General features: G+C 67.5%; 54 protein-coding genes (1 of these 54 running past the window's edge). 32 read left to right on the plus strand and 22 right to left on the minus strand.

Annotation, left to right across the window (positions count from 1 at the left end; all coding sequences use genetic code 11):
* Positions 1-2,267 carry the 3' portion of an ABC transporter permease gene (locus ATE62_RS07290; RefSeq protein ID WP_058808373.1) on the plus strand. It extends 235 nt beyond the left edge of the window, so only the last 2,267 of its 2,502 coding nucleotides appear in the window; its start codon lies beyond the left edge, outside the window; it ends in the stop codon at positions 2,265-2,267.
* Here ATE62_RS07290 and ATE62_RS07295 read toward each other — a convergent pair.
* The 3 genes from ATE62_RS07295 to thrS are packed head-to-tail and all read right to left on the minus strand — an operon-like array spanning position 2,264 to position 5,876.
* Positions 2,264-3,025, minus strand: a complete 762-nt coding sequence (locus ATE62_RS07295) for a sulfite exporter TauE/SafE family protein (protein WP_058808371.1) — start codon at positions 3,023-3,025, stop codon at positions 2,264-2,266. The genes ATE62_RS07290 and ATE62_RS07295 overlap by 4 nt on opposite strands.
* Positions 3,022-3,879 (minus strand): metallophosphoesterase, encoded by an 858-nt coding sequence (locus ATE62_RS07300; protein ID WP_231736175.1) that lies wholly within the window; start codon positions 3,877-3,879, stop codon positions 3,022-3,024. Before ATE62_RS07300 ends, ATE62_RS07295 begins: the two co-directional genes overlap by 4 nt.
* Complete coding sequence (gene thrS, locus ATE62_RS07305) at positions 3,876-5,876, minus strand: threonine--tRNA ligase (RefSeq protein ID WP_058818475.1); 2,001 nt, start codon at positions 5,874-5,876, stop codon at positions 3,876-3,878. Before thrS ends, ATE62_RS07300 begins: the two co-directional genes overlap by 4 nt.
* Positions 5,877-6,033: 157 nt before the next feature.
* Here thrS and ATE62_RS07310 point away from each other — a divergent pair, with 157 nt between their 5' ends.
* The 10 genes from ATE62_RS07310 (at position 6,034) to ATE62_RS07355 (ending at position 11,113) form a co-directional block, all read left to right on the plus strand.
* On the plus strand, positions 6,034-6,435 hold the full coding sequence (locus ATE62_RS07310; protein ID WP_058808367.1) for a MerC domain-containing protein: 402 nt from the start codon (positions 6,034-6,036) through the stop codon (positions 6,433-6,435).
* Positions 6,436-6,537: 102 nt separating this feature from the next.
* Complete coding sequence (locus ATE62_RS07315) at positions 6,538-7,164, plus strand: hypothetical protein (RefSeq protein ID WP_231736177.1); 627 nt, start codon at positions 6,538-6,540, stop codon at positions 7,162-7,164.
* Complete coding sequence (locus ATE62_RS07320; protein WP_058808365.1) at positions 7,161-7,352, plus strand: helix-turn-helix transcriptional regulator; 192 nt, start codon at positions 7,161-7,163, stop codon at positions 7,350-7,352. Before ATE62_RS07315 ends, ATE62_RS07320 begins: the two co-directional genes overlap by 4 nt.
* 6 nt (positions 7,353-7,358) lie before the next feature.
* On the plus strand, positions 7,359-8,285 hold the full coding sequence (locus ATE62_RS07325) for an alpha/beta fold hydrolase (RefSeq protein WP_058808363.1): 927 nt from the start codon (positions 7,359-7,361) through the stop codon (positions 8,283-8,285).
* 77 nt (positions 8,286-8,362) lie between these two features.
* Complete coding sequence (locus ATE62_RS07330; protein WP_058808361.1) at positions 8,363-8,617, plus strand: DUF6356 family protein; 255 nt, start codon at positions 8,363-8,365, stop codon at positions 8,615-8,617.
* The gene (locus ATE62_RS07335; protein WP_058808402.1) at positions 8,614-9,375 is read left to right on the plus strand and encodes an alpha/beta fold hydrolase; all 762 of its coding nucleotides are present in this window, start codon (positions 8,614-8,616) and stop codon (positions 9,373-9,375) included. Before ATE62_RS07330 ends, ATE62_RS07335 begins: the two co-directional genes overlap by 4 nt.
* Positions 9,376-9,389: 14 nt before the next feature.
* On the plus strand, positions 9,390-9,827 hold the full coding sequence (locus tag ATE62_RS07340) for an acyl-CoA thioesterase (protein WP_058808359.1): 438 nt from the start codon (positions 9,390-9,392) through the stop codon (positions 9,825-9,827).
* Between the two features lie 9 nt (positions 9,828-9,836).
* The gene (locus ATE62_RS07345; RefSeq protein ID WP_058808357.1) at positions 9,837-10,274 is read left to right on the plus strand and encodes a VOC family protein; all 438 of its coding nucleotides are present in this window, start codon (positions 9,837-9,839) and stop codon (positions 10,272-10,274) included.
* Between the two features lies 1 nt (position 10,275).
* Positions 10,276-10,698: a DUF4437 domain-containing protein gene (locus tag ATE62_RS07350; RefSeq protein ID WP_058808355.1), complete on the plus strand. Its 423-nt coding sequence runs from the start codon at positions 10,276-10,278 to the stop codon at positions 10,696-10,698.
* Positions 10,670-11,113: a VOC family protein gene (locus ATE62_RS07355; protein WP_197411682.1), complete on the plus strand. Its 444-nt coding sequence runs from the start codon at positions 10,670-10,672 to the stop codon at positions 11,111-11,113. Before ATE62_RS07350 ends, ATE62_RS07355 begins: the two co-directional genes overlap by 29 nt.
* Here the strand turns inward: ATE62_RS07355 and ATE62_RS07360 are convergent.
* Complete coding sequence (locus ATE62_RS07360) at positions 11,110-12,816, minus strand: GGDEF domain-containing protein (RefSeq protein WP_156420557.1); 1,707 nt, start codon at positions 12,814-12,816, stop codon at positions 11,110-11,112. The genes ATE62_RS07355 and ATE62_RS07360 overlap by 4 nt on opposite strands.
* Positions 12,817-12,917: 101 nt before the next feature.
* On the opposite strand from ATE62_RS07360, the gene gloB reads away from it, so the two are divergent.
* Positions 12,918-13,640, plus strand: a complete 723-nt coding sequence (gene gloB, locus ATE62_RS07365) for a hydroxyacylglutathione hydrolase (protein WP_058808351.1) — start codon at positions 12,918-12,920, stop codon at positions 13,638-13,640.
* Between the two features lie 61 nt (positions 13,641-13,701).
* Positions 13,702-14,136 carry a hypothetical protein gene (locus tag ATE62_RS07370; RefSeq protein WP_058808349.1) on the plus strand — a complete coding sequence of 145 codons (435 nt, stop codon included), beginning with the start codon at positions 13,702-13,704 and terminating at the stop codon, positions 14,134-14,136.
* Positions 14,137-14,332: 196 nt separating this feature from the next.
* Here the strand turns inward: ATE62_RS07370 and ATE62_RS07375 are convergent, their stop codons facing one another.
* The 3 genes from ATE62_RS07375 to ATE62_RS07385 form a co-directional block, all read right to left on the minus strand.
* A complete protein-coding gene (locus ATE62_RS07375; protein ID WP_058808348.1) occupies positions 14,333-16,162 on the minus strand; it encodes an AMP-dependent synthetase/ligase in 1,830 nt (609 codons plus the stop codon).
* A gap of 108 nt (positions 16,163-16,270) precedes the next feature.
* On the minus strand, positions 16,271-17,962 hold the full coding sequence (ggt, locus tag ATE62_RS07380; RefSeq protein WP_058808346.1) for a gamma-glutamyltransferase: 1,692 nt from the start codon (positions 17,960-17,962) through the stop codon (positions 16,271-16,273).
* A 115-nt stretch (positions 17,963-18,077) separates the two neighbouring features.
* On the minus strand, positions 18,078-19,148 hold the full coding sequence (locus ATE62_RS07385) for a quinone-dependent dihydroorotate dehydrogenase (RefSeq protein WP_058808345.1): 1,071 nt from the start codon (positions 19,146-19,148) through the stop codon (positions 18,078-18,080).
* A 95-nt stretch (positions 19,149-19,243) separates the two neighbouring features.
* On the opposite strand from ATE62_RS07385, the gene ATE62_RS07390 reads away from it, so the two are divergent.
* The 11 genes from ATE62_RS07390 (at position 19,244) to ATE62_RS07445 (ending at position 28,819) form a co-directional block, all read left to right on the plus strand.
* The gene (locus ATE62_RS07390) at positions 19,244-21,064 is read left to right on the plus strand and encodes a DUF885 domain-containing protein (protein ID WP_058808344.1); all 1,821 of its coding nucleotides are present in this window, start codon (positions 19,244-19,246) and stop codon (positions 21,062-21,064) included.
* A gap of 97 nt (positions 21,065-21,161) precedes the next feature.
* Entirely contained in the window at positions 21,162-22,049 is an 888-nt protein-coding gene (locus ATE62_RS07395; protein WP_058808343.1) for an AraC family transcriptional regulator, read from the plus strand.
* Between the two features lie 288 nt (positions 22,050-22,337).
* Entirely contained in the window at positions 22,338-22,847 is a 510-nt protein-coding gene (locus ATE62_RS07400) for an SUF system Fe-S cluster assembly regulator (protein WP_058818477.1), read from the plus strand.
* On the plus strand, positions 22,844-24,331 hold the full coding sequence (sufB, locus tag ATE62_RS07405) for a Fe-S cluster assembly protein SufB (RefSeq protein WP_058808341.1): 1,488 nt from the start codon (positions 22,844-22,846) through the stop codon (positions 24,329-24,331). Before ATE62_RS07400 ends, sufB begins: the two co-directional genes overlap by 4 nt.
* A 186-nt stretch (positions 24,332-24,517) precedes the next feature.
* Positions 24,518-25,261 carry a Fe-S cluster assembly ATPase SufC gene (sufC, locus tag ATE62_RS07415; protein WP_058808339.1) on the plus strand — a complete coding sequence of 248 codons (744 nt, stop codon included), beginning with the start codon at positions 24,518-24,520 and terminating at the stop codon, positions 25,259-25,261.
* A gap of 5 nt (positions 25,262-25,266) precedes the next feature.
* Entirely contained in the window at positions 25,267-25,650 is a 384-nt protein-coding gene (locus ATE62_RS07420; RefSeq protein WP_197412016.1) for a hypothetical protein, read from the plus strand.
* Entirely contained in the window at positions 25,647-26,378 is a 732-nt protein-coding gene (locus ATE62_RS07425) for a SufD family Fe-S cluster assembly protein (RefSeq protein ID WP_058808337.1), read from the plus strand. Before ATE62_RS07420 ends, ATE62_RS07425 begins: the two co-directional genes overlap by 4 nt.
* Positions 26,375-27,556, plus strand: a complete 1,182-nt coding sequence (locus ATE62_RS07430) for an aminotransferase class V-fold PLP-dependent enzyme (RefSeq protein WP_156420555.1) — start codon at positions 26,375-26,377, stop codon at positions 27,554-27,556. Before ATE62_RS07425 ends, ATE62_RS07430 begins: the two co-directional genes overlap by 4 nt.
* Complete coding sequence (locus ATE62_RS07435) at positions 27,553-28,023, plus strand: SUF system Fe-S cluster assembly protein (protein ID WP_058808336.1); 471 nt, start codon at positions 27,553-27,555, stop codon at positions 28,021-28,023. Before ATE62_RS07430 ends, ATE62_RS07435 begins: the two co-directional genes overlap by 4 nt.
* Positions 28,023-28,379 carry a HesB/IscA family protein gene (locus ATE62_RS07440; protein ID WP_058808399.1) on the plus strand — a complete coding sequence of 119 codons (357 nt, stop codon included), beginning with the start codon at positions 28,023-28,025 and terminating at the stop codon, positions 28,377-28,379. Before ATE62_RS07435 ends, ATE62_RS07440 begins: the two co-directional genes overlap by 1 nt.
* A 2-nt stretch (positions 28,380-28,381) precedes the next feature.
* Positions 28,382-28,819: a GNAT family N-acetyltransferase gene (locus ATE62_RS07445; protein WP_058808335.1), complete on the plus strand. Its 438-nt coding sequence runs from the start codon at positions 28,382-28,384 to the stop codon at positions 28,817-28,819.
* On the opposite strand, the gene ATE62_RS07450 is transcribed toward ATE62_RS07445, so the two are convergent.
* Positions 28,816-29,535: an extensin-like domain-containing protein gene (locus ATE62_RS07450; RefSeq protein ID WP_058808398.1), complete on the minus strand. Its 720-nt coding sequence runs from the start codon at positions 29,533-29,535 to the stop codon at positions 28,816-28,818. The two genes, ATE62_RS07445 and ATE62_RS07450, sit on opposite strands and share 4 nt — an antisense overlap.
* Positions 29,536-29,600: 65 nt before the next feature.
* Here ATE62_RS07450 and ATE62_RS07455 point away from each other — a divergent pair, with 65 nt between their 5' ends.
* On the plus strand, positions 29,601-31,136 hold the full coding sequence (locus ATE62_RS07455; protein ID WP_058808334.1) for a tryptophan halogenase family protein: 1,536 nt from the start codon (positions 29,601-29,603) through the stop codon (positions 31,134-31,136).
* Here ATE62_RS07455 and ATE62_RS07460 read toward each other — a convergent pair.
* Both ATE62_RS07460 and ATE62_RS07465 read right to left on the minus strand, forming a co-directional pair.
* Positions 31,133-32,341, minus strand: coding sequence for a hypothetical protein (locus ATE62_RS07460; protein ID WP_058808333.1), 1,209 nt, complete (start codon positions 32,339-32,341; stop codon positions 31,133-31,135). The genes ATE62_RS07455 and ATE62_RS07460 overlap by 4 nt on opposite strands.
* 64 nt (positions 32,342-32,405) lie before the next feature.
* Positions 32,406-33,797 carry a cation:proton antiporter gene (locus tag ATE62_RS07465; protein WP_058808332.1) on the minus strand — a complete coding sequence of 464 codons (1,392 nt, stop codon included), beginning with the start codon at positions 33,795-33,797 and terminating at the stop codon, positions 32,406-32,408.
* A 247-nt stretch (positions 33,798-34,044) separates the two neighbouring features.
* On the opposite strand from ATE62_RS07465, the gene ATE62_RS07470 reads away from it, so the two are divergent.
* Positions 34,045-34,290, plus strand: a complete 246-nt coding sequence (locus ATE62_RS07470; protein ID WP_058808331.1) for a type II toxin-antitoxin system Phd/YefM family antitoxin — start codon at positions 34,045-34,047, stop codon at positions 34,288-34,290.
* Positions 34,290-34,775, plus strand: coding sequence for a PIN domain-containing protein (locus ATE62_RS07475; RefSeq protein WP_058808330.1), 486 nt, complete (start codon positions 34,290-34,292; stop codon positions 34,773-34,775). The genes ATE62_RS07470 and ATE62_RS07475 overlap by 1 nt, the downstream gene beginning before the upstream one ends.
* Here the strand turns inward: ATE62_RS07475 and ATE62_RS07480 are convergent, their stop codons facing one another.
* Positions 34,776-36,170 (minus strand): cytochrome P450, encoded by a 1,395-nt coding sequence (locus tag ATE62_RS07480; protein WP_058808329.1) that lies wholly within the window; start codon positions 36,168-36,170, stop codon positions 34,776-34,778.
* 176 nt (positions 36,171-36,346) lie between these two features.
* On the opposite strand from ATE62_RS07480, the gene ATE62_RS07485 reads away from it, so the two are divergent.
* A complete protein-coding gene (locus ATE62_RS07485) occupies positions 36,347-37,393 on the plus strand; it encodes a hypothetical protein (protein WP_058818478.1) in 1,047 nt (348 codons plus the stop codon).
* Positions 37,394-37,425: 32 nt separating this feature from the next.
* On the opposite strand, the gene ATE62_RS07490 is transcribed toward ATE62_RS07485, so the two are convergent.
* The 7 genes from ATE62_RS07490 to ATE62_RS07520 all read right to left on the minus strand — a co-directional run bounded on the left by ATE62_RS07490 (position 37,426) and on the right by ATE62_RS07520 (position 45,115).
* Positions 37,426-38,769 (minus strand): dicarboxylate/amino acid:cation symporter, encoded by a 1,344-nt coding sequence (locus ATE62_RS07490; RefSeq protein ID WP_058810297.1) that lies wholly within the window; start codon positions 38,767-38,769, stop codon positions 37,426-37,428.
* Between the two features lie 112 nt (positions 38,770-38,881).
* Entirely contained in the window at positions 38,882-40,663 is a 1,782-nt protein-coding gene (locus ATE62_RS07495) for an SLC13 family permease (protein WP_058810308.1), read from the minus strand.
* Positions 40,664-40,673: 10 nt separating this feature from the next.
* Complete coding sequence (gene aroC, locus ATE62_RS07500) at positions 40,674-41,750, minus strand: chorismate synthase (RefSeq protein WP_058810298.1); 1,077 nt, start codon at positions 41,748-41,750, stop codon at positions 40,674-40,676.
* Positions 41,751-41,755: 5 nt separating this feature from the next.
* Positions 41,756-42,286, minus strand: a complete 531-nt coding sequence (locus ATE62_RS07505; RefSeq protein WP_058810299.1) for a GNAT family N-acetyltransferase — start codon at positions 42,284-42,286, stop codon at positions 41,756-41,758.
* Complete coding sequence (fabI, locus tag ATE62_RS07510) at positions 42,279-43,106, minus strand: enoyl-ACP reductase FabI (RefSeq protein ID WP_058810300.1); 828 nt, start codon at positions 43,104-43,106, stop codon at positions 42,279-42,281. Before fabI ends, ATE62_RS07505 begins: the two co-directional genes overlap by 8 nt.
* Positions 43,103-44,185, minus strand: coding sequence for a YihY/virulence factor BrkB family protein (locus ATE62_RS07515; protein ID WP_082662656.1), 1,083 nt, complete (start codon positions 44,183-44,185; stop codon positions 43,103-43,105). Before ATE62_RS07515 ends, fabI begins: the two co-directional genes overlap by 4 nt.
* A 3-nt stretch (positions 44,186-44,188) precedes the next feature.
* Entirely contained in the window at positions 44,189-45,115 is a 927-nt protein-coding gene (locus ATE62_RS07520) for a DnaJ C-terminal domain-containing protein (protein ID WP_058810301.1), read from the minus strand.
* 139 nt (positions 45,116-45,254) lie between these two features.
* Here ATE62_RS07520 and pdxH point away from each other — a divergent pair, with 139 nt between their 5' ends.
* Together pdxH and ATE62_RS07530 are read left to right on the plus strand one after the other, a co-directional pair.
* Positions 45,255-45,833 (plus strand): pyridoxamine 5'-phosphate oxidase, encoded by a 579-nt coding sequence (pdxH, locus tag ATE62_RS07525; RefSeq protein WP_058810302.1) that lies wholly within the window; start codon positions 45,255-45,257, stop codon positions 45,831-45,833.
* Positions 45,830-46,645 carry a PhzF family phenazine biosynthesis protein gene (locus tag ATE62_RS07530; protein ID WP_058810303.1) on the plus strand — a complete coding sequence of 272 codons (816 nt, stop codon included), beginning with the start codon at positions 45,830-45,832 and terminating at the stop codon, positions 46,643-46,645. Before pdxH ends, ATE62_RS07530 begins: the two co-directional genes overlap by 4 nt.
* A gap of 197 nt (positions 46,646-46,842) precedes the next feature.
* On the opposite strand, the gene ATE62_RS07535 is transcribed toward ATE62_RS07530, so the two are convergent.
* Entirely contained in the window at positions 46,843-47,997 is a 1,155-nt protein-coding gene (locus tag ATE62_RS07535) for a serine hydrolase domain-containing protein (RefSeq protein WP_058810304.1), read from the minus strand.
* A gap of 6 nt (positions 47,998-48,003) precedes the next feature.
* Between ATE62_RS07535 and ATE62_RS23835 the strand changes: the two genes are divergently transcribed.
* Positions 48,004-48,456: a hypothetical protein gene (locus ATE62_RS23835; protein ID WP_082662657.1), complete on the plus strand. Its 453-nt coding sequence runs from the start codon at positions 48,004-48,006 to the stop codon at positions 48,454-48,456.
* Here the strand turns inward: ATE62_RS23835 and ATE62_RS07545 are convergent.
* Positions 48,453-48,713: a hypothetical protein gene (locus ATE62_RS07545; RefSeq protein ID WP_156420684.1), complete on the minus strand. Its 261-nt coding sequence runs from the start codon at positions 48,711-48,713 to the stop codon at positions 48,453-48,455. The two genes, ATE62_RS23835 and ATE62_RS07545, sit on opposite strands and share 4 nt — an antisense overlap.
* Positions 48,714-48,715: 2 nt before the next feature.
* A complete protein-coding gene (locus ATE62_RS07550) occupies positions 48,716-49,492 on the minus strand; it encodes an AraC family transcriptional regulator (protein ID WP_058810306.1) in 777 nt (258 codons plus the stop codon).
* A 96-nt stretch (positions 49,493-49,588) separates the two neighbouring features.
* Between ATE62_RS07550 and ATE62_RS07555 the strand changes: the two genes are divergently transcribed.
* Positions 49,589-50,362: an SDR family oxidoreductase gene (locus ATE62_RS07555; RefSeq protein WP_058810307.1), complete on the plus strand. Its 774-nt coding sequence runs from the start codon at positions 49,589-49,591 to the stop codon at positions 50,360-50,362.
* Positions 50,363-50,416: 54 nt separating this feature from the next.
* On the opposite strand, the gene ATE62_RS07560 is transcribed toward ATE62_RS07555, so the two are convergent.
* On the minus strand, positions 50,417-51,331 hold the full coding sequence (locus ATE62_RS07560; protein ID WP_058810311.1) for an alpha/beta fold hydrolase: 915 nt from the start codon (positions 51,329-51,331) through the stop codon (positions 50,417-50,419).
* Positions 51,332-51,738 lie beyond the last annotated feature (407 nt).

Below are 51,738 nucleotides of genomic sequence, written 5' to 3' on the forward strand. Positions count from 1 at the left end.
TTCGCGATGTCGGCCAGGCATCGGCGACGGTGCGCATGCGCGCGATGGCGAACGACCCCGACGGCGAGGCCCTGCTGTCCGAGTTGAAGGCGGTCGACGCCGCCTATCCGCTCTACGGAACGATGCGGCTGGAGGGCGGCGTGCGGCGTGGGCCGCCACCCGCGGGGGCGATCTGGATCGGCGCCGATCTCGCCTCGCGGCTCGAACTCAAAGTCGGCGAGCAGGTCAAGTTCGGCGACAAGAGCTTCCTTATCGACGGCATCATCGCCGAGGAGCCCGACCGGCTGGGCGAAGGTTTCACGCTGGGACCGGTGGCGATCATCGGGCTCGACGATCTCGCGGCGACCAAGCTGATCCAGCCCGGCAGCCTCTATGAGAGCAAGTACCGCGTCCGCCTGCAGGGCAGCGCCAATCCCGAGGCCGTTGGCAAGGAACTCACCGAAAAATTCCCGGAAGCAGGATGGGAGATCACCGACCGCAGCAACGGCGCGCCGGGAACGCGGCGCTTCATCGAGCGCATGGGGCAGTTCCTGTCGCTGGTCGGGCTCGCAGCGCTGGTGATCGCGGGGATCGGCGTCGGCAACGGCGTCGCCTCCTATCTCGCGGGCAAGCGCCCCGGCCTCGCGACGTTGAAAGTGCTCGGCGCCGACAGCGCGACCGTGATGCGCATCTATGGTCTCCAGATTCTGGCAGTCGCGGCCGTGTCGATCTTCGCCGGGCTCGTCGTCGGGGCGCTTGCGCCTGCGGCGATTTCGGCGGTCGCGGGCGACGTATTGCCGGTGCAGCCCGGCGTCGCCATCTATCCGCTGCCGCTCGCGATCAGCGCGGCTTACGGCCTGCTCATCGCGATCGCCTTCGCCCTGCCCCCGCTCGCAGCGACGCGGCGCGTGCCGGCGGCGGGGCTGTTCCGCGCCACCATCGACGGCACGGCGCGCCCGGAGACGCGCACGATCCTCGCGGTCGGCGCGGCGCTCGCCGCCATCGTCGCGCTCGCGGTCGGCACCGCGCGCGAGCCCTTGTTCGCACTCGGTTTCGTCGGCGCGGCGGCGGGACTGCTGCTGCTGCTCGTCGGAATCGGCTGGCTGGTGCGCAAAGGCGCGAGCCTGGTACCACGTCCGAAGCAGCCGCTGCTGCGTCTCGCGGTCGCGAACCTGCACCGCCCGGGCGCCGCGACGGGCGCGCTGGTGGTGGCGCTGGGGCTGGGGCTCACCCTGTTCGTGACGCTGGCGGCGATCCAGACGAGCATCACCGCCGAAATCTCGCGCACCGTGCCGCAGCGCGCGCCGAGCTTTTTCGTGCTCGACATCCCGCGCGACGGCGCCGGGCAATTCCGGTTGATGGTCACCAAGGCCGCGCCCGATGCCGATATCAACCTGATCCCGGCCCTGCGCGGCAGCGTCACCGAATATGCCGGCCAGCGCGTCGACGAGCTCGAGCAATTGCCCGAAGGCGCATGGGTGCTGCGCGGCGACCGCGGGCTGACCTATAGCCCGACGCTGCCCAATGGCAGCGAGCTGACCGCGGGGAGTTGGTGGGCGGCCGATTACAAGGGGCCGCCGCTGGTCAGCGTCGAGCAGGAGGTCGCGACTTCGCTCGGCCTCAAGATCGGCGATACGCTGTCGGTCAACGTCCTCGGCGTCGAGGTACAGGGCAAGGTCGCGTCTTTCCGCACCGTCGAATGGGACAATTTCGGGCTCAACTATGTGCTCGTCTTCTCGCCGGGAAGCTTCGACGCGGCGCCGCACAATATGGTCGCGACGGTCGCGGTGCCTCCGGCGGCCGAGGCCGAACTCGCGCGCAGCATCCCGCGCGCTTTCCCCTCGGCTTCGCTGATCGCGGTGCGCGACGTCATCGGACAGGTCACGACCTTGCTCACCCAGATGAGCCAGGCGATCGCCGCGGCGGCGAGCATCGCAATCCTCGCCGGCATCGCGGTGCTGATCGGCGCGATCGCCGCGAGCCGCGAGCGGCGCGTCTACGACAGCGTGATCCTGAAATTGCTCGGCGCGACGCGCGGCCAGATATTGGGCGCACAGGGCCTCGAATATGCGGTGCTGGCGCTGATCCTCGCGGCGCTGGCGCTCGGACTGGGGCTCGCGGCGGGCTGGTATGTGGTGACGCAGATCTTCGACTTCGGCTTCGCGCCCGATCCGTTCATCGTCGGCATGACATTGCTCGGCGGCGCCGGGCTGGCCTTCCTGATCGGGATTGCGGGAAGCTGGCCCCTGCTGTCGGTGCGACCCGCGAGCGCGCTGCGTAGCCTCTAGTTCAGCAGCCGCACCACCGCCGACACCGCCGCCAGCCCCAGCACGGCGGCAACCATCGCTTGCCACACATGCGCGGGAACGCGGCCGAAGTGGCGCGCGCCGACAAGATTGCCGAGCCACATCGGCGGGAAGAGGATCAGCGCGATCAGGAATAATTTCCACGTCGCGATGCCGACCCAGAGCGCGGCGAGCGTGCCTGCGATCGCGGTGCCGAAGAAGATCAGCAGCATCGAGGCACGCGCGACCTTCGGGTCGAGCGAGCGGCGGAGATAGAAAGGCACGACCGGTGGCCCTGGCATCGCCGCGAAGCCGGTAAGGATGCCCGAGGCGAAGCCCGTCCCCGCGACCGCGGCGCGCGTCGGCTGGTGATCGTCGGGATGCTTGGGCAGCAGCACCGCGATGAAGGCGCCGACGGCAGCGAGCGTGATGAGCAGCCGCGCGATGTCGGACGGCGTCGCGTCGAGCGCGGCCATGCCGAGTGGGGTCGTCACCATCGCGAGCAGGGCGATCGGAACCGCGGTCGAGCGGTCGGCGTCGGCGAGGATGATGCGGATGCCCACCGGCCCGATCAGCAGCTGGAGCAGGATGCCGAGCACCACCGCCTCCTCGGGGCTGATGATCAGCCCGAGCAGCGGCACCAGGATGATCGCCATGCCGAACCCGGTGAGCCCGCGCACATAGGCCGCGCCGAAGGTCATCGCGCCCGCACCCGCCAAGGTCAGCGGCGCGATGCCGACGAGTTGCTGAACGCCGCTCACTGCCGCGGCCCCAGTGTCACCAGCCACACGTCGGGCGGCACGCCGTAGCGCAGCGGCAGGATGCTGGTGCCAAGCCCCGCACCGACGAACAGTCGCTGCGTCCCGTCGGTCATGTCGCCGCAGGCGAAGCGGTCGCCATAGGCCGAAGCGTAGCTGAGCGCGCCGACCAGCGGCAGCGCGATCTGGCCGCAATGGGTATGACCCGCGAACACCGCGTCGACCGGCGCGGGCAGGTCGGGGACGATGTCGGGGCTGTGCGTCGTCAGGATGCGCGGGCCCGGGCCGAGCGCGTCCATCGCCGCATAGGTGCGTTTCAGATTGTCGTGGTTGGTGACCTCGTCGTCGACGCCGCCGACGATCAAAGGTCCGCGGCGCACCGCCTGGTTGCGCAGCACGGTGACCCCTGCGGCCTTCATCCCCTTGGCGATCGGTTCGGGCTGAAACCAATAGTCATGATTGCCCAGCACCGCGATCACGCCATATTTCGCCTTGGCCTCGGCAAAGGGCGCGGTCAGTTCGGCAGCCGAATAATGGCGCGTAGACAGCGTCTTGCCGCTGTGGAAGTCGCCCGCGAGCAGGATCAGGTCGGGCTTCAGCTTGTTGAAGCGGCGAAGGATCGCCGCGAGCCGCTCGGGCGGCATGTCGGGCCCCGCGACATGGGTGTCGGAGACGAGCAGCACGCGCATCGGCGGCGCGCCCTCCGGCCAGTCGGCGAGTTCGACGCTCGCGGTGCGGACGATCGGATCGGCGCTCGCGTTCCACAGTCCGCGGCCGACCAGCAGCAGCCCGAGCAGGACCAGCAGCGCCAGCCAGCGCCGCCACCGGCGGCGCGGCTTTGCTTCGGTCGCGCTCAACCGCGCAGGTCGGGCGGGGTCGCCTCGCCCTTCAGCATCGCGATCGCGTCGGCGAGCGGCATGATGCGCTGGCCGTCCTGGCCGAGGGTGCGGATCGCGACGGTGCCTTCCTCGGCCTCGCGCTTGCCGACGACGAGCAGGTAGGGGACCTTCTGCAGGCTATGTTCGCGGACCTTGTAGTTGATCTTTTCGTTGCGCAGGTCGCTTTCGGCGCGGATACCCGCGGAGGTGAGCTGCGCAAGCGCGTCCTTCGCATAATCGTCGGCGTCGCTGACGATCGTCGCCACCACCGCCTGCACCGGCGCGAGCCAGGTCGGGAAGCGGCCCGCGAAATGCTCGATCAATATGCCGATGAAGCGTTCGTAGCTGCCGAAGATCGCGCGATGCAGCATCACCGGCCGGTGGCGCTCGCCATCCTCGCCGATATACGACGCGTCGAGCCGGTCGGGCAGCACGCGGTCGGACTGGATCGTCCCGACCTGCCAGGTGCGGCCGATCGCGTCGGTCAGGTGCCATTCGAGTTTGGGCGCATAGAAGGCGCCCTCGCCCGGTAGCTCTTCCCACCCATAGTCCGGCGTGCACAGGCCCGCACTGGTCACCGCGTCGCGCAGCTCATTCTCGGACTTGTCCCACATCTCCTCGCTGCCGAAGCGCTTTTCGGGGCGCAGCGCGAGCTTGATCGCATAGCTGAAGCCGAAGTCCTTGTAGATGCGATCGGCGAGCGCGCAGAAGTTGCGAACCTCGTCGACGATCTGGTCCTCGCGGCAGAAGATATGTGCGTCGTCCTGCGTGAACTGGCGCACGCGCATCAGCCCGTGGAGCGCGCCATGCGGCTCGTTGCGGTGGCAGCAGCCATTTTCGTACAGGCGCAGCGGCAGGTCGCGATAGCTCTTCATGCCCTGACGGAAGATCAGCACATGCGCCGGGCAGTTCATCGGCTTCAAGGCCATCCACTCGGCGTCGTCCGAAACGATCGGGCCTTCGTCCTCGGTGTTCGGAACCTCGTCGGGGATGACGAACATATTCTCGCGATATTTGCCCCAATGACCCGACTGCTCCCACTGGCGCGCGTCCATCACCTGCGGCGTCTTGACCTCGCGATAGCCCGCGGCGTCGATCGCGCGGCGCATATAGGCCTCGAGCTCGCGCCAGACGAGGAAGCCGTTGGGATGCCAGAAGACCGAGCCATGCGCTTCCTGTTGCAGGTGGAACAGGTCCATGTCCTGCCCCAGCCGGCGATGGTCGCGCTTGGCGGCCTCTTCAAGCCGGACGAGATGCTCGGCGAGCTGCTTCTTGTTGAGCCAGCCGGTGCCGTAGATGCGCGACAGCTGCGCATTCTTCTGGTCGCCGCGCCAATAGGCGCCCGACACGCGCGTCAGCTTGAATGCCGCGGGGTCGAGCTTGCCGGTCGAGGCCAGATGGGGCCCGCGGCACATGTCCATCCAGCCGTCGCCCGAGCGATAGACGGTGAGTTCCTCGCCCGCGGGCAGCTCGTGCGCCCATTCGGCCTTGAAGCTCTCGCCGTCGGCCTCCCATTTGGCGATCAGCGCGTCGCGCTCCCACACTTCGCGCGTGAGCGGCAGGTCGGCGGCGATGATCTTGCGCATCTCCTCCTCGATGAGCGGCAGTTCCTCGTCGCGGAACGGGCCGTGCTCGGCGGTCGGTGCGAAGTCGTAATAGAAACCGTCATTCGTCGACGGACCGAAAGTGATCTGCGTGCCCGGAAACAGGTTCTGCACCGCCTCCGCCAGCACATGCGCAAAGTCGTGGCGTACCAGTTCGAGCGCGTCGGCCTCGTCGCGGCCGGTCACCAGCGCGAGGTTGGTGTCCTCCTCCAGCGGGCGCATGATGTCGCGCAGCTCGCCGTCGATCTTGGCGGCGAGCGCGGCCTTGGCGAGCCCGGGGCCGATGTCGGCCGCGATCTGGGCCGGGGTAGTCCCGCGCGCGACTTCACGGGCAGAGCCATCGGGAAGGGTGACGCGGATCATCTGGGACATGGGAAAAATCGGCCTTTCTGGCGGGGTAAAGAGCGCCCCTTTGCCAGCATGCGATATGGGCGGCAAGGGTGCTGTTCGCAACCGCAGCGGCATTCGGGCTTGCAATGATACATTGTATCATTATCTCGGCAGCCCATAGCCCCGCGAAAGTCCTTCGATGTCCCTGCCCACCGCGCGCCCGCGCCGCGCCGACCTTGCCGGCCTGGCGCTGTCGGCGACCTGCCTGGTCCACTGCCTCGCGCTGCCGATGCTGTTGCTGCTCGCGCCCGCGCTCGGCCACTGGATCGTGCTGCCCGAAGGAACGCATGCCGCGATCCTGACGCTCGCGCTGCCCGCGGCGTTCGTCGCGATGCGCGGCGGCTGGCACCGGCATCGACGCTCGGCGCCCGGGCTGGTCGCCGCGGCGGGCTTGGCCCTGCTGGCACTGGGGCTCGCGGCGCATGAAGGGTGGCTCGCGACCGCGAACGCGTCCGCCGCCGACACATTGCTGACCACGCTCGGCGCGCTCGCCCTCGCGGCGGCGCATCTCGCCAACTGGCGGTTGGGGCATAAAGGCTGAGCGGCCGTCCCGATAGCATCCTTGTCATTATGTAAATGTCACTTGACATCACCGGCTTGCTATGTCAATTTTCCTTGACTGATTAGCAAGGGAGCTTGACCGATGCCGGTGATCGCCGAGATGGACAAAGCAGCGGACGACAACGCGGCGCTGCAAGCGCAGGCACGGCGCGAGACATTGCTGTGGGGTGCGGCGTTCGTCATCGGCACCTTCGGGGTCGGCATCCTCAACCTGTTCGTCGACCTCGGGTCGGCGCTGAGCGCAGCGCTCTTCTTTGCGGCGATGCTGCTGCTCTTTCCCTTCGTCCGCGCGGGCGAGCGGTTGCAACGCGTGTCGGGCAACGGATCGCTCGCGCTGCTCCGCTACAACCGGCGTTTCATGGTCGCCTCCTTCGCCTATGTCGCGGCCTTGATGGGCGCGATCTGGCTGACCAAGATCGGCAGCTACAGCGCGCCCGTCTATGTGCTCATAGCGATCGCGCCGTCGCTGCCGATCCTGCTGATGATCTGGACGATGGCGCGGCTGCTGCAGGAAGAGCAGGACGAATATCTGCGCAGCCAGCATATCCGCCACGCGCTGGTCGCGACGGGCTTCGTGCTCGCCGCGGCGACGATCTGGGGCTTTCTGGAGCAGTTCAACGTCGTGCCGCACATGCCGAGCTATTGGGTCTTCCCAGCCTGGGCGATCGGGCTCGGCGGCAGCCAGATCTGGTCGAAGCTGCGCGGATGAAGAACCGCCTCAAGGTCCTGCGCGCCGAACGCGACTGGAGCCAGCAGGATCTCGCCGAGCGGCTCGAGGTGTCGCGCCAGTCGGTCAATGCGATCGAGACCGGAAAATACGACCCGTCGCTCCCCCTCGCCTTTCGCATCGCCGACCTGTTCGGAATGTCCATCGAAGAGATTTTCCAGCGAGATTGAACCTAAATGAAAAAGCGTATTTCCGTCGCCGCCATCTTCATCCTGATAGCCGGGCTGGTCGCCAGCCGCGCCGATGCCGCCGAGGCCTGCCCCGCGGGGATGAACGAGGGCAAGCGCATCACCGTGCTGGTCGAAGGCGCGGGCCCGGATGTCGCGCTGATCCCCGGCCTGTCAAGCCCGCGCGGCGTGTGGGATGCGACGGCCGAGCGGCTGAAGGGCCGATATAGGCTGCACCGCGTCCAGATCCGCGGCTTCGGCGACGAAGCGGGGATCAACGCCGAAGGACCGGTGCTCGAGCCGATGATGCGGGAGGTCGCCGACTATATCGACGATTGCATCACCGACGCGGGTCGCCCCGCGCCCGCGGTGATCGGCCATTCGATGGGCGGGCTCACCGGGCTGATGATCGCCGCGCGCGCGCCGCAAGAGGTCGGCAAGCTAATGATCGTCGATGCGGTGCCCTTCATCGGCCTGCTGTTCAATCCCGCCGCGACGGTCGAGCGCATGACGCCGCAGGCCGACCAGATGGCGGCGATGATGCGCGCGCAATATGGCCAGCCGAAGCCGACGGGTCCGGTGGCCGACCCCGGCCCGATGAGCATGGCCGGCGGCCTATCGAACACGCCCGCGGGGCGTATCGCGATCGTCGGCTGGATGCGCGATGCCGATCCGCGCGTGACCGCGCAGGTCTTTCGCGACGTGATGGTGACCGACCTGCGCGGCGAACTCGCGGCGGTGACCGCGCCGGTGACCCTGCTCTATGCGCAGGACGACAGCGCGATGCCGCCCGAGCGGGCGAAAGCCGGATTCGAGCCGCAATATGCCGGGGTCGCGAAGTTCGAGGCGCAGATGGTGCCGAACAGCCGTCACTTCATCATGCTCGACCAGCCCGAGGTGTTTGCAGCGGCGGTCGACGCCTTTCTGGCCGAATAGCCGCGCGGTCGACCGCCGCCCTTGCCCCCTTCCCGCTCCGCCGCTAGGGCGGCGGCAGCCGGAAAGGAGCGTCCCCCATGTTCAAGCGCCTGTTCGTCGACCACCCGAAGAGCGTCGACGAAAATTACATCGAGCATTTCGGCGTCGCGTCGAAATTCGGCGTGACGATGATCTGGGGCGGGATGTGCGCGCTGGTGCATGCGGTGGTCCCCGGCTGGTGCATCACCACCGGCAGCGACACGATCTCGCGGCTCAACAAGATCATGGTCGAACAGCGCCGCGCCAAGGGGCAGGCCGTGATGCAGATGAGCACCATCGACTGGGTGATCTGAGCGGCGTGACCGACGCGCCCGACTATCTCGACCGCGCGGCGCGCCCGCGCCTCGCCTATCGCCACATCGCGGGCAGCGGCCCGGCGATCGTCTTCCTGCCCGGTTACATGTCCGACATGGCGGGGGGCAAGGCGACCGCGCTGTTCGACTGGGCGGCGAGCGAAGGCCGCGCGTGCCTGCTGCTCGACTATGCGGGATGCGGGCTGTCGGACGGACTGTTTTCCGAGCAGACTTTGCTCGACTGGCGCGGCGACATACTCGACCTGATCGATGCGCGTATCGAGGGGCCGGTGGTCATCGTCGGCTCGTCGATGGGCGGCTGGCTGATGCTGCTCACCGCATTGGCGCTGGTCCAGCGCGACGGACCCGGCCGCGTCGCGGGGCTCGTCGGGATCGCCGCGGCGCCCGACTTCACCGACTGGGGCTTTAATCCGCAAGAGAAGGCGATCATTCTCGCCGAGGGCGAGCTGCGCGAAGAGACGCCCTACAGCGACCAGCCCTATGTCACGACGCGCGGCTTCTGGCAGTCGGGCGAGGCGAACCGCCTGCTCGAAGCCGAAATACCGCTCGTCTGCCCGGTGCGCCTCCTCCACGGGCAGGAGGACGGCGACGTGCCGCCCGACATCAGCCTCCGCCTCGCCGCCGCGCTCGCCAGCGACGATGTGCAGGTGACGCTCGTCAAGGGCGGCGACCACCGCCTGTCGCGCGACACCGACATCGCGCTGCTGATCGACAGCGTCGCGCGGCTTACCGACTAGACCGAAGGATCATCATGGCGCGCAGCGACTTCAAATTCCACATCACCAAGCGCGTCCGCTATGCCGAGATCGACGCGCAGGCGGTCGTGTTCAACAGCCGCTACCTCGAATATTTCGACATCGGGATCACCGAATATTGGCGCGCCGCGGGGGTCTACGACCGCTGGCCCGAGCGCGAGAGCCCCGAATTCCACGTCGCGCGCGCCGAGGTGGATTATAAGGTGCCGATCCTGCTCGACGAAGAGATCGACATCTGCGTGCGCTGCTCGCGCGTGGGCCGCAGCTCGATGACCTTCCTGTTCGAACTCCACGGCAAGGGCGCCGAAGATTTGCGCGCGACGGGGCTGGAGGTCAGCGTCCACGTCGCCGAAGCGCGCGGTGCGCCGGCGCCGGTGCCCGATGAATTCGTAAACCTGTTCGAGGCGTTTGAACAAAAGTCGCTGCGCGCCTAGATTGGCGCGATGACAAAATATCTCCACACCATGATCCGCGTGACGGATCCCGACGCCACCGTCGATTTCTTCAAGCTCATCGGGCTCGAGGAAGTCCGCCGCTTCGACAATGAGGGCGGGCGCTTCACCCTGATCTTCCTCGCGCCGCCGGGACAGGCCGGGGTCGCCGAGGTCGAGCTGACCTATAATTGGCCGCCCGCCGACGGCAGCGCCGCCGAGACCTACAGCGGCGGGCGCAATTTCGGGCACCTCGCCTACCGGGTCGACGATATCTACGCGACCTGCCAGCGGCTGATGGACGCCGGGGTGACGATCAACCGTCCGCCGCGCGACGGGCATATGGCATTCGTGCGCTCGCCCGACGGGATTTCGATCGAGCTGCTGCAGGACGGCCATCTGCCGCCGCAGGAGCCTTGGGCGTCGATGCCGAACACCGGCGCCTGGTAGGATGCTGCTCGCGCTCGCCTTCCTCGCCGCGGCGTCGGACGGGCGCGCGGACGCGTCGGTCGTCACCCTGCTCGGCGACGCCAAGTTCGAGCCGGTGAACCCCGCCAATCCCGCCGGGCCCGCGATCGCGGTGCTGTCGGGCGATCCCGCGACCGGGCCCTCGGTGATGCTGATGCGCTTCGGGCGCGGCCCCGGCCGGCTGCATATCCACAGCGCCGACTATCGGCTGACCGTGATCCGCGGCGAGATGAAGCATTGGGACGCGGGCGGCAGCGAAGCCGTCGCCCCCGTCATCGGCCCCGGCGGCCACTGGTTCCAGCCCGGCGGACAGGCGCATGCCGACACCTGCCTCAGCGACGAATGCCTGATGGTGATCCACTGGTCGGGTGCGCGCGATGCGCGGCTGGCGCCCGGCGCGGGCTGACGCGATGCCGGGCCTGCTGATCAACATCGACGTGCCCGACCTTGCCGCGGGCGAGGCTTTTTATACACGGGGGCTCGGCCTCACGCCTGCGCGGCGCTTCGACGAGGATATCGTCGAGCTGCTGGGCGCGGGCGTGCCCATCTATCTGATCGTCAAGCCCGGCGGGTCGGGCATCGGTCCGGCGGGCGGCGGCGCGCGCCACTATGATCGGCACTGGACCCCGGTGCATTCCGATTTCACCGTCGACGATCTCGACGCGGCGGTGGCGCGCGCTGTGGCGGCGGGCGCGGTGCTCGAGGATGGGCCGCTCGACCTGCCCTATGGGCGGCAGGCGATGTTCGCCGACCCCTTCGGCAACGGCTTCTGCCTGATCGAGTTCAACGACCGCGGTTACGACGCGCTGGCCGACGGCTAGGCCGCGGCGCCCACCTTGCCCGCAGCGGGCGGTTCGGGCTGCTGCCAGCGATCGGTGACCATGCAGTCGCGCCCGCTGTGCTTGGCGGCGTAGAGCAGGCGGTCGGTCTCGGCGAACAGCCGGTCGAAGTCGAGCGCAGCCCCCTCGGTCCGCGCCTCGAAGATCAGCAGGCCCCCGCTGGCGCTGACCGGATGCGGAATCTGCGGCACGTCGGCGGCGATGCGGCGCGCGATCGCCTGGCGGCAGCGCTCGGCGGTGCCAGCGGCGTCGGGTCGGTCGATCAGCAGGAAGAATTCCTCGCCGCCGATGCGTGCGACGATGCCGCCATGCCCTTCGCGCAGCCCCACCGCGGCGGCGCACAGCACCGCGTCGCCGACCTGGTGGCCATAGCGGTCGTTGACCGACTTGAAATGATCGATGTCGATCAGCGCCGCCGCGGTGAAGCGCCGTGCGTCGGTCGCGAGCAGGTTCTCGAGCCCGCGGCGGTTGCTGAGCCGCGTGAGCGGGTCGGTCTGCGCCGCATCCTCCATCGCGCCCGCCAGCGCCTGCGCCCGGTCGCGCTCGCGGCGCATGATCATGAAGCGGTCGGCGACGCCGAGCGCGGTGATGACGAGTTCGAGCGCGATCGCGAGATAGAGCAATTGGTCGAGCCAGGGCGGCCCGACATAGAGGCCGATGCCGCGCGCGACGCGCTCGAACCCGCAGGCGATGATCGGCGCCCATGCGGCGGCCTGGTACATCGCCGCGCGGCTGCCGCGTCGGCAGGTGCGCGTCAGCACCACGACATAGGTGACGAGCACGGGCAGATAGGCCGCGAAATAGAGCTGGCCACCCCATGGCCGGATCGCTTCGACCGGCGCCATCGCGACCGCGCCGAAGAGCGGGATCCACAGCACGCAGGCGAAGAGCGCGCGCCGCTCGCCGCGGGTGATCTTGTCGGGCTCGACGAAGTTCAGGCAGAACATCGTCGCGGCGACGATCCCCAGGCTGAAGCTGATCTGCGACAGATAGCCGTAAGCGAGCGCGCTGATCCCCGGCACCACGGCGAAGGCGAGCCCCGACGACAGGCTGGTGTGCAGGATGATGCAGGTGGCGAGCGCCATATGCCAGAGCAGGAAGCGCTCGCGCAGCACGCGGAAGAAGGCGATGTTGAATACGATCGGCGCGAGCGCGAGCCCGGTGAACAACGCGATCAGCAGCATCGTTCCCGTCGACCAGCCGCCTTCGCCCATGGGCGCCAGCCGCGCGGTCTTCAAGGTGGTGAGGTAGCTCAGCCGGTCGAAGGCGATGGCGATCTCGACCGGCGGCGACGCGCGCTGCGGCACGGTGAGGTAGAAATCGGGGCCCGCGAGGCGATAGGGCATCGCCTGCCGCCCGCTCCGCACCACGCGCGCGACGCTGCCGTCGGCGTAGCGGACGAACAGCGCGATCCGGTGGAAGCGGCTGGTGCGCGCGTTGAACTCGATCGGCCCCGGCCCGGCCGCGGCGATCGTATCGGCGTCGAAGAATAGCCAGCTTCGCGGCCCTTCGAGCGACCAGCGGTCGGCGTCGCAATCGCGCGCCGCACGCGTCTGCGACACCGCGTCATAGCCGGTGGCGAGGTCGGTCTGGAGCGTGCACGGCGCCGATCGCGGCGCCGCTTCGGCGGGGTTCCAGCCCGCGAACAGGGCCATCGCCATCAGGATCAATAGCAGACGCTGCAACGACTCTTCCCCATCTCGCCGCGCGCGATGCTAATCCCAAGGCTTTTCAACATGGTTAACTTGGCGGTCGACGGCGGGGCCCGCGCGGGTTATTCTTTGCCATGCTCGAAATCGTCCGCATCCCCGTCCTCAGCGACAATTATGTCTGGCTGGTCCACGAACCCCAAAGCGGGGCGACGATGGTCGTCGACCCCGCCGTCGCCGACCCGGTGCTCGAAGCGGCGGCGGCGCGCGGCTGGACGATCAGCGATATCTGGAACACCCACTGGCACCCCGACCACACCGGCGGCAACGCGGCGATCAAGGAGGCGACGGGCTGCACGATCACCGGTCCCGCCGCCGAATTTGCCCGCATCCCGACGCTCGACCGGCAGGTGAAAGGGGGTGACACCGTCCGCCTCGGCGCGGTCGAGGCCAAGGTGTGGGATGTACCCGCACACACCGCGGGGCATATCGCCTATCATTTCGCCGATGACGCCGCGATCTTCGTCGGCGACACGATGTTCGCGATGGGCTGCGGCCGGCTGTTCGAGGGCACCGCCGAGCAGATGTTCGCGAACATGCAGCAGCTCGGCACGCTCGACGACGCGACGCGCGTCTATTGCGCGCACGAATATACGCTGTCGAACGCACGCTTCGCGGTGACCGTCGAGCCCGACAATGAAGCGCTCGCCGCAAGGCTCGCGGCGGTCGAGTCGGCGCGCGCCGCGGGCGAGGCGACGGTGCCGACGACGATCGGTGCCGAACGCGCGACCAACCCTTTCCTCCGCGCGACAAGCGCCGCCGAGCTCGGCCGCATCCGCGCGCTCAAGGATGCCGCTTGAGGAGGCTTCAGCAACCATTCATCGCCCTGTCCGTAAACTGAAAAAGTCGCAGGAGCCTGTCATGGCGAAATTCATCACTCTCTCATTCGCGCTGGCGCCCTTGCTCGCAAGCTGTGCCGCAAGCGACAGCAGCGCGCCGCGCGCCGAGGCGCTGACCCCCAAGCAGGCCGAGCAGCTCGACAAGCAGCTCGCCGGCAAGGTCGCGGGCGAACCCGTGCGCTGTCTCCCCACCAGCTTCAGCACCGACACCATCCGCATCTCGGACAATATCCTGCTCTACCGCCAGTCGGGCCGCATCGTGTATCGCAACGATTTGAAGAGCAGCTGCCCGGGGCTCGGCCGCGACAGCGACATCATGGTCGTGCGCCAGTTCGGCAGTTCGACGTGCAGCGGCGATTTTTTCCACCTGGTCGACCGGTCGAGCGGCATCCGCGGCCCGACCTGCGTGCTCGGCGACTTCGTCCCCTATCGCAAACCGGATGGGGACAAAGGCTGAACCTTCGGGTTCGGCGATGGGCGGGGTCCGGTTTGCGCCGAGCTCTTCGGGTCGCACCCCCGCCTGTCATAAGCCAGATTGCTCCAACTTCCGTTCGTATCGAGCGAAGTCGAGATACGCCTGAACTGCCTTTGCCTTCGCGTGTCTCGACTTCGCTCGACACGAACGGGATTTGAGATCGGTTTCTTAGCTCGAGCTACCCCTTGTACATCGCCGCGATCCTGTCGGCGTAAACGTCGCGCAGCACATGGCGGCGGATCTTCATCGACGGGGTCATCTGCTCATTCTCGATCGTGAAGGCCTCGTCGGCGAGGTCGAACTTGCGCACCTTCTCGATCACCGACAGCTGGCCGTTGACGCGGTCGACCGCCTCGCGCAGCGCCGAGCGGAACTTGTCGTGCTCGCGCAGCAGCTTGAGATCCTTGGGCAGCCCCTCGGCCTCGGCCCATTCATTCGCCCATTCGGGGTCGGGCACGAGGATGCCGACGAGGTGCGGGCGCTTGTCGCCATAGACCATCGCCTGCAAAATCTCGGGCTGGAGCGTCAGCATGCCCTCGACGCGCTGCGGCGACACATTGTCGCCCTTGTCGTTGACGATCAGGTCCTTCTTGCGGTCGGTGATGACGATGCGGCCTTGCCCATCGATATGGCCGATGTCGCCGGTGTGCAGCCACGGCCCGGCGTCGGGCTCGGCGGGATCGGCGACGAGCACGCGCTCGGTCTCCGACGGATTGCGCCAATAGCCCTTCATCACCAGCTCGCCGCGCACCAATATCTCGCCGTCCTCGGCGATCTTCACCTCGGTGTTCATCAGCGGCGGGCCGACGGTGTCCATCTTGATCCCCGCGCTCGGGCGGTTGCAGCTGATCACCGGCCCCGCCTCGGTCTGGCCATAGCCCTGCAGCAATGTCAGCCCGATCGAGTGGAAAAAGACGCCGATTTCGGGATTGAGCGGGGCACCGCCCGACACCAGTGCCTTCATCCGCCCGCCGAAGCGCTTGCCGATCTTGGGCCGGAACAATTTGTCGAGGATCAGGTCGACCGGCCGGTCGAGCAATCCCATGCGGCGCTCATAATCCTTCTCGCCGACGCGCAGCGCCTGATTGAGCATCCAGTTGGCGAGCTTGCCTTGCTTCTCGACCGACTTGATCATCCGCGCGCGGATCACCTCGAACAGCCGCGGCACGACGACCATGATCGTCGGCTTGGTTTCCTCGATGTTCGAGACGAGCTTTTCGAGGCCCTCGCTGTAATAGATTTGCGCGCCGACCATGATCGGCAGGAACTGCCCGCCCGAATGTTCATAGGCGTGGCTGAGCGGCAGGAAGGACAGGAACGCCTCTTCGTCGCCGATGCCGAAGTCGTTGACCAGCACCTCGGCCGCGCCCGCGGCGTTGTGCAGGATCGCGCCATGATGCTGCATCACCCCGCGCGGCGCGCCGCCGGTGCCGCTGGTGTAGATGAGGCACGCGGTGTCCTCGCGCTTGACCCCGAGGCCGCGCGCCTTGGTCTCCTCGACATAGGTCGCGCCATCGGCGACCAGCGGCGCCCAGTCGTGGACGCGCACGTCGCCCTGCTGCCCGACGCGCAGATTCTCCATCGTCACGACCAGATTGGCGTCCGAGCGCATCACCGCGGGCATGAGCGCGCGCGCGAGCTTGGCGGTCGAGACGATCACCGCCTTCGCGCCGCTGTTGTCGAGGATATGCTGGTGGTCGCGCTCGGTGTTGGTGGTGTAGGTCGGCACGGTGATGCAGCCCGCGGCCATGATGCCGAGGTCGGCGATGCACCATTCGGGGCGATTCTCGCCGACCAGCACGACGCGGTCGCCCTCCTTCAGCCCCAGCTTGCGCAGGTTGTGTGCGAGCGCCGAGACCTGTTCGGCGACCTCGCGCCAGCTCAGCGACTGCCACGCGCGGTCGGCCTTGCGCCACAGGAAGGGGTCGTCGCCGCCCTTTTCGGCGCGGTCGAAGAACATCGCGACCAGGCTCGGGAAATGGTCGAGATGGGGGTTGTCCAGCTTCATGCTTCTTGCTCTCCCGGGGAGGATTTCGTCCTTTTGCCCATCCTTAGGGTCAAATGATGCCCGATTGAAGTCATTAAGCCCCGCGCCCGGGAGCGCGGGAGGACCGCATCACCCCTGCGGCGGTGCGCCGTCGACCGACGAGCTGCCCGGGCCGCGCGGATCGGCGGCGCCGTGCCAGACCTCGCCGACGCGCTGCGCGGCGTTGAGCTTCGAGCCGAGGCTGGTGGGGACGAAGGGATAGCCGAAGGGCTTCATCTTGTCGGCGATCGCCTTGCCCGCGGCGTCGTCCTCGATCAGCACGCCCTGCTGGCCGTAATAGAGGTTGGGCAGCGCGATCGCATCCTCGGCCGAAAGCCCCCAGTCGAGCACGCCGACGAGCGTCTTGGTCACATGCATGATGATCCGCTTGCCGCCCGCCGAGCCGACCGCCAGCACGACCTTGCCGTCGGGACCATAGACGATCGTCGGCGACATCGAGGACAGCGGGCGCTTGCCCGCCTGCACGCGGTTCGCCCCGGGCGCGTCGCCCTGCACCGGGTTGAGGTCGAAATCGGTGAGTTCGTTGTTGAGGAAAAAGCCGTTGGCGTTGAGGTTGCTGCCGAAGATGCTCTCGATCGTCGAGGTCATCGAGGCGACATTGCCTTCGCGGTCGACCGCGACGAAATGCGTCGTGCCCGCTTCGGGGACCGGACCCGACGGCGTGCGCGGCTGCGCGCCCGGCGGGTTGCCCGCGGGGTAGGCGGCGGCGCGGCCGAAGGGCGAGATCAGCTGGCGGCGCTCGGAAAGATATTTCTTGTCGAGCAGCCCGGCGACCGGAACGTCGACAAAATCGCTGTCGCCGAGATATTTTTCGCGGTCGGCGTAGCTCAGCTGCATCGCTTCGGAGAGAAGGTGCCAGCTCATCGGATTGTCCTTGCCCATCGCCTTCATGTCCCAACCCTCGAGCAGGCCGAGGATGCCGAAGACGGTGGTCGCGCCCGACGAGGGCGGGCCCATGCCGCACACTTTATAGACGCGGTAGGTGGTGCAGACCGCGGGCTTGTCCTGCGCCTTGTAGGCGGCGATGTCCTTCGTCGTCAGCACCGCAGGGTTGCGCACCGATTTCGCCACCGCGTCGCTGATCGCCTTGGCATTGGCGCCGGTGTAGAAAGCGTCGGGGCCGCGCGCGGCGATGTCGCGCAGCAACTTGGCATAGGCGGGATTCTTGATCACCGTACCCACGGGCGCGGGCTTGCCATCGACATAATAGAGCGCACGCGCCGCGGGAAAATCCTTCCACGTGTCCTGGAAACGGTCGAGCCAGCCATAGAGCGCAGGCGTCACCTTGAACCCCTCGTCGGCGAGCTTGATCGCGGGCTGGAACAGCGCCTTCCACTCGAGCCGACCCCATTTCTTGTGCGCCATTTCCATCAGCCGGACGTTACCGGGGACGCCGACCGACAGCCCGCCGGGGATGACGTCGCTATAGCCGCGCGGCTTGCCGTCGGGACCGAGGAAGCGCTCGGGCTTCGCCGCGGCGGGCGCCATCTCGCGGCCGTTGATCGTGCCGATCGTATCGGTCTTGCTGTCGTGATAGACTAGGAACCCGCCGCCGCCGACGCCGCTCGACTGCGGCTCGACGAGCGTCAGCACCAGCATCATCGCCATCGCCGCGTCGGCGGCCGAGCCGCCCTCGTGCAATATCTGCCGCCCCGCCTCGGTCGCGCGCGGGTCGGCGGTCGAGGTCACCCCCTGCGCCGCGGCGAGCGAGGGAATGGTGGTGAGGAAAAGGGCGAAGGCGGCGAGGAGTTTCTTGTTCATGCGCAGACATTGGCGCGGGGGGAAGCATGGCGCAACCCCATCCCCTATTCCTCGCGGTCGCAAAGCGATGCAGCACGGTTATGGCGCCGGCGTGGCTAACCGGCTTCGCGGAAGTTCAGTCGCCCACCCCGATCGCATCGGCGATGCGCGTGAAGCCGTCGCGCACCGCGAGATCTTCCAGCCCGCGCGCGATGCGCTGGGCGAGGCCGGGGCCGGCGAAGACCATCGCCGAATAGATTTGCACCAGGCTGGCGCCCGCGCGGATGCGCGCCCACGCCTGTTCGGCATTGGCGATGCCGCCGACGCCGATCAGCGGCAGCCTGCCCCCGCTCGCGGCGCGGAAATCCCTGAGCCGCTGGAGCGCGAGATCGTGGAGCGGCGCGCCCGACAGCCCGCCCGCCTCCTGCGCGTGGACCGACTTCAACGCCGGCCGCCCGATCGTCGTGTTCGATATGATCAGCGCCGCCAGACCCTTGTCGATCGCCACCGCGACAAGATCGTCGATGTCGGCGGGCTCGAGGTCGGGTGCGACCTTCAGGAACACCGGTTTCGCGTCGCCCGCGGGCTGCGCCGCCGCGACCGCGTCGAGCAGCCCTTCGAGCGCGCCCTTGTCCTGCAACGCGCGCAGCCCCGGCGTGTTCGGCGAGCTGATGTTGACCGTGAGGTAATCGGCGAGCGGCGCCATCGCGGCGACGCCCCTGGCATAGTCGGCGATACGGTCGTCGCTGTCCTTGTTCGCGCCGATGTTGATGCCCAGCGGCACCGCCATGCCGCAGGCGCGCAGCTTGGCGATGCGCTCGGCCGCGGCGGCCTGCCCGCCGTTGTTGAAGCCCATGCGGTTGATCACCGCGCCGTCCTCGACCAGCCGGAACAGCCGTGGGCGCGGATTGCCCTCCTGCGGCAGCGGGGTAAGCGTGCCGACCTCGACGAAACCGAAACCGAAGCGCGGCATCACCGCGGCGGCGCGCGCATCCTTGTCGAAGCCCGGCGCGAGCCCGACCGGATTCGGGAAATGCAGCCCCGCCACCTCGGTCGCGAGGATCGGGCTGGTTAGCGCCGTGCGCGCACGCGGCAGCGGTTCGAGCGCGGCGATGGTCAGATTATGCGCGGCCTCGCCGTCAGTCGCATGGACGATCGGGCGGACGAGCGCATAGGCGGCATCGGTGAGCGAGGCGAAGAGCGACATGGCCCGCCATTGCGCGCCGGGGGACGCTATGGCAAGCCCCCCACAGCGAGCCTTGGCCGGCCAGCAAAGTCCAACGATAACGCCCGGAGAACAAAGTGTCGCACCCCCGCCTCGCCGCCAGCCTGTCCACCTGCCTGATCGCGCTCGCCGTCGCCGGCTGCGCCCCCGCGGCTACCGAGCAGGCCCCCGCGACCGTCGCCGCGCCGCCCGCCGCCGAAGTCGCGCCCGCGGGCGCAAACCTCGCGGAATTCTTCGACAAATATGACGCAGCGCAATTGTCGCTCTCGCCCGAGACCAAGGCCCGGCGCGGGGTGCGCGACGGCGACTACGGGAAGTGGGACGATGTGTCGGACGAGGCCGCGGTCGCGCGCTTCAAGCTGCAGACCGCGACCGCGGAGGCGATGCGCGGGAGCTTCGACCCCAAGGCGCTGCCGACCGACGAGGCGCTGTCGTTCGAGCTGTTCAACGCGCAGGCGGCGCGCGCCGAACGGCTCTTCCCCTTCCGCGACCATGGCTATGTCTTCGACCAGATGAACGGCGCGCAGAGCCAGATGCCCGCCTTCCTGATCAACATCCACCGCGTCGCCACTATCGCCGAGGCCGAGGCCTATGTGTCGCGCATCCGCGAACTCGGTCCGATCCTCGACGTGCTCTCGGCGCAGTCGGCCGAGCGCGCCGCCAAGGGCTATGCGCCGCCCAAATGGGTCTATCCCTATGTGATCTCGGACATCGGCAACCTGACCAAGGCCGACAATGCGGTGATCGAGGACATCGCCGCCAAGGTGAACAAGCTCGAGATCGACGCCGCCGAAAAGGCGCGGCTGATCGCCGCTGCCAAGGCCGCCTGGGCGGAGAGCGCGGGCCCCGCCTACACCCGCCTCGCCGCCGAAATGGCGCGCCAGCAGGCGACGGCGCCGACGCAGGACGGTGTGTGGCGCATGCCCGAGGGCAAGGCCTATTATGAGGCTTTGCTCGCCAATTATACGACAACGAACATGACCGCGGCCGAGATCCACGACCTCGGCCTGTCCGAAGTCGCGCGCATCCATGGCGAGATGAAGACGATCATGGCGAAGGTCGGCTTCAAGGGCACGCTGAACCAGTTTTTCGAGCATCTGCGTACCAGCCCGCAATATTATCACACGACGCGCGAGGCCTATCTCGCCGACGTCGACAGCCATGTGAAGGCGATGGAGGCGCGGCTGCCCGCCTTCTTCAACACCATCCCCAAATCGGCGCTGCAGGTGAAGGCGGTCGAGGCGTTCCGCGAGAAGTCGGCGGGCAAGGCCTTCTACTCCTCCCCCGCCCCCGACGGCTCGCGGCCCGGCATTTATTACGTCAACCTCTACGACCTGCGCGACATGCCCAAGACCGAGCTCGAGGCGCTCGCCTATCATGAGGGCGTGCCCGGCCATCACCTCCAGCGCGCGGTGCAGACCGAACTTACCGGCCTGCCGCCCTTCCGCCGCTTCGGCGGCTTCACCGCTTACACCGAGGGCTGGGGCCTCTATTCGGAGGAACTCGCCAAGGACATGGGTTTCTACACCGATCCCTATGCCGATTTCGGGCGGCTCGGCATGGAGCTGTGGCGCGCGACGCGGCTCGTCGTCGACACCGGCATCCACGACAAGCGCTGGAGCCGCGAGCAGGCGATCCAGTATCTCAAGGACAATACGCCGAACCCTGAGGGCGACATCGAAAAGGCGATCGAGCGCTATGTCGTCTATCCGGGACAGGCGACCGCCTATCTCATCGGCAAGCTCAAGATCATGGAACTCCGCACCCGCGCGCAGAAGGCGATGGGCGAGAAGTTCGACTATCGCGCCTTCCACGATGTCGTGCTCGAATCGGGTCCGGTGCCGCTCGACGTCCTCGAACGCCGCGTCGATACGTGGATAGCGACCCAAAAGAGTTAACGTCCGGCGATTTGCGGCTTGACGCGCGCGCCCGAAAGGCAAATGATTTGGCCTAGTTAAACAGGCGGCGCTCAGCCGCCGGGGGTCGGGTCTCGTCATGACGGAAGCTTCATCCACGCCAGCGGGCGCGGACGGCGATGCGCCGTTCGAGCTGCAATATTTCCCGCCCGATCCCGACCTCGCGGAAATGGTGTCGAGCTTCTATTTCGTGCGCGTCGACCTGCCTTTGTTCGACGAGAGCGAGCGCGCCGACCGCCCGCAATTCCGCATCATGGACGTGCCCAAGGGCGAATATGTCTTCCCCGACGGCTATCGCTTTCCCGCGGGGCGCGCGACGATCATCGGCCCGACCAGCGGCAGCGTCCGCGCGATCGCGCCGGGGCCGCTGCGCATGTACGGCTTCGGGCTGATGCCCGCGGGCTGGGCGACCCTGATGGGGGCGCACGCCGACAAATTGACCGACCGCGCGATCGACGCCGCCGACCTGTTCGGCGACTGGATCGAGGAGGTCGTCGACGCGATCGGCAACGCCGCCGACACCGCCGAGCGGCTGGTGATCGGCAATAATTTCGTGCGCGAGATCCTGAAGAAGAACGAGCCCGCGCCGGTGTGGTTCACGCGCACCGTCGACCAGTGGCTGACCGGATCGGCCAACCCGCACGTCCCCGAGCTGGTCGAGGCGACGGGCATGTCGATCCGCTCGGTCGAGCGGATGACCAAACATTATTACGGCCTGTCGCCGCGCATGCTGGCGCGCAAATATCGCGCCGTGCGCGCCGCCTCGGCGCTCGCCCGCGGCGAAAAGCTCGACGATGCCGAGCTCGGCGACGCCTTTTACGACCAGTCGCACCTGATTCGCGAGATCAAGCGCTTCGCGGGCGCTACCCCGGGCCAACTCGCCAAACCGTCGAGCTATGTCGAGGCGACGGCCAAGGGCCGCAAGCAGATGGCGGGCAAGGTCAGCCCGATGGTCTCCGAAACCTAAGCGCCGCGTTTACCTTCAAAAATTTCACGCGCCGTCGTTTTGGCGTTTCCATCCAATCGCGAATCGCCGCCCCGGCATAATCGGGGGCTGCGACCCAGAAGAGCTCTTCCTCCTGGCGAGGACAGAGACCTTCATCTTGGCACTCATTTGGCTTCGGCCAGATGGGTGCCTTTTTTTCTTGGGCCTTCCCAAACCCGCCTTGCTTGCGCCGCGCGGACGCCTCGCCTATATAAGTGGAGTAATTCACTCCAGTTAAGAATCGTTCGCAGTTTCCGCGAGAAGGATCTCATGCGCCTGTCCAACCTTGCCGATTATGCCGTGGTGCTGATGAGCGCCGCCGCCCGCCAGTGCGGGTTGGTCGCGCTCAGCGCCGGCATGCTCGCCGAGCAGACGGGCATTCCGGGCCCGACCGCGCAGAAGCTGGTGAGCAGCCTCGCGCGCGCCGGCCTGCTCGTCGCCTCGCGCGGCAGCGGCGGCGGCATCAGGCTGGCGCGTCCCGCCGCGGCGATCAACGTCGCCGACATCATCGAAGCGGTCGAGGGCCCGATCGCGCTCACCGCCTGCGTCGCCGAAGGCCGCCACGACTGTTCGCTCGAAGGCAGCTGCAAGGTGCAGCCGCATTGGGGCGTGGTGAACGGCGCGGTACGCGGGGCATTGGCGGAGATTAGTTTGGCGAGCCTCAGTAAGCCCCTCCCGCCCGCGGGAGGGGTTTGGGGAGGGCCTGTAGCGGCCACTCACCCAGTAAACATTCCCTCCCCCAGCCCCTCCCACAAGCGGGAGGGGAGGATAGAAGCATGACCGACAACACCGAAACCCGCATCAAGGACCAGGCCGCGCACGACGCCGCCGCGAAGGTCGCCGATTACGAACATGGCTGGTCCTCGGCCATCGAGACCGACTTCGCGCCGAAGGGGCTGACCGAGGATACGGTCCGCTTCATCTCGGCGAAGAAGAACGAGCCCGAATGGATGCTCGACTGGCGGCTGAAGGCGTTCCGCCACTGGTTGACGATGGAGACCCCCAACTGGGCGAAGCTCAACGTCCCGCCGATCGATTACCAGGACGCGTACTATTATGCGGCGCCGAAGGCGAAGCCGAAGCTCTCCAGCCTCGACGAGGTCGACCCCGAGATCCTCGAAGTCTACAAGAAGCTCGGCATCCCGATCGAGGAGCAGAAGGTGCTCGCGGGGGTCGAGGGCGCGCGCAAGGTCGCGGTCGACGCGGTGTTCGACAGCGTCAGCGTCGCGACGACCTTCCGCGAGGAACTGAAGCGCGCGGGCGTGATCTTTCTCTCGATCTCCGAAGCGATCCGCGAATATCCCGAGCTGGTGAAGAAGTGGCTCGGCAAGGTCGTGCCGATGCACGACAATTATTTCGCCACGCTCAATTGCGCCGTCTTCTCCGACGGCACCTTCGTCTATGTGCCCGAGGGCGTGCGCTGCCCGATGGAACTCAGCACCTATTTCCGCATCAATGCCGAAAATACCGGGCAGTTCGAGCGCACCCTGATCGTCGCCGACAAGGGCGCTTACGTCTCCTACCTCGAAGGCTGCACCGCGCCGATGCGCGACGAGAACCAGCTCCACGCCGCGGTGGTCGAACTGGTCGCGCTCGACGATGCCGAGATCAAATATTCGACGGTGCAGAACTGGTACCCCGGCAACGCCGAGGGGCTCGGCGGCATCTATAATTTCGTGACCAAGCGTGCGCTGTGCCAGGGCAAGCGCAGCAAGGTATCGTGGACGCAGGTCGAGACCGGCAGCGCGATCACCTGGAAATATCCGAGCTGCGTCCTCAACGGTGACGACAGCGTCGGCGAATTCTATTCGGTCGCGGTCACCAACAATTACCAGCAGGCCGACACCGGCACCAAGATGATCCACAACGGCAAGCGCACGCGCTCGACCATCGTTTCGAAGGGGATCAGCGCGGGCAAGTCGAACAACACCTATCGCGGCATCGTGCGGGTGGCGCCGAATGCCGAGGGCGTGCGCAACTTCACCCAGTGCGACAGCCTGTTGCTCGGCAGCACATGCGGCGCGCACACCGTCCCGTACATCGAGGTCCGCAACCCGAGCGCGACCGTCGAGCATGAAGCGACGACGAGCAAGATCAGCGACGACCAGCTCTTCTACGCGATGCAGCGCGGGCTGGGACAGGAAGAGGCGGTGGCGCTGATCGTCAACGGCTTCGCCAAGGAAGTGCTGCAGCAGCTGCCGATGGAGTTCGCGGTCGAGGCGCAGAAGCTGTTGGGGATCAGCCTTGAGGGGAGCGTGGGGTGATATTGCGCTGGCTCTTCCGAAAGCGCGCCGCGAGGCCGCTCGGGTCCGAACCCGAGCTGGTGCCCAACGCGGCCAACCAAACCGGCGGATCGCACGAATTCGTCCGCGTCCCGCAGGACCAGTCCCTCTCCATCAACGGCAGTCCGGTTCAGCTGGAATCCAGTGAATATAAGATCGACCAAAACCATGCTTAAGATAGAAAACCTCCACGCCACCGTTGCCGACAAGCCGATCCTGAAGGGCCTGTCGCTCAGTATCAATGCGGGCGAAATCCATGCGATCATGGGACCCAATGGCGCGGGCAAGTCGACGCTCTCCTATGTCCTCGGCGGGCGGCCCGGCTATGAGGTCACCGAAGGGTCCGCGACCTTCGACGGGCAGGATCTGCTCGACATGGACCCGCACGAGCGCGCCGCCGCGGGCCTGTTCCTCGGCTTCCAATATCCGGTCGAAATCCCCGGCGTATCGAACGTCCAGTTCCTCCGCGAGAGCCTCAACGCCCAGCGCAAGGCGCGTGGGCAAGAGCCGCTGTCGGGCGGCGACTTCCTGAAGCTCGCGCGCGAGAAGGCGGGGCTCTTGAAGCTCGACATGGACATGCTCAAGCGCCCGGTGAACGTCGGCTTCTCGGGCGGCGAGAAGAAGCGCAACGAGATGGTGCAGATGGGTATCCTCGATCCCAAGCTCGCGATCCTCGACGAGACCGACTCGGGCCTCGACATCGACGCGCTGCGCGTCGTCGGCGACGGGATCAACACGATCATGCGCCGCCCCGACAAGGCGGTGCTGCTGATCACCCATTACCAGCGCCTGCTCGACTATGTGCAGCCCGATTTCGTCCACGTCCTCGCCGCCGGCCGCATCGTCAAGTCGGGCGGCCCCGAACTCGCGCGCGAGCTCGAGGAACATGGCTATGCCGAGATTGCGGCTTGATGGCGATGCTGGCCTTGATGACCATGACGCCCGCCGCGGCGCTTCCCTCCGCTCCGCCGCCCGATGCGGTCGAGCAGGAAATCGTCGTGATCGCAAGCAAGCTCAAGGATTGGCGCGCGTCGCTGGTCGAATCGCGCGGCGACCTGCGTTGCTATACGCGGCGTTCGACCGGCGACGCCGCGATCGACCGCATCGGCTGCACCGCGATGATCCGCTGCCACAAGCAGTTCGAAGCGGACTTCGCCCGGTTGAAGGATCACCGCCTGCCGTCGAACGCGCGGAACAAGATGCGCAAGGCGCTGCTTCGCGACCGGTTTTCGCCGTGCGTTTTCGAAGCGCGCGACACAATGGTCGCCGAACTCGCCGACCGCCGGGCAGCCGCCCGATGAGCGCCGCCGTCCTCCCATCGCGCCGCGACGAAGCCTGGCGCTATAGCGACATCGATGCCGTGGCCGCGGCGTGGCCGCTGCCCGCGCCCGAGAGCATCGTCGTGCCCGCGGGCGGCGATTTCCGCCGCGCGATAGTGCAGGACGCGGGCGGCATCCGCCAGATCGAGCTGGTGCTCGGCAAGGGCGCGACTGCGTCGGTGCATGTGCTGAACATCGGGGGCGCCTATGGCCGGATCGAACTCGCGGTGACGCTCCACGAGGGCGCCGATTTCCATCTTGGCGCGGCGCAGATCGGCGGCGGGGAGCAGAATCTGGAGATCGTCACCACCGTCACCCATGCCGAACCCGGCGCGACGTCGCGGCAGATGATACGTTCGGTCCTCGGCGGCACCGCGACCGGCACCTATCTCGGCAAGGTCGCGGTCGCGCGCGATGCGCAGCAGACCGACAGCGAGCAGGATGTGAAGGCGATGCTGCTCGACCGCAGCGCGACCGCCAACGCCAAGCCCGAGCTCGAAATCTTCGCCGACGACGTCAAATGCGCGCACGGCTGTGCGATCGGCGAACTCGATGCGATGAGCCTCTATTATCTCCAGTCGCGCGGGCTGCCGCCCGCCGAGGCGAAGAAGATATTGCTGCAGGCCTTCGTTGCCGGCGTGTTCGACGGGGCCGAGGATGAGGAGCGCTTGCAGGCGCTCGCGCTGGCCAAGCTGGGAGAGTTGGTGTGAGCACCGCGACTGCCCTCCGCACCTTCCTCAATGTCCGCGCCGACTTCCCCGGCCTGACGCCCGGCTGGCACTATCTCGACACCGCGGCGACGGCGCAGAAACCGCAGGCGGTGATCGACGCGACGGTGAACGCGATGGGCCGCGACTATGCGACCGTGCACCGCGGCGTCTATGCGCGCTCGGCCGACATGACGCTCGCCTATGAGGCGGCGCGGCGGCGGATCGCGGCGTTTATCGGCGCGAAGGAAGAGCAGATCGCGTTCGTGCGCGGCGCGACCGAGGCGATCAATCTCGTCGCTTATTCGCACCCGCGCAAAGGTCGCATACTGCTGTCGATGCTCGAACATCACAGCAATATAGTGCCCTGGCAGCTCGCGGGCTGGCAGGTCGATGTTTGTCCGCTGACCGCCGACGGCTGCATCGATCTCGATGCCGCCGAGAAGCTGCTCACCCCCGAACACACGATGGTCGCCTTCGCCCACGTCTCGAACGTCCTCGGCAGCCCGCTCGACGTCGCGCGCGCCGCCGAGCTCGCGCATCGCGTCGGTGCCGAACTGCTGATCGATGGCTGTCAGGCGGTGCCGCGCCTGCCCGTCGATGTCGCGGCGCTCGGCTGCGACTATTACGCCTTCTCTGGCCACAAGCTCTATGGCCCCACCGGCGTCGGCGTGTTGTGGAGCGACAAGCTCGACACGCTCCCGCCCTGGCAGGGCGGCGGGTCGATGATCGACCGCGTGACCTTCGAGCGCACGACCTACGCCCCCGCCCCCACCCGCTTCGAGGCGGGAACGCCCGCGATCATCGAAGCAATCGGGCTCGCCGCGGCGGTCGATTATGTCGAGGGTATCGGCATCGACGCGATCCACGCGCACGAGGTCGCGCTGGTCAGCGCCTTACGCGAAGCTCTTGCCCGCAAGAACAGCATCACGCTCTATGGCCCTGAAAACAGTGCCGGAATCGTAAGCTTTTCGATGGCGGGGGTTCATCCGCACGACATCGGCACTATCTTGGACGAAAGCGGGGTCGCGATCCGCGCCGGGCACCATTGCGCGCAGCCGCTGATGGAGCATCTGGGGGTACCCGCGACCGCACGCGCGAGTTTTGGCGCTTACAGCAACCGCGATGACGTGGCGGCACTGATCGAGGGCCTCGCCCGCGTCGAGAGGATTTTCGGATGAGCGAGGATCGCATGATCAAGGTGGAAGAAGTCACGAGCGTCGAAGCACCGCCCAAGGCGCGCGTCGAGGATGTCGAAACCGCGCCCGAAAAGCTCGAGCGCAAGCGCGACTATCTCGAAGGCTTTCTCGCGGCCAAGCCCGCCGAGGTCGCGCAGGGCGCGGTCGGCGGCGACCTCTATGAGGCGGTGATCGACGCGCTCAAGGAGATTTTCGACCCCGAAATCCCCGTGAACATCTACGATCTCGGCCTGATCTACAATGTCGAGATCGACGAGGGCCATGTGCTCGTCACGATGACGCTGACGACGCCGCACTGCCCGGTCGCCGAATCGATGCCCGCCGAGGTCGAACTCCGCGTCGGCGCGGTGCCCGGCGTCGGCGACGCCGAGGTCAACCTCGTCTGGGATCCGCCGTGGAGCCCGCAGAATATGAGCGACGAAGCGCGCCTCGAACTGGGAATGCTGTGATGACCGAGACCAAGACCCGCGCCCGCCCCGCTGCTGTCGCCCTGACCCCTGGCGCCGAAGCGCGCATCGCCAAGCTGATGGCGTCGGCGCCCGAAGGCGCGATCGGCGTTCGCCTGTCGACCCCGCGCCGCGGCTGCTCGGGGCTCGCTTACTCGGTCGACTATGTCACCGAAGAGGCGAAGTTCGACGAGAAGATCGAGACCCCCGGCGGCGTCTTCTACATCGACGGCGCGTCGGTGCTCTACCTCATCGGCAGCACGATGGACTGGGTCGAGGACGACTTCGCCGCGGGCTTCGTGTTCGAGAACCCGAACGCCAAGGGCGCGTGCGGCTGCGGCGAGAGCTTCACCGTCTGACGATGCAGGTCCGCGACGCCGAAGCTGCCGACATTCCCGCCTGGGCGGCGATGCGCGCGGCGCTGTGGCCCGACGCCGACGCCGCGGAGCTGGCCGAAGACCTGCCCGCGGCACTCGACGACGAGACACTCTGGAACTTCATCCTGGTCGACGATGCCGGGAAGGCGGCAGGCTTTGCCGAGGTGCAGCTCCGCACGATGTTCGACGGCTGCCCGGTCGCGCCCTATCCGCATATCGAGGGCATCTGGATCGACGCTGCGCTCCGCCGCACCGGCGCCGGGCGCCTATTGCTCGCGGCCATCGAGGACCGCGCGCGCGAACGCGGCCACGACCGCATCGGCTCTGACGTCGAACTCGACAATCTCGGCAGCCAGGCGTGGCACGAAGCCAACGGCTTCGCCGAAGAAGTCCGCGTGATCCTCTATTCGAAACCGCTCTAGCGGCACACCGTCCAGCCCGCCGTCCGCTGCGCCATGTCGAGGTGGAAATGGTCGGCGTGGGCTTCGTTGTAGTCGGGCGACAGCACGGTGCTGAACAGGCCGCACGACCCGTCGCGCACGTCGTGCAGGAAGGTGCTGCGTTTGTCGCCGTCGTCCCAGTCGTTGATCAGCGATATCCGCGTCCCGTCGGCGAGCACGAAGGCCGAGATGTCGATCGCATTGGCGGTCGAATGCTGGCTCTGCGCCTGCTTCCCCGCGATTTTGCGGCAATTGTAGCTGCCTAGATTCTCGAGCTCGACCACCGTCTGCCCGAAATGCTTCCGCGCGAGCGGCTGGACGACATCGCGGTTCCACAGCGCCATCGCCGCGGTCACCGCACAGCCCGGCGCCGCGCCCGCGGGGCGCATCGTCGGCACCAGCTTGTTCGCGGTGAGCAACATGCGCTGGCTCGCGCGGCACACCCCCTCTCCCATCGCCGGGCGCCGCAGATAGCCTGCGCCGGCGCGGTCGAAGGCGGCGAAGCAGGCGGTATCGTCCTGGCCGAGCGCCACCAGCTTGCGGTGCGTCGCCCAGCCCTGCGGATGCTTGAGTTCGAAGCGCGCGGTGGGAACATGCTCGGGATGGTCGCGCACCCACTGCATCGCACGAATCGCGGCGACGGTCAGCAGCAGGGCTATTCCGAACCAGATCAGATAGGGGCGCAGGCTCTTCATCATCTCGCTTTCCGCGTGGCGCAAAATAGCGCTTGTTGAAAGCGCCTTGCGGCTCGATAGCGTTCCCAATGGCGAAGCGCTCGATCCTGATCGTCGGCGGCGGCACCGCGGGCTGGCTGACCGCGGCCTATCTCGCGCGCTTTTTCGACCTGCCGCGCAACCCGCGGCTCGCGATCACGCTGATCGCGTCGGACGAGATCGGCAGCATCGGCGTGGGCGAAGGCGCCTTCCCGACGATCCGCAGCACCTTGCAGTTCATCGGCATCGACGAGAGCCAGTTCGTCCGCTCCACCACCGCGACCTTCAAGCAGGGCATCCGCTTCGACGACTGGGTGCGCACCCCCGCGCCGGGCACGTCGAGCCATTTCCTCCACCCCTTCGAGCCCCCCTATCATGGCGACGGGCACAGCCTCGTCTCCTACTGGCTGCTCCAGGATCCCGCGACGCGCCCGGCCTTTGCGGAGGCGATGACGATCCAGAACCGCGTCGCCGAGGCGCGCCGCGCTCCCAAGCGCCCCGGCGAGGGCGCCTTCGACGGGCCGCTGAACTATGCCTATCATTTCGACGCGGCGCGGCTGGCCGAAGTGCTGTCGGCGCAGGCGCGCGCGCTGGGGGTTACGCATCTGCAGGGGACGCTGACCGACGTCGCGCTCGACGGCACGACCGGCGCGATCGACCATATCGTGACCGCCGAGCATGGCACGTTGTCGGCCGACCTCTATATCGACTGCTCGGGTTTTCGCGCCGAGTTGATCGGCGCGCTCGGTGCGCCGTTCAGGAGCGTCGGCGACCGATTGTTCACCGACCGTGCGCTCGCGTGCAAGATTCCCTACGACGATCCCGCCGCGCCGCTCGAAAGCTACACCATCGCCGCGGCGCACGAGGGCGGCTGGACGTGGGACATCGGCCTCGCCGGCGCGCGCGGGGTCGGCTGCGTCTATTCGAGCGCGCATCTCAGCGACGACCGCGCCGCGGATATCCTCGCAACCTACACCGGCGGGCGCAGCCATGACGTCAAAGTGCGCAGCATCCCGTTCGAGGCGGGCTATCGCACGACGCCCTGGGTCAAGAATTGCGTCGCGGTCGGGCTGTCGGGGGGCTTCCTCGAACCGCTCGAATCGACCGGTCTGGTGATGATCGAGACCGCAGCGGCGATGATCGCCGAGATGTTCCCGCTCGGCGGTCCGATGGGGGCGCCCGCGCGGCGCTTCAACGAGCTGATGTCGGCGCGCTACGCGAACATCGTCAATTTCCTGAAGCTCCATTATTGCCTCAGCCGCCGCAACGAGCCTTTCTGGCGCGACAATGGGGACCCCGCGTCGATCCCCGACCGGCTGAAGGAATTGCTCGAAGAATGGCGTTACCGCCCGCCTGGGCGCTTCGACTTCATCCTCGACCTCGAGAGCTTCGCCTTCTTCAACTACCAGTATATCCTCTACGGCATGGAATATCGGACCGACCTGTCGCCGGTGCGCGAGGAGTTCCCCGACGTCGCCGAGGCCGAGCGCATCTTCGCGCGCATCCGCAATTTCGGCGACCGCGCCGCGAGCGAACTCCCCGCGCACCGCGCGCTGATCGACCAGATCAACGCCGAGGCCGCCTAGAGCACAAAGTCGAGCGTCAGCCAGAGCCGGTCGGTGTCGGTCGCGAAATCCCGGGCATTATAATGCGCGTAGCGGATCGAGCCACCGGTCTTTCCCCTCTTGGCGGTCAGCGCGAGGCCGAACTCGTCGCCATAATGCTGGTGCAGCCGATCGCTGTCGAAGCGGTGCCAGACCGCGTTGAGCCCGATATTGTCGAGCCCCGCGACCTTCTTCCAGCCATAGCCCGCCCCGGCATAAAGATCGCGCAGGCCATTGGGCGGGGTCGTCACGAATTTGCCCGCCCAGCCGTTGAAGCGGAAATGCGAGGCGAGCGGGGTCTGGACGCTGGTCAGCGGCGCACCATCGCTCGCGCCGAGAATCTCGTAGCCCGCGGTCGCATTGAGGCCGCCGGCGCTGACGCCCGCCTCGGCGAGCCAATAATCGGCGGCATAGTCGTTGGGATTGCGCCGCGAGTCGCGCTGCCGCGCCCAGCTCGCGACATAGCTCAGCTTCACGTCCTTCGCGACCGGCTGGCTGCCCGCGAAGCGCAGCCCCCAGGTCTGGCTCGACAGCCGATAGCCCTGCACCGCCGCCTCGTCCTGGTCGACCAGATAGGCGAAGCCGCTGAGCGTGCCGATATCGGTGCCATAGCCCACCACCGCGAAGACATTGTCGCCGCCGATCGCCTGCGGCCGCGCGCCGGTGCCGTTGCGGCCGTTTACGGTGCGCACGCTCCAGCTATAGACGAGGTCGGCGCTCAGCCCCCTCGGCTTGCCCCACTGGACGCGCACCGCGTCATAGGTCTGCTCGTTCTGGCGGAACCCGGCCGACCCCGTGAAGCGCTGGTCGGCCATCTCGATGCGCTGGCGCCCGGCGGTCAGCGCCAGCCCGTTCGCGCCCGCATAGCGGATTTGCGCGCGGTTGAGTTCGAGGTTCGGCGGATCGGCGATCAGCGGAAACGCCGCCTTGCCGTTGGTCCCGTCGTTATAGTCATAGGCGATCGCGAGGTTCGCCTCGCCCTCGACCAGCACGCTCCATGCGCCCTGTTTAGCCTCGATCCCCGGCCGCACGCGCAGTGTCAGCGCGTCGGCCTTTTCGGGCAAGCCGTCCTGCTCGACCCGCTCATAACGCAGCCGCGTGTCGAGCAGCGGCGTGACCGCTATCTCTTCGGCGCACGCGGGGCCGCCGAGCAGCGCCAGCGACGCCGCAAGCCAGTATCTTTTCATGGAGAGGTTCCCGAAAATCCTCCCCGCCCCGGCCGCGGCCGAAGCGGGGGAGGCAGGAGGGATGTCAGGCGGGCTTGGGCGCCAGCGGCGTCTCGTCCCGTGGTTCGTCGGGTCCTTCGGTGCCGAGCGCCCCAAGTTCCCCCGTCTCGCGGGCCTTGCGGCCGTAGACCAGCTCGAACAACGGTCCAGCCATAACGGTGGTGACGATCGCCATCAGCACCATGATCGCGAACAGCGTCGGGCCGATGATGCCCTTTTGCAGCCCGATGTTGATGATGATCAGCTCCATCAGGCCGCGTGCGTTCATCAGCGCGCCGATGCCGAGCGCGGTGCGATTATCCTCGCCCGCGAGCCGCGCCGCGAGCCAGCAGGCGCCGAACTTCGCCGCGATCGAGACGAGCAGGATGCCGACCGCGACCGCGAGGATCGACAGGCTGTTGACTGTGGTGAGCTGGGTGTTGAGCCCCGAGTAAGTGAAGAACATCGGCAGCAGGAAGACCACGGTCATCGGCTCGATCTTCTTCTTGATCTCCTCGGTGAGCAGCCCGCGCGGCATGCAGGCGCCGAGCAGGAAGCCGCCGAACACCGCGTGGATGCCGACCGCGTCCATGAAGAAGGCCGACATCGCATAGAGCATCAGCACCACCGCTAGCAGTGGATGCGTCAGCTCGCCCTTCGCCTCGACCGCGCGGCCGAGCGGAATGAGCAGCTTGCGGCCGATGAAATACATGAAGAGCGCGAAGCTGAGCCCACCGACGATCGCAAGCAAGGCGATGCCCGGGCCGCCGCCGAAGGTCGCGAGCACGATCGCGAGCACGCACCACGACACCGCGTCGTCGAACGCGCCCGCGGTCAGCGTCAGCGTGCCGAGCGAGGTGTTGGCAAGCCCGCGCTCGTTGATGATGCGCGCCAGCATGGGGAAGGCGGTGAGCGCGATGCACGCGCCCATGAACAGCGTCGCGCTGCCCTGCCCGAGTCCCTCGGCGAACAGCCCGGGGATATCGAGCAGGAAGGGCGTGATCAGCGCCGCGAACAGGAAGGGCGCGGCGATGCCCGCCGCCGACACGCCGACCGCGCTCTTCGCCTTCGACTGGAAATGGTCGAGGCGCAGCGTCGTGCCGACGAGGAACATGTACAGCCCGACGCCGAATTGCGCGCCGACGTACAGGACGTTGCGCGTTTCCTTCGGAAAAAGCGCCGCCTGGAACTCGGGAAAGAGCAGCCCGAACAGCGAGGGTCCGAGCACGACGCCGGCGATCATCTCACCCACCACCTGCGGCTGGCCGAGGAATTTCTTCGCCATCCAGCCGACGACGCGGCAGACGAGCAGGATCACCGCGATCTGCAGGAAGAAATGGATGCTGTAGTCGGTGGGGCTATAGCTTTTCGCCGCCTCCACCGCTGGGCCGTGCGCGCCCATGACGTCGCCGATCGCGCGCGCCAGCTCACCGAACATATTTGATACCAATTTACGTCTCCCACCCGGCGGACCGACGGCTCTTCCGGCCTCGGTATCCGCCCCTTCCGATGGCCAGGAGCCATGAAAGTGCCCACCGCGCAATCCAAAGACCAAAATTGGGCGCGCCCGCCTTGTCGATTTCGGGCGCGACACGCTATTTTGTTGCGAGGCCGCCACAGTGTAGTAATATACCTACATGTGAACGCTAACATGATTGCACAATTTTGCATCGATCGGGGCCGGAATGAAGAAGGTCAGTAGCCGCGAATTCAACCAGGACGTCAGCCGCGCGAAGCGATTCGCGATGATCGAGCCCGTCTATGTCACCGACCGTGGGCGGCCCACGCATGTGCTGATCAGCATCGACGCGTGGCGCCAGCTCAGCGGCGAGCGCGAGAATATGGTGCAGTTGCTGGCCGCGGCGCCGGGCGAGGCGGCGCTCGATCGCTCGCTGCTCGGCAAGGCGCTCGGCGGGCGGGGGCGCGGCTGATGTATCTGCTCGACGCCGAAGTGCTGCTCGACCTGCGCCATACGCCCGACGGCGCGCCGCTTGCGGCCTGGGCGCAGCGTGTGTCGCGCCAGGCCATGTTCGTGTCGGCGCTGTCGCTGGTCGAGCTGGAAAATGCAGCGGCGCTCGCGCAGAAGCAGGGCAAGGCGGCGGACGCCGCCTGGCGTGCCTGGATCGACGAGCGGCTGCTGCCGGCCTTCGAGGGCCGGATCGTCGCGGTCGATCAGGCGGTGGCGCGGCGGCGCGCCACGCTAGCGATCGAGCAAGACCGCGATGCGCTGCTCGCCGCCACCGCGCTCGAGCACGGGCTGACGCTCGTCACCTACCATCCCACGACGTTCCGGACCGCGCGCCTCAAGCTGCTCGACCCCAGCCGCGCCGCGCCCGAGGCCGCCGACGACGGCGACTGGCGCGAAGCGACGCGCGGCCGCGCACCGTGGCTGAAGAACTTGTTTATCCGGGGGTGATCAGCCGACCGGCTCGAACGTCACCATCAGCCCGTCCTTGGGGCGCGGGATCGGCCACATATACCAGTCGGGATCATAGCCCTCGGCGACCTTGATCCGGTGCGTCGTGATCACATGGTGGAAGAAGATCTTGGCCTGCATGTACGCGAAGTGCAGCCCCAGGCACATATGCGCGCCGCCGCCGAAGGGCACCCAGGCATATTTGTGCCGCCCCTTCGCCCCCTCGGGCGAGAAGCGCATCGGGTCGAATTTCTCGGGCTCGGGCCAATATTCGGGCATCATATGCGTATAGCCGGGGTTCACCCCGACGCTGGTGCCCGCGGGGATGGTGTAGCCGCCGAACTCGAAATCGCGCAGCGCGCGGCGCGGGATGCTCGGCACCGGGGGGATCATCCGCAACGCTTCCTTGAACGCCCATTCGGTGAGTTCGAGATCGTTGAGGCTGTTGTGCCCCACGCCCTCGCCCGCTGGCGCGACGGACAGCATCTCTTCGCGGAGCTTGTCCTGCCACTCGGGGTTCTTGGCGAGCAGCCAGACGAGCGAGCTGATCGAACTGGTGATCGTGTCATGCGCGGCCATCATCAGGAAGTTCATATGGTCGACGATCGCCTCGACGCTCAGATATTCGCCATTGTCGTCGCGTGCCTGGCATATCTGCGTGAACATATCCTCGCCGGTCGATGCCCGGCGCTCGGGGACCATCCTGCCGAAATAGTCGACCAGATATTTGCGCCCCGCGACCCCGCGGCCCATCGCGGTAAAGGGCAAGGGCCGCCGCACGATGCCGATCGACGCCTGCACCATGTCGACGAAGCTCTTGTTGATCTTCTCCGCCTCCGGCCCCCACGGGATGCCGAGAAAGCTCGTCGCGGCAAGGTCGAGCGTCAGCTGCTTGATCGCCGGATAGAATTTGAAGCTCCGTCCGCTCCACGCCGCGACGCGCTCCTTGATCCCGGCGTTGAGGCTGTCGGCGTAGAGCCGCATCGGTTCGGGCTTGAAGGCGACCGACAAGGTCTTGCGGTCGGCGCGGTGCTTTTCGAAGTCCATCAGCATCAGCCCGCGCGGGAAGAGCAGGTTGAGCACCGGGCCCCAGCCCTGTTCGGACGAGAAATTCTTCTCGCGGTCGAACATCGCGAGCTCGTTCGCCTCGGGCCCCAGGATCGCGACGCTGCGCCCGCCGAAGCTCTTGGTACGGTAGACCTTGCCATATTTGCCGACCATGCGCCGCGTGAAGCCCATCGGATCCTTGAGCTGGTCGAGCGTCGTGCCGAGCAGCGGCATGCCGTCCTCGCCCGGGATATGGTCGAGCACGCGTTCGTCGTTGCGCGGCAGCCAGTGCGCGGTGTCGGCGCCGAAACGCGCTTCGGACCACTGGACTTTGGCGGGGGCGTTCATGCGGAGATCCTCGTCGACGGGGGAGAGCCGAAGCAGGCGTAACGCACTACTGACATCGTTGCAAGTAACGTCTCGTCGACGCCGCGACTCCATTCACCGCAAATTCAACTCGACTCGCGCAGATTCGCATCCATGATGCCGGCCCGTTCGTTCGGGCCGTAACCAAGGATAAAGTCATGGCAAATTTCCTTCGCCGCCCACTCGGTATCGCGCTCGGCGCGCTGGCGACCGCCAGCCTCGGCGGCTGCTACTATGGCGACGTCAACGGCTATGGGTCGAGCTACGCCGGCAACGATTGCGTGTCGCGCTATGGCGACAGCTATTACGACTATGACCCCTATGCCTATGACGACGGCTATGGTTACGACTGCTACGACGGCAGCGACTATGGCGCGGGCTTCGTCAACATCGGCTTCGGCGGCGGCTGGTACGACAATTATTATTATCCCGGCTACGGGCTGTGGCTCTTCGACAGCTACAACAACCGCTATCCGCTACGCGGCCAGTATCTGAACTATTGGGGCGGGCGGCGCGCCTGGTGGCGGCACCATGGCGGGCGCGGCGACGGCCACTGGAACGGCGGCAACCGCCCCGGTCGCGGCGACGACAACTGGAATGGCGGCCGCCCGGGCCGCGGCGACGGGCAGTGGAACGGCCGTCCGGGCCGCGGCGACGGCCCGCGCGGCGACCGCGACCGCGATGGCGACCGGGACGGCCCGCGCGGCACCCGCCCGCCGCGTCCGGGCGCAGGCGGCCCGCCGACCGGCACCACGCCGATCGATCCCAGCCGCGGCGACGGCCGTCCTGGCTGGACGCGCCCCGGCGGCAACAATGGCGATGGCCGTCCCGGCGGCTGGACACGTCCCGGCGGCAATGATCGCGACGGCCCGCGCGGCACGCGGCCGCCGCGCCCCGGCGCGGACAGCGGCAGCGCACCCGGCGCGCCGGTGACCACGCCCGTCCGCCCCGGAAGGCCCGATCGCGGGCCCGGCGCTGGACGCGTCCCGCGCCAGGAATGGCAGGGCAATCGCGGTGGTGGCAGTTCGGTAGGCGGCACTCCCCGCCCCGAGCGGCCGCAGGCGGCACCCCCGACGCGCGGTGCGCCGCCGGCGACGCGCAGCGCTCCGCCATCGCCGCCCGCCGCAAGCGCGCCGCGTCCGGCATCGGCGCCAGCCACGCGCAGCGGCGCCGCCGAACGGCCGAGCCGCGTCCGCGAGAATTGAGCCGCCGCGCCGGGGCCTGACCGGAGGCCCGGTCAGGCCTTGGTGCTGCGCTCGTCGGTGACCATATCCTCGGCGAGGTCGAGCCCGCGCGTCCCGTGATGCGACGTGTGTGCGGGGGCGTGTGGCATCTCCATCTCGGCCGGCTCGGGCACCTGCAGCATGCCTTCCCATTTGGTGATGACCGACGTCGCCACCGCATTGCCGACGACGTTGGTCGCGGTGCGCCCCATATCGAGGAACTGGTCGATCGCGAGGATGATCGCGACACCCTCGACCGGCAGCCCGAATTGCGCGAGCGTGCCGGTGATCACGACCAGGCTCGCGCGCGGCACCGCGGCGATGCCCTTCGAACTGACCATCAAGGTCAGCAGGATCAGCACCTGCGTCGTGATCGACAGGTCGAGACCATAAGCCTGCGCGATGAAGATCGTCGCGAAGCTCATATACATCATCGAACCGTCTAGGTTGAAGCTGTAGCCGAGCGGCAGCATGAAGCCCGAGATACGGCGCGGAATGCCGAAGCGGTCGAGCTGTTCGAACATCTTGGGCAGCGCCGCCTCCGACGAGGCGGTCGAGAAGGCGATCAGCAAAGGCTCGCGGATATAGCGGATCAGTTGCCAGATGCGCTGGCGGAGGAATATCCAGCCTGCGGTGAGCAGGATGACCCACAGCAGCACGAGCGAGGCGTAGAATTCGACGAGCAGTTCGAGATAGGTGCCGAGGATCGCGAGCCCGCTCTTGGCGACGACATTGGCGATCGCGCCGAACACCGCGAAGGGCGCGAAGCGCATCACATAGCCGGTGATCTGCAGCATCATTTCGGCGAGCGCATCGGCGCCGCGCACCAGCACCGCGCCCCGCTCGCCGATCGCCGACAAGGCGACGCCCGCGAAGATCGAAAAGACCAGGATCTGCAGGATGTTGTTGGTCGCGAGCGCCTCGAGCGCATTCTTGGGGAAGATCGACAGGGTAAATTCCCACGCGTCGAGCTTCTTGACCTCGCCCACCATCTTCGCCGCTTCGGCGGCATCGGGGATCGGCGCGCCGACCCCGGGCTGGAAGAGGTTCACCATCAACAGGCCGAGCGCGATAGAGATGAAGCTCGCCGCGATGAACCAGCTGATCGCGCGGACGCCGATGCGGCCGAGGGCGCTGCTGTCGCCCATATGCGCGATCCCGACGACGATCGTCGACAGCACCAGCGGCGCGACGAGCAGCTTGATCAGGTTGAGGAAGATGTCCGAGAGCAGCTTGAACGACTTGGACAGATATTCGAACCAGACATGGTCCGACGGCAGGCCCACATGCACGGCGTAACCGACGATGACGCCGAGTATCATGCCGGCCAGAATATACCAGGTAAGCTTACGGTCCATGCGGCCGTCCCCCTCAAAAATCTTCGTGTATCCGGGCGCGGTCGCGGCCCGACATTATGGCCCCCTTTGAGCGGGCGCGGCGCGCAGCGTCAAGGGCGGCGCGCTCAACCGATCAGGTCATGAAGGCGGTGATCGCGAGACAGGTGGAAACCCCGGTGATGATGTTGAGCGGCACCCCGATCTTGACGAAATCGACGAAGCGATAATCGCCCGCGGCATAGACGATGGTGTTGGTCTGATAGCCGATCGGGGTCGCGAAACAGGCCGAGGCGCCGATCATCAGCGCGATCACCAGCGGCCGCGGATCGACCCCAAGCTCGGCGGCGATCGCGAGCGTCACCGGGGTCATCAGCGCCGCGACCGCATTGTTGCTGAGCAGTTCGGATAGGAGCAGCGCGAAAAAATAGATGCCGAAGACAAGTACCCACATCGGCTGCCCCGCGAGCGAGGGTTCAACCCAGCCGACCATCATCGCCACCGCGCCGCTCTGTTCCAGCGCGAGCCCGACCGCGAGCATCGCGAAGATCAGGATCAGCACGTCGCCATCGATCGTGCCCCACGCCTCCTCGCTGTCGATGCAGCGGGTGACGAGGATGACGCCGATCGCGATGATCGCCGCGACGCCGATCGACATCACATCGAACGCGGCGAGCGAGACCACGGAAAGCATGCACAGCACCGCGATCCACGCCTTGCGGCGGCGGAAGGCACGCACTTTTGCGAGGTCGGCGCCGATCAGGTGCGGATTGTCGCGCAGCGCCTCGACCTCGCGTGGGCCGCCCGCGACGAGCAGGCGGTCGGCGGGGCGGATGCGCACGCTCGCGAGGTCGGGGCCGGGCTCGTGCGCGGGGCGGTCGAGCCCGACGATGCGCGCGCGTATCTTCTGCAGGAAGGGAATGTCGATCAGGCGCTGGCCGATCGCGGGGTGGTTCGACGCGATCATCGTCTCGACGACCAAGTCGCTTTCGTCGGGCTCGCCGCTGCCGATGCCGAGGCGGAAGCGGCCCTGCTCGCGCCAGGTCATCAGCGTCGCGCCGTCGACGCGCACGACGATCCGGTCGCCCGCTGCGAGGATCCAGTTTTCGAGCTCGGCGCCGTGCACCACGACGCTCGCGCGGCGGATGCCGACGATGCGCCCGGTGCGCGGCAAATCCTTGAACGCCTCCATCGTCATGCCGACGAGATCGTCCTCGTCGCCGACCACGAGTTCGGTCAGGTAGAGATGCGAATCATGCGTGCCCGCGGGGCCCATGACGGGCTTGTCCGACGGCAGCAGCCACCACATCAGCGCGAGCCCGATCATGCCCGACGCCGCGGTGACGAGGCCGATCGGGGTGATCTCGAAGATGCCGAAGCGCTCCAGCCCCGCCTCGCGCACGATGCCGTCGACGACGAGGTTGGTCGAGGTGCCGATCAGCGTCAGCGTGCCGCCGAGCACCGCGGCGATCGACAGCGGCATCAGCAATTTCTTCGCGCTGACCCCCGTGACCTCGGCGAGCTTCATCATGATCGGCAGCAGCACGACGACGACGGGCGTGTTGTTGAGGAAGGCCGAAGCGGCGACCGCGCCGAGCAGCACCTCGACGATCGCAAGGCGCGGGTGCTTTTCGGCGCGCGCCATGATCAGGTCGGCGACGCGCTGGATCACCCCGGTGCGGATCAGCGCGCCCGACAATATGAACATCGCGCCGATGACGATCGGCGCCGAGTTCGAGAAGACCGAATAGAGTCCCTTGTCGTCGAGGATGCCGAGCGCGAGATAGGTGCAGGCGCCGAGGATCGCGATCACCGTCGCGGGCAACCGCTCCATCAGGAAGCCGACGAACATCAGCCCCAGGATCGCGAGCGAAATGACCGCCTGATGGGCGTCGATGAAAGCCCGGACGGTCTCGATCACACCGGCATCAGCCGTTTTGCGCCCGGTGCAGCAATTTATGGTCGGCGAGGACGAGCGCCATCATCGCCTCGACCACCGGCGCGCCGCGGATGCCGACGCAGGGGTCGTGGCGGCCCTTGGTGACGATGTCGGCCGCCTCGCCCGCCTTGTTGATCGTTGGCACCGGGGTCAGGATCGAGCTGGTCGGCTTGAACGCGACGCGCACGACGACCGGCTGGCCGGTCGAGATGCCGCCCGCGATACCGCCGGCGTTGTTCGACAGGAAGTCGGGACGGTTGCTGCCGTCGCTCGCGGGGCGCATCGGATCGGCATTCTCTTCGCCGCGGAGGCGGGCCGCATGGAAACCCGCGCCGATCTCGACGCCTTTCACCGCGTTGATCCCCATCATCGCGGCGGCGAGGTCGCTGTCGAGCTTGGCATAGATCGGCGCGCCCCAGCCGGCGGGGACGCCGCTCGCGGCGCATTCGATCACCGCGCCCAGCGACGATCCGGCCTTGCGCGCAGCGTCCATCATCCCTTCCCAGCGCTGCGCCGCGGCGGGATCGGGACAGAAGAAGGGATTGCGATCAATCTCTTCGAGGTCGAAGTTCGCGGGGTCGATCGCATCGCCGCCGATCTCGGCGACCCAGGCGTGGATCTGGACCTCGGGAATGATCAGCCGCGCGACCCCGCCCGCGGCGACGCGCGCCGCGGTCTCGCGCGCGCTCGACCGCCCGCCGCCGCGATAGTCGCGGATGCCATATTTGGCGTCATAGGCATAATCGGCATGGCCGGGGCGATAGGCCTGCGCGATCTCGCCATAATCCTTCGAGCGCTGGTCGACATTGTCGATCATCAGGCTGATCGGCGTGCCCGTGGTCTTGCCCTCGAACACCCCCGACAGGATGCGCACCTGGTCGGGTTCCTGCCGCTGCGTCGTGTGGCGCGACTGGCCGGGGCGGCGCTTGTCGAGCCAGGGCTGGATATCGCCCTCGCCGAGCGACAGCCGCGGCGGGCAGCCGTCGACCACCGCGCCGAGCGCGGGCCCATGGCTCTCCCCCCAGGTCGTGAAGCGAAAGACGCGTCCGAAGCTGTTGAAACTCATCGATCCTACCCCAATCGGCCGAATGCGCGCGCATAGTCGGCGCGGCCGCCTTGCGGCCAAGCGGCGTTCGAGTCCAGCATCATCGCCATGAAATGCGGCCCGGCGAAGGGCGAAGCGAAGCGCGCGGCGAGGTCGGGCGAATAGCCGAAACGCGGGTAATAGCTTTCGTGGCCGAGGACGAAGCTCATCGCGACGCCCTGGTCGCGCAGGGCATTAAGCCCGGCGCGGATCAGCGCGTCGCCGACGCCTTGCCCTTGCCGGTCGGGGACGACCGAGACCGGCGCGAGACCGGCGGCGGCGATCGCACGGCCATCAGCCTCGACATCCATCTGACTGAACAGCACATGCCCGACGGCCACACCGTCCGCTTCGGCGACCAGCGACACCATGACGTCACCATCGGCCTCGATCATGCGGAGAAGCTCCGCCTCGCCCTGATGGCCGAATTCGGTCGACGCGAACGCCGCGCGGATCACCTGGTCGATCGCCTCGCCATCCTCCGCGCGTGCGGGACGGATGACGATGCCGTCACGCAAGCGCGATGTCCGGCGCGTCTTCCTGTTTCATGCCGATCGTGTGGTAACCCGCGTCGACATGGTGCGTCTCGCCGGTGACCCCCGACGACAGGTCGCTGAGCAGATACAGCGCCGAGCCGCCGACATCGTCGATGGTGACGTTGCGGCGCAGCGGGGCGTTAAATTCGTTCCACTTCAGGATCAGGCGGAAATCGCCGATGCCCGACGCAGCGAGCGTCTTGATCGGCCCCGCCGAGATCGCGTTCACGCGCACCCCCTGCGGACCATAGTCGTTGGCGAGATATTTGACGCTGGTCTCGAGCGCCGACTTGGCGACGCCCATGACATTGTAATGCGGGATCACCTTCTCGGCGCCATAATAGCTGAGCGTCAGCAGCGATCCGCCGCCTTTGCCCGTCTCGGGATCGTAGGCCGTCATCATCTTCGACGCGCGCTGCGCCACCGCGGTGAAGCTGTAGACGCTGATGTTCATCGTCATCAGGAAATCTTCGAGGCCGACGTCGGCATAATGGCCGCGCAGCGCCTCCTTGTTGGTGTAGCCGATCGCGTGGACGACGAAATCGATCGTCGGCCAGCGGGTGCCCAGCGTCGCGAAGGCCGCGTCGAGGTTCGCCATGTCGGACACGTCGCAATCGATCAGGAAATCGCAGCCGAGCTCGTCGGCGAGCGGCTTCACGCGCTTGAGCATCACGTCGCCCTGGTACGAGATCGCGAGCTCGGCGCCCGCGCCATGCAGCGCCTTGGCGATGCCCCACGCGAGCGACTTGTCGTTCGCAAGGCCCATGATCAACCCGCGCTTGCCAGTCATCAGACCCGTCATTTTGTATCTCCGGTCTTTTTGTCTTCGATAATGATGTCGTCGACGCGCCCAATAGCGTCGTGGCCCAAATCCTCAACCTCTACCAAGGCAGCATTGAGTTCGGCGCCCATCACCATACCCAATCCGACGAGGTAGAAAAAGAAGAGCGCGACCATCACACCCGCCAGGCTGCCATAGGTTGCGTCGTAGCTGAGCAGGCTGGCGAGCAGGGGCGGCAGCGCGAGCGTGACGCCGATCCACCAGAGCGTCGTGAACAGCGCGCCCGGCCATTTGGGGAATTGTTTGCGGCGGTATTTCGAGGGGGTGAGGCTGTAGAAGAGCATGTAGATCGCGAGGAACAGCCCGAACCCCGACACCCCGCGCGACAGCAGGACGATGCCGAAGGACTGGAAGCGTTCGGGCAGGAAGCGCGTGACGAACTCCTCGATGCCGACGATCAGCACCTGCATGCTGAACGACAGCAGCATCAGCACGACCGCGCCGGTGATGATCCCGATCGACAGCAGCCGGTAGTGGAAGAAACCCTTCGAGAAATGCGTGCCATAGGCGCGGCGGAGGATGTCGCGCACCGTCTCGATCAGGCTGCCGACGGTCCAAAGCGCGACGAGCGCGCCGAGCCACAGGAAGATGCCGGTGCGCGCCGACATCACCTCGCGGATCGGACCCGACAGCGCCTTCGCGACGGTCGGCGGCATCGTCGAGAAGACCGCCTCGATCGCCGCCTCGCCGCCGACGCTGCCGCCGAAGATCGACAGCGCCGCCGCGAGCAGGATGAAGAAGGGAAAGAGCGCGATCAGCGCCAGATAGGCGAGGTTTCCTGCATGGATGAAGCCGTCGGTATAGGTGCCGACGAGAACGCGGCGGACGATCTTGAAGACGCGCGTGCCGGGGCCGAGCGACTCGCGGCCGCGGTGGATCAGCCCCTCGGCGCGCGCGCGCAACTTGACGCGCTTGGCGCGCTCGGCGCGTGCTTCGGGCGAATGCGGCGAATGGCCTTCGGCGGCGAATTGCTCGGTGACCTCAGCGGCGACCTCGCGCTCGATCGCGGCGACCGCCGCCTTGTCGGACGGCTCAGCCACGCATCACACGCCGAGGTCGGCCCGCACGGCGCGCGAATCGTTCCATTCGCCGACCAGCTTCTCGAGCCCCGCGTCGCCCGCGGGCAGGTCGACCATCAACCGCACCAACTGGTCGCCGCGCCCGCCGCCCTTCTGGGTGAAGCCCCTGCCCTTGAGCCGCATCACCTTGCCCGAGGTCGACCCCGCGGGGATCGACAGCATCACCGGGCCGTCGACCGTCGGCACCTTGATCTTCGCGCCCTGCACCGCCTCGTTCAGCGTCACCGGCAGGTCGAGGCGGATGTTGGCGCCCTCGCGGACATAGAAAGGATGGTCCTTGACGCTGATCGTCACGATGCCGTCGCCATGGCCGCCGGGACCCGGCTGGCCCTTGCCCGCGAGGCGCATCTGCGTGCCCGTCTCGACCCCGGCGGGAAGCTTCAAATCGATCGTGCCGCCGTCGGCCAGCGTGATCCGCTGCGGCGCCTGCGTCGCGGCGTCGACGAAGGAGACCGCGAGACGATAGGCGACATTGGCGCCCTTCGCCGGCGGCGCGCTGCGCCCGCCGAAACCGCCGAAAGGCCCACCGCCCCCGCCGCCGCGACCGCCGAACAGGCCCTCGAAGATGTCGCCGAAGTCGCTGCTTTCGTTGCCGAACCCACCGAAGCCGCCCTGCCCGCGCGGGTCGCCGCGGAACCCGCCGCCGCCATAGCCGAAGGGCATCGCCGGATTGCCCTCGGCGTCGATCTCGCCGCGGTCGAACTGGCCGCGCTTGGTCTTGTCCGACAGCAGGTCATAGGCCTTGGTGACGTCGGAGAATTTCTCCGACGCCTTCGGATTGTCCTTGTTCTTGTCGGGGTGCAATTCCTTGGCGAGCTTGCGGTACGCGGATTTGATCTCCGCTTCGCTCGCGCTCTTCGCGACGCCAAGGGTGGAATAGGGATCTGCCATTTTGCTCCTGTAGCCCGATAAGATGTTGGCCGGAAAGGCCCATATGCGCGCGCGATGTGGGAATGTCGTAAAGGACGGTCAAGTTCCGCGGCGACGATGAAACTCGACCGCCGCCCCGCAGCGCATTAGAAGCGCGCGCATGACGACCGATCCTTTCGCATTGTTCGACGCCTGGTTCGCCGAAGCCCGGACCAGCGAGCCCAACGACGCCAACGCCATGGCGCTCGCGACCACCACCCCCGACGGCCATCCCTCGCTGCGCATGGTGCTGCTCAAGGGCTATGGCCCCGACGGCTTTATCTTCTACACCAACCTCGACAGCCGCAAGGGGAATGAGCTCGCGGCCAACCCGCATGTCGCCTTGCTCTTCCACTGGAAATCGCTGCGCCGCCAAATCCGCATCGAGGGGCCGGTGAGCCCGGTCGACGACGCGACCGCCGATGCCTATTTCGCGACGCGCAGCCGCGACAGCCAGCTCGGCGCCTGGGCGAGCGACCAGTCGCGCCCGCTGGACAGCCGCGAAACCTTCGAGGCGCGCTTCGCCGAAATGCAGGCGCGCTTCGAGGGCCAGGACGTGCCGCGCCCGCCGCGCTGGTCGGGCTGGCGCGTCGCGCCCCAACGCATCGAGTATTGGCAGGACCGCGAACATCGCCTGCACGAGCGTAACCTCTTCGTCCGCGACGGCGAAAACTGGTCGAAAGGTCTCCTCTATCCATGAGCTGGCGCCGCTTCCCGATCACCCAGGTCGATGCCTTTGCCGACCGTCCCTTCGCGGGCAATCCCGCCGCGGTGATGCCGCTCGACGAGTGGCTCGCCGACGACGTGCTGCAGGCGATCGCCGCCGAGAACAACCTCGCCGAGACCGCCTTCCTGATCCCCGACGAGAGCGGCGAGGCCGATTATGAACTGCGCTGGTTCACCCCGGGGGTCGAGGTCGCGCTCTGCGGCCATGCGACGCTCGCGAGCGGGCATGTGCTGCTCAGCGCCGCGCCATGGCGCGACGACATGCGCTTCCGTACCCGCAAGGCCGGCATCCTCCGCGTCGCGCGCGACGGCGACGAGGGCTACAAGATGGCGCTGCCCGCCTACCCCGCCGCGCCCAAGCCGCTGCCCGATTTCGTCAAGGCGATGGGCGGCAAACCGGTCGAGACCTTGTGGCACGACGGCGGCTATGCCCTGATCGTCTACCCCGACGCCGCGAGCGTGCGCGCGCTCGATCCCGACCTCCGCGCGCTGTCGGTCGGCGGCGACATCCTCTATATCGCGACCGCCCCCGGCGCCGGCGATCCGTCAGGCGCCGAGGTCGTCAGCCGCTGTTTCGTCCCCGGCGCGGGCATCGACGAGGATCCGGTGACCGGGTCGGCGCACAGCGTACTCACCCCCTATTGGTCGGCGCGCCTCGGCCGCGACCGCTTCGCCGCCTTTCAGGCGAGCAAGCGCGGCGGCCATGTGGGGTGCCGCGCGGACGGTGCGATGGTCGAACTCAGCGGGACGTGCGTGACGACGCTGGTGGGCGAGTTTCTGCTCTGATCATTTGAAAAGGACTCGCACAAAGCCACGAAGCCACAAAGAGGGTTTTAATCCTCCGTTCGGGCTGAGCTTGTCGAAGCCCCGTTCTTCTCCTGAGAGAGCAGGAAAGAACAGCCCTTCGAAAGGCTCAGGGCAAACGGATTGGGGGAGCCCCCTTTGTGGCTTCGTGGCTTTGTGCGAGTCTCTTCCCCATCGCTTCAAAGAGCCGCCGTCAGATCCGCCAGGCGCCGGCGCAGCTCGGGAAACTCGTCGTCGTCGGTCACCCCCAGCCGCACGATCGTCACCCGCTGCGACGGCGAGACGATGATATACTGCCCCTGGTGCCCGATGCAGGCGAAGAGGTCGTTCGGCCCGCGGTCGGGCCACAGGCTCGGCGTCACGCCGCGCGGACGCGTGCGGTTGAGCCAGATATGGCCGCCATAGCCCGCATCCTTCGCCGAGGGCCGCAGCATGAAATCCATCCAGCTTTCGGGCAGCAGCCGCTGGCCGTTGACGACGCCATGGTTGCGCAGGAATTCGCCGAATTTCGCATAGTCGCGCGCGGTCGCGTGCATGATCGATCCGCCGATCATCGTCCCCGCGGCGTCGAACTCCGGCGTCAGGCTGGTCATGCCGAGCGGCTCCGCCAGCCGCCCCGAAATGAACTCGCGCATCGCCTCGCGCCGCGCCTCGGGGCTTTTCGAGGGGGTCAGCGTGTCGGCCAGGATATCCGCCAGGATCACGCTGGTCGCCGAGCTGTAGTTGAAGACCTCGCCCGGCTGCGCCGCCGCAGGCTTGGCCTCGGCAAAGGCCGCCATGTCGGGCGCGCCGCCCCCGAAGAGCATCGCGACCGTGTCGCCCTCCCAGATGGGATCGCCATTTTCGACATGCTCGAGCCCCGAGGACATGTGGAGCAGGTCGGCGAGCGTGATCGCGCCGCGGGGATCGCCGCTGCGCTGCCAGGCCGCGACCGGCGCCGGCGCGTCGAGCGACAATTGGCCGTCGGAGACCATGATCCCGGTCAGCACCGCGGTGATGCTCTTCGCCATCGACCAGCTGATCATCTTGGTCTCGGGCCCGAACCCCTCGCCATAGCGTTCGTAGACCGGTTCGCCGTCCTTCAGCACATAGAGCGCGCGCGTCTCGCCCACCGCATCGGCGTTGGCGAAGAGCGCGTCGGCCTTCGCCTTGATCGCGGGGTCGAGTGCGGGGAGCGGCGGCAGCGTGTCGACCGCCTCCTCGGACATCGACGCTCCCATCGCGGGGCCCGGCGTCGCGGGCGCGATACTGCCCTGCCCCGCCGCCTGGCCCAGCGACCAGACCCCGACGAGCGCGAGCGCGCCACTTGCCAGCAGGATTTTTTTGGTGATCATGGCCGTGTGACTAACACCGATCCGCCCGTCCCGGCAACGCCCGAGCCGACGCCGCAACCGGCGGCGCAACCCACACCGGCACCGCTGCCTACCAGCCCCGCGCCGGAGGTGCCCGAGCGGTTGCGCGGCAAGAAGCGGCCGAGCCGCTGGGGCGGCTGCCTGCCCTGGCTGCTGATCGCGCTGGTGATCGGCGGCGGGTACCTGATCTGGAAATTCCCCTCATTCCGCGCGCAGGCCGAGCTCGGCTCGGCCTATGCCGCGCGCGTCGGCTGTTCATGCCGCTACGTCCAGGGACGAAGCCTCGAAAGCTGCACCACCGACTTCGCGCCGGGTATGGAGTTGGTCTCGCTGAGCGAAGACCCCGCGACCAAGACGGTCACCGGCAGCGTCCCCCTGCTCGCCTCGCGCAGCGCGCGCTACGCTGGCGCGAGCGGCTGCCTGCTCAGGCCCGAGGACTAACGGTCCCGAGGACCGGGTACGAACAGCGCCGCGCCGACCGCGACCGCCGCCGGCGCGCCGAAGACGAGGATCCAGATCGCCGCCTCCTCGCCCCAGCCGTAACCCGCGTAAAGCACGCCGACGAGCAGATTGCCGACCGAGACGAGCAGCCACAGCAGGACGAACAGCCGCGTCGCGCGGCGGACGTCGCGGATCGCCAGCCGCAGTATGATGAGCAACGCGACGCCTGCGATCAGCATGATGACGGTGTGCGACATGATCATGTCTCCCCCATGGTGGCGACCCCGGCAAAGCGCCGGCGCCATTCGCCCGGCGACTGGCCGAGCTTGTCGCGAAACGCCGCGCACAGATGCGCGTGGCTCGAAAAGCCGGTGGCGAAGGCGATCTCCGCCACCGACAGCGGCCGGTTCATCAGATACCAGCGCGCGCGCCGCAGCCGCTGGCGCAGCAGATATTGCCGCGGGGTGCGCCCCGTCGCGCGCGCGAAATGGGCGATCAGGCTGTTGACCGACATGCCTGCCTCGGCGGCCAGTTCCTCGACGGTCAGCGGGGTTTCGATGCGTGCCTCGATCAGCGCGAGCAGCGCGTCGATCCGGTGCGCGGCGCGCGCCGGGGTCCGCGCGGCCGGCGCGCCGTCGATCGCGGCGGCGATCAGCGCGAGGAGCGGCCCGGCGGCGCCCTGGTCCCCGTCGGCCAGCGCGTGGACCAGCGCCGCCATCGCGGGGTCGTCATGCCCCGCGAGCGGCCGCGCAGATGCGCCGACCGGCAAGAGGCCGGGGTCGATCGCGACGCGGACATAGCGCACCGCGCCGCCCTCGGCCCGCGCGCGATAGCGATGGCCCGCGGGCGCCAGCCACAGCTCGCCCGGCAGCGGATCGCCCAAGGACGTGCGCCGTCCGTCGAGCCAGGTCTCGAGCCGGTGATAGCTGCCCGCCTCATGGAGAATCAGCGCATGGACGTCGGTTTCGATCGTCCAGCTTTCGGGGCCGCCGATCCGGTCGACGATGCGGGCCGCGCTGATCCCCACCCCATCCATGCCGCCATAATGCCGAAGTTGGGAGAATCTGAAAGCCTCGATTTGGCGGCGAGCCTAGGATCACCTCCCCACCCTTTGCTTTTCGGGAAACGGACCATGACCGACCACAGCCTCAACGGAAAAACCGTCCTCATCGCCGGCGGCGCCAAGAATCTCGGCGGCCTCATCGCGCGCGACTTCGCCGCGCAGGGCGCCGCCGCCGTCGCCGTCCACTATAACAGCATCGCCGCGCGCGGCGCGGCCGACGCCACCGTCGCCGCGATCGAGGCGGCGGGCGCGAAGGGCTTTGCCTTCCAGGCCGACCTCACCACTGCGGGCGCCGTCGAGAAGCTTTTCGCCGACGCGAAAGCCGCGATGGGCGGCATCGACATCGCGATCAACACCGTCGGCAAGGTGCTGAAAAAGCCGATGGTCGAGATCGGCGAGGCGGAGTTCGACGACATGAGCGCGGTGAACAGCAAGTCCGCCTTCTTCTTCCTGAAGGAGGCGGGCCGGCATGTCAGCGACGGCGGCAAGGTGTGCACGCTCGTGACCTCGCTGCTCGGCGCCTACACGCCCTTCTATGCCAGCTACGCCGGCACCAAGGCGCCGGTCGAACATTATACCCGCGCCGCGTCGAAGGAATTCGGCGAGCGGGGGATTTCGGTGACCGCGATCGGACCGGGGCCGATGGATACGCCCTTCTTCTACCCCGCCGAGGGCGCCGACGCGGTCGCCTATCACAAGACCGCGGCGGCGCTGTCGCCCTTCAGCCCGACCGGGCTCACCCATATCGAGGACATCGTGCCGTGGATCCGCTTCCTCGTCACCGACGGCTGGTGGATGACCGGCCAGACGATCCTCGTGAACGGCGGCTACACGACCAAATAGGCTCCTCGCGGCGGGCGGCCCCACCACCCCTCCCGGGGACGCCCGCCGGCCTTTTCAGGCGAGGAATGCGTCCATCGCGGCGTTGACCGCGTCGGGCGCTTCCCAGGTCACGAAATGGCCGCAGCCGGGCACCTTCACGATCGTCGCGTTCGGCACCAGGTCCTCGATGCCTTCGAGGTTGCTCGGCGGCAGCGCGACGTCGTCGAGCGCCCAGATCACCAAGGTCGGGATTTCGAGCTTCGGGAAGGGCATGGCGGGCGGCTCGACGAAGGGCGCGTCCATCGGCGGCACGTCCATCGGCGAGGCGCGGTACCAGTTGAGCATGCCGAAACAGGCGTCGCGATCCTCCCACCAGGCGAGCGACCGCGCGACCTCCTCGGGCGGGGTCGGCATGCCCTCGAGCCGCCCCTCGAACGCCTTGGCGAGCACGCCCGCGAGGCCCTGTTCGCGCACGAGCGCGTCGGTCGCGGGGTCGCGGAACAGGCGGATATACTGGCTCGCGGCGCGCTGCGCGGGATCGGTCTGGAGCAGGCGGCCGAAGATGCCGGGATGCGGCGCATTGGCGATCACCGCGCGCGTCACGCGCCCCGCCCATGCGGGCGCCATCCCGCCCGGCTGGCCCGCGAGCGCGATGCCCCAGCTGATCGCGCCGCCCCAGTCGTGCCCGACGATGGTGAAGGTCTCGACCCCCAGCGCATCGGCAAGCGCGAAGATGTCGGCGAACAGCTTGTCGGGCGTATAGTCGGCGACGTCCTGCGGCTTCGACGATCCGCAATAGCCGCGCTGGTCGGGCGCGATGCAGCGGAAGCGCGTCGCGAAATGCGGCAGCTGGTGGCGCCAGGTGCGGTGCGATTCGGGAAAGCCGTGGAGGAAGACCAGCACGGGCGCGTCGCGCGGCCCGATATCGACGACGTCGAGTTCGACCCCGGTCGAAAGCTTCACCCGCTGCTGCTCGAAATCGCCGATCATGCTCCGCTCCATAGGTTGCTTTTCGCAACCTGATGGCGGGGATCGGGGCGACTGGCAAGGGGTGTGATCGAGGGGGCGGTTTGGCGGCGGAAGTTGACTAAGTTGACGCCCCATCGCGCGCGGGAACAAGGGGTTAGCGACGATCGTGGTCGGCGCGCGGCGCTATGGATGGACATGGGCGTCATCCGGCAGGGTAGATCATGGCGGGATTTATTAGGAAAGCGGTTTTTTGGTGGGGGCGGGTTTCGGGCGGAAGGGACCTTCTTAATCCTCCCTGTCGCGAAGCGATGGGGAGGGGGACCATGCGAAGCATGGTGGAGGGGTGGCGGCCTTGAGCCGACGTTTATGGCGTCGACCCCTCCACCACCCTGCGGGTGGTCCCCCTCCCCACGGCTTCGCCGCAGGGA

The sequence above is a fragment of the Sphingopyxis sp. HIX genome, assembly GCF_001468285.1.
GTDB lineage: Bacteria > Pseudomonadota > Alphaproteobacteria > Sphingomonadales > Sphingomonadaceae > Sphingopyxis.

Coding starts and splice junctions, on each gene's coding strand:
- ATE62_RS07490 (WP_058810297.1), bottom strand. CDS start 38,769: ATGGACCGTAAGCTTACCTGGTATATTCTGGCCGGCATGATACTCGGC.
- ATE62_RS07520 (WP_058810301.1), bottom strand. CDS start 45,115: ATGGCAGATCCCTATTCCACCCTTGGCGTCGCGAAGAGCGCGAGCGAA.
- ATE62_RS07470 (WP_058808331.1), top strand. CDS start 34,045: ATGAAGAAGGTCAGTAGCCGCGAATTCAACCAGGACGTCAGCCGCGCG.
- thrS (WP_058818475.1), bottom strand. CDS start 5,876: ATGTCCCAGATGATCCGCGTCACCCTTCCCGATGGCTCTGCCCGTGAA.
- ATE62_RS07460 (WP_058808333.1), bottom strand. CDS start 32,341: ATGAAAAGATACTGGCTTGCGGCGTCGCTGGCGCTGCTCGGCGGCCCC.
- ATE62_RS07555 (WP_058810307.1), top strand. CDS start 49,589: ATGACCGACCACAGCCTCAACGGAAAAACCGTCCTCATCGCCGGCGGC.
- ggt (WP_058808346.1), bottom strand. CDS start 17,962: ATGAACAAGAAACTCCTCGCCGCCTTCGCCCTTTTCCTCACCACCATT.
- ATE62_RS07435 (WP_058808336.1), top strand. CDS start 27,553: ATGAGCGAGGATCGCATGATCAAGGTGGAAGAAGTCACGAGCGTCGAA.
- ATE62_RS07315 (WP_231736177.1), top strand. CDS start 6,538: ATGCCGGTGATCGCCGAGATGGACAAAGCAGCGGACGACAACGCGGCG.
- ATE62_RS07475 (WP_058808330.1), top strand. CDS start 34,290: ATGTATCTGCTCGACGCCGAAGTGCTGCTCGACCTGCGCCATACGCCC.
- ATE62_RS07465 (WP_058808332.1), bottom strand. CDS start 33,797: ATGTTCGGTGAGCTGGCGCGCGCGATCGGCGACGTCATGGGCGCGCAC.
- ATE62_RS07355 (WP_197411682.1), top strand. CDS start 10,670: ATGCGCGGCTGGCGCCCGGCGCGGGCTGACGCGATGCCGGGCCTGCTG.
- ATE62_RS07340 (WP_058808359.1), top strand. CDS start 9,390: ATGGCGCGCAGCGACTTCAAATTCCACATCACCAAGCGCGTCCGCTAT.
- fabI (WP_058810300.1), bottom strand. CDS start 43,106: ATGACGGGTCTGATGACTGGCAAGCGCGGGTTGATCATGGGCCTTGCG.
- sufB (WP_058808341.1), top strand. CDS start 22,844: ATGACCGACAACACCGAAACCCGCATCAAGGACCAGGCCGCGCACGAC.
- ATE62_RS07320 (WP_058808365.1), top strand. CDS start 7,161: ATGAAGAACCGCCTCAAGGTCCTGCGCGCCGAACGCGACTGGAGCCAG.
- ATE62_RS07455 (WP_058808334.1), top strand. CDS start 29,601: ATGGCGAAGCGCTCGATCCTGATCGTCGGCGGCGGCACCGCGGGCTGG.
- ATE62_RS07560 (WP_058810311.1), bottom strand. CDS start 51,331: ATGATCGGCGATTTCGAGCAGCAGCGGGTGAAGCTTTCGACCGGGGTC.
- ATE62_RS07445 (WP_058808335.1), top strand. CDS start 28,382: ATGCAGGTCCGCGACGCCGAAGCTGCCGACATTCCCGCCTGGGCGGCG.
- pdxH (WP_058810302.1), top strand. CDS start 45,255: ATGACGACCGATCCTTTCGCATTGTTCGACGCCTGGTTCGCCGAAGCC.
- ATE62_RS07450 (WP_058808398.1), bottom strand. CDS start 29,535: ATGATGAAGAGCCTGCGCCCCTATCTGATCTGGTTCGGAATAGCCCTG.
- sufC (WP_058808339.1), top strand. CDS start 24,518: ATGCTTAAGATAGAAAACCTCCACGCCACCGTTGCCGACAAGCCGATC.
- ATE62_RS07395 (WP_058808343.1), top strand. CDS start 21,162: ATGACGGAAGCTTCATCCACGCCAGCGGGCGCGGACGGCGATGCGCCG.
- ATE62_RS07530 (WP_058810303.1), top strand. CDS start 45,830: ATGAGCTGGCGCCGCTTCCCGATCACCCAGGTCGATGCCTTTGCCGAC.
- ATE62_RS07425 (WP_058808337.1), top strand. CDS start 25,647: ATGAGCGCCGCCGTCCTCCCATCGCGCCGCGACGAAGCCTGGCGCTAT.
- ATE62_RS07345 (WP_058808357.1), top strand. CDS start 9,837: ATGACAAAATATCTCCACACCATGATCCGCGTGACGGATCCCGACGCC.
- ATE62_RS07370 (WP_058808349.1), top strand. CDS start 13,702: ATGGCGAAATTCATCACTCTCTCATTCGCGCTGGCGCCCTTGCTCGCA.
- ATE62_RS07310 (WP_058808367.1), top strand. CDS start 6,034: ATGTCCCTGCCCACCGCGCGCCCGCGCCGCGCCGACCTTGCCGGCCTG.
- ATE62_RS07330 (WP_058808361.1), top strand. CDS start 8,363: ATGTTCAAGCGCCTGTTCGTCGACCACCCGAAGAGCGTCGACGAAAAT.
- gloB (WP_058808351.1), top strand. CDS start 12,918: ATGCTCGAAATCGTCCGCATCCCCGTCCTCAGCGACAATTATGTCTGG.
- ATE62_RS07545 (WP_156420684.1), bottom strand. CDS start 48,713: ATGTCGCACACCGTCATCATGCTGATCGCAGGCGTCGCGTTGCTCATC.
- ATE62_RS07535 (WP_058810304.1), bottom strand. CDS start 47,997: ATGATCACCAAAAAAATCCTGCTGGCAAGTGGCGCGCTCGCGCTCGTC.
- ATE62_RS07375 (WP_058808348.1), bottom strand. CDS start 16,162: ATGAAGCTGGACAACCCCCATCTCGACCATTTCCCGAGCCTGGTCGCG.
- ATE62_RS07400 (WP_058818477.1), top strand. CDS start 22,338: ATGCGCCTGTCCAACCTTGCCGATTATGCCGTGGTGCTGATGAGCGCC.
- ATE62_RS07550 (WP_058810306.1), bottom strand. CDS start 49,492: ATGGATGGGGTGGGGATCAGCGCGGCCCGCATCGTCGACCGGATCGGC.
- ATE62_RS07325 (WP_058808363.1), top strand. CDS start 7,359: ATGAAAAAGCGTATTTCCGTCGCCGCCATCTTCATCCTGATAGCCGGG.
- ATE62_RS07385 (WP_058808345.1), bottom strand. CDS start 19,148: ATGTCGCTCTTCGCCTCGCTCACCGATGCCGCCTATGCGCTCGTCCGC.
- ATE62_RS07420 (WP_197412016.1), top strand. CDS start 25,267: ATGCTGGCCTTGATGACCATGACGCCCGCCGCGGCGCTTCCCTCCGCT.
- ATE62_RS07480 (WP_058808329.1), bottom strand. CDS start 36,170: ATGAACGCCCCCGCCAAAGTCCAGTGGTCCGAAGCGCGTTTCGGCGCC.
- ATE62_RS07440 (WP_058808399.1), top strand. CDS start 28,023: ATGACCGAGACCAAGACCCGCGCCCGCCCCGCTGCTGTCGCCCTGACC.
- ATE62_RS07350 (WP_058808355.1), top strand. CDS start 10,276: ATGCTGCTCGCGCTCGCCTTCCTCGCCGCGGCGTCGGACGGGCGCGCG.
- ATE62_RS07485 (WP_058818478.1), top strand. CDS start 36,347: ATGGCAAATTTCCTTCGCCGCCCACTCGGTATCGCGCTCGGCGCGCTG.
- aroC (WP_058810298.1), bottom strand. CDS start 41,750: ATGAGTTTCAACAGCTTCGGACGCGTCTTTCGCTTCACGACCTGGGGG.